This window comes from Rhodanobacter ginsenosidimutans (assembly GCF_042655685.1).
GTDB lineage: Bacteria > Pseudomonadota > Gammaproteobacteria > Xanthomonadales > Rhodanobacteraceae > Rhodanobacter > Rhodanobacter ginsenosidimutans.
The window spans coordinates 57,142-114,812 of sequence record NZ_JBHSMM010000001.1 but is presented as its reverse complement, the minus strand read 5'-3'; the positions used below and the strand labels follow the sequence as shown (position 1 = coordinate 114,812).

Here is a 57,671-nt window from a genome sequence, read left to right as displayed (position 1 = left end):
CCCGGCCTCCACCCGCGCGGCGCCATTGATCTTGTCGATATCGTTGTCGCTGGCCGCGGCCAGCAGCGGCAGAACCAGGAGCAGGGCAAACAGGATGCGACGCATGGGCAGTTCCTCGTGATGGGTGACGGCTTGAGATGCGCTGGCGGCCCCATGGGTTGGCATGACCTGTGGCAGGGCTGCATTTGACGATACCCGATGCTGGGCTGCACCATTCATCGTTTCCCTCCTCTGCACAAACGGCGCCCACCATGCACAAACTCGTACTGATCCGGCACGGCCAATCCCAGTGGAATCTCGACAACCGCTTCAGCGGCTGGGCCGACGTCGATCTCACCGAACAGGGCGTGGCCGAGGCCGCCGAGGCGGGCCGTCTGCTGAAAGAGGCCGGCTACACGTTCGACGTGGCGCACACCTCGGTGCTCAAGCGCGCCGTGCGCACGCTGTGGGGCGTGCAGGATGCGATGGAGCTGATGTGGATCCCGGTGCTGACCGACTGGCGCCTCAACGAGCGCCACTACGGCGCATTGACCGGCCTCAACAAGGCCGAGACAGCCACCAAGTTCGGCGAGGACCAGGTGAAGATCTGGCGCCGCAGCTACGACATCCCGCCGCCGGCGCTGGAGCGCAGCGCCAACGAGTCGGTGAACGACCCGCGCTACGCCACGCTCGACCCCAAGGACATCCCCGACACCGAGTGCCTGAAAGACACCGTGGCCCGCGTGCTGCCGTACTGGCACGAGGTGCTGGCGCCGGCGATCAAGGCCGGCCAGCGTGTGGTGGTGGCCGCGCACGGCAACTCGCTGCGTGCGCTGGTGAAGTACCTGGACGGCATTTCCGACGAAGCCATCGTGGAATTGAACATCCCCAACGGCGTGCCGCTGGTCTATGAATTCGACGACGAGCTGAAACCGCTGCGCCACTACTACCTGGGCGATGCGGATGCGATCGCGGCGAAGATGGCTGCGGTGGCGAATCAGGGGAAGGCGAAGTAAGCCAGTAATAACTTCGTTGCGGCTTTCCCGCGACGTGTCCCCCTCTCCCTACCCTCTCCCCGCAGGGGAGAGGGGATTACGGCATCTTTCGATTTTGAGGCGCGGCGTTGTGTGGGCTTGCCGCCGCGAAACGCGGAAGTCCGAAGCCACCGTGACCTCCTCTCCCCCTTGGGGGAGAGGAAAGAGGAGAGGGGCCGGTGCTTGCGGAGAAGCCGGTGCAACGCGTCGATATCGCCCCCCGTGCACACAAAAACACTGACAACCGTCACTCGTCAGCGCAACGACCGCCGCACTAAGCTGGCGCCATCCCGTCACAGGATCGCGCCATGCCCGCGCACATGCTCAGTTACCTCGTCGCGCTGCCGTTTATCGCCTGGATGATGTGGCGGCGTATCAGCCGGCAGTTCGGCCGCCAGCCGATCCGGCGCAAGCGCATGGTTTTCCGGGTGGCCATTTTCGCGGTGGTCGGCGGCTTGCTGCTGCTCAGCGGCCTGCATCGGCTGGCGCTGGCCGAAGGGGCGTTGGCCGGCATGCTGATCGGCGGCGCCATCGGCCTGCTGGGGCTGAAACTCACCCGCTTCGAAACCGACCCCGTGCGCGGCGACGGCTACGTGCCCAACACTTGGATCGGCGCGCTGCTCACGCTGCTGTTGTTGGGCCGGCTGGCCTGGCGTTTCGCGTTCATCGGCTCGCAGATCCCGCCCGGCGTGGAGGACCCGATGGGTCACGCGATGGCAACCCACAGCGCCAGCCCGCTGACGATGCTGGTGGTCGGCGTGCTGGTCGGTTACTACCTCGTGTACTACAGCGGCCTGCTGATCCACCACCGGCGGTTCCAGCAGGCGCAGCCAGCTTCCACAGCCAGCGACGGCATCTAGCGATACGTTGATCGAATTTCTACCCGTCATTCCAGCGAACGCTGGAATCCAGTGCCTTCACGCAGCTGCCGCGGCGCTGGATCCCGGCGTTCGCCGGGATGACGGGTCATGCACCCCCGCGGCGCCACGCTAGGGAAGGTGCGCGCTGGCCAGGTATTCCTCGCTCTGCATCTCGATCAGCCGCGACTCGGTGCGACCGAATTCCGCGCGCAGGCGTTCGCCGTCGTACAGCTCGGTGATCGGCGCGGCGGCGGAGAGCACCAGCTTTACCCGGCGGTCGTAGAACTCGTCCACCAATTGCACGAAACGGCGTGCCGCATCCTCGCTGTAGACGGTGAATTGCGGCACGTTGGCCACGATCACCGCGGGCCCGGCCTTGGCCAGCTCGATGTAGTCGGCCACCGCGCGCGGGCCTTCGCACAGCGCGGGGAAATCGAACCACAGGATGTTGTCGGCCCGCTTGCACAACGCGATGTCGCGGCCGTTGACGTGGATGCTGCCGCCTTCGCGCACCTCGCCGCTGGCCTGGTTGGCGAAGATGCGCTCCAGCGCCCGGTGCGCCTCGGCGCCGGGCGGGTAGTGGTAGACCGACGCCTGCGCCAGCGCGCGCAGCCGCCAGTCGCGCGAGGAGGCCATTTCCACCACGTGGCAATGCTGCTCGATCAGCGCGATGGCAGGCAGGAAGCGGGCGCGCTGCAGGCCGTCGCGATAAAGGTTGGCCGGCGCGGTGTTGGAGGTGGTGACCAGCGCCACGCCACGCTCGAACAGCGCCTGCAGCAGGTTGGCCAGGATCATCGCATCGCCGATGTCGTTGACCAGGAACTCATCCAGGCACAGCACCCGGCAATGCGCGGCAAGTTCTTCCGCCACTTCGTCCAGCGGACTCTGCCGCTCACCCAGCGCGCGCAGGCTGTCGTGCACCTCCGCCATGAAGCGGTGAAAATGCCGACGCCGCGCCACGCCGTGGGGCAGGCTGGCCACGAACAGGTCCATCAGGAAGGTCTTGCCGCGACCGACCGACCCCCACAGGTACAAGCCCGGCACCGCCGCGGCCGGCTCGCTGGCGAGCAGGGATTTCAGCCGTCCAAACAGGCCGGAGTCGGTTGCAGGTTCGGCGCACAGCGCCGCGTGCATGCGATCGAATTCGGGCAGCAAGGCCAGCTGGGTCGGGTCCGATTCCCAGCGATGCGCGGCGACGCCGTCGAGATAGCGGGCGGAGGGGGTAAGCGTGGTTTCGGGCATGGGCCGATCAAAAAACGGGGTTCGTGTGGCGTCGCGGAAAACCGTGGTGACGGTCAGGCGCCGCTCCGTTTGGCCGGCAACCAGCCACGCACCGCGTGTTTGATGGCGCCGCGCAGGTCCATCAGCCGGCGATGGAAGAAGTGGCTGGTCTCGGGCATCCGCACCAGTTCCGGCTTGCGCTTCAGCGCATCCACCCAGTCGAACACGGCTTGCGGCTCGACCACCTCGTCGGCCTCGCCCTGCACGATCAGCCAGGGGCAGGTGGGCGGCGCGATGGCCTCGAATGCCCAACGGCCGACCGGCGGCGCGATGCTGACCAGCGCGTCGGCGCGCAGGCGCACCGCGTTGCGGATGCTGACGTAGCTGCCGAACGAGAAACCGGCCAGCCACAGCGCATCGTCCGGCCGTGTGCGCCGCACCCAGGTCACCACCGCGGCCAGGTCGTCGCCCTCGCCGTTGCCTTCGTCGTACGTGCCTTCGGACGCACCGGTGCCGCGGAAATTGAAGCGCACCGTGTCCAGTCCCGATTCGCGCAACGCCCGCTCCACCATCGTCACCACCTTGTTGTGCATGGTGCCGCCCTGCAGCGGATGCGGGTGGCAGACCACCGCCACGCCACGACGGGCGCAGCCGGGGTCGGCGATGTCGCTGATGAGTTCGAGCTTGCCCGCGGGTCCGGCCAGCATGAAACTGGCCGCTTCCTCGGGAAAACTGACGGGATCGGCGGGTAGCGCAATGGGAGTCATGCGGACGATCATAACCGCCGGACGGATCGGCTGCCGCAAGGCGCGCCGGTGAACCATCTGGCCCACACCCTGCTCGCCGGCGACGACGAGGCCTTGCAGCTGGGCGGCATGCTGGGCGATTTCGTGCATGGCGCGCCGGACCCGGCACGGTTCGCGCCGCGGGTCATCGACGGCATCCGCCTGCATCGCGCCATCGACGTCTATACCGACGCGCACGCCGAGGTACTGGCGGCCAAGGCGCAGTTGCCGCCGCCGTACCGGCGCTACGCCGGGATCCTGCTGGACATGTGGTTCGACCATTGCCTGGCGCGCGATTTCTCGCACTGGAGCGGGCAGTCGCTGACGCGGCGCTCGGACGCCCTGCGCGCGCTGCTGCGCCGGCGCGATGGGCTGCTGCCGCCCGGGTTGCAGCGCTTTTCCGCCTACATGGAACAACACGACCTGCCCGCTGCCTATGCCGACCGCGCCGTGCTGGGGCAGGCGCTGGCGGGGATCGGGCAACGCCTGAGCCGGGCCAATCCGCTGGATTCGGCAGTGCCGGTATTGGTGGAGCATGAGGCGGTGTTGCAGCGGCACTTCGAGGCGTTCTTTCCGCAGGTGCAGGTGTTTGCACGGGAGTGGATTGCGCGACATGCAGAGTAGCTTCGGCTTCCTCCCCTGCGGCGGCAGGGGAGGGTTGGGCGACCGAAGGGAGTCCTTCAGGTGAGGGGTGCTTCTGACTTTTTCCGCCAGCCGGGGCTCCCCATCCCAACCTGCATTCGGGCCATCGTTGACCCTCACCCTTCGGGCGGCTTCGCCGTGCAAACCGGCAATCCTGCCGATTTGTCCCCCACAAGGGGGAAGAGGCAAACGAAAAAGTGAAGGCGCGCCGTTGTGCTCCCTCCCCTGCGCCAGCAGGGGAGGGCTGGGGCGGGGTCGCTTTTGATTTTCCGCAGCCGGGGCTCCCCATCCCAACCTTCCCCCACAGGGGGAAGGGGCAAACGAAAACGCCGCCCGGAGGGCGGCGTTTTGCGACAGCTTGTTGGATCAGGCGATTACTTCGCCTGATCGACAATCCAATGCACGGCGTTGGTGACCTGCTCGTCGGTCAGCGCCGGGTTGCCGCCCTTGGGCGGCATGAAGTTGCCGTCGGGGCCGTGGTAGCCCTCGATCGCGTGCTTGACCAGGGTGTCGATGCCTTCGGCGATGCGCGGCGCCCACTTGGCCTTGTCGCCCAGCTTCGGCGCGCCGGCGATGCCGCCGGTGTGGCAGCTGGTGCACAGGTGATCGTAGATTTCCTTGCCGTCGGTGGTGCCGCCGTAGGCGACCTGCGAGGCGGCGGCCTTGGTGGCGGCTTCGGCGGCCGCCTGCATCGCGGCACGGCCGGTGTCGCCCGCGTACACGGCGCCGGCAGGAGCGATCCGCTCGGTAACGCGCGCCGGCTGGGTCGGGTCGGTTTCCTTCGGCTCGTTGTTGTAGATGCACAACGCCGTGACGATCAGGATCACCGCCACCACCACGAGGCCGCCGATCATGATGGCGAACTGGCGCATGGTTGTCTGGTCGGATTTGCTCATGGAACCGCTCACGCGTGTACTCCAGTCAGTAGATAATCCCGGCCGGGCCCGGTAGGTTTCGGGCCTGGCCGATAATATGGTCAGCGGCAATGCCGCCAGTGGTAGCGCCATGGCCGCGAGACAACCCGATGCCCCGGCAACCGGTTGGCCCCGTCGAAGGCAGGCGGATGCCAGCGGCGGATTATAAACGAAGCGGGCCACAAGTTTCAGGCGGGGTGCGGCGTTGGCGACAGTGACCGGCAAGGGTGGCGGCATGGCACGGCAACGGCAGCACCGTGTCGTCAGTCATGACACACCCGTGTCAACTGGCATTGTCCCGGTTCGTTGAACTGCCTCTATGCTTTCATCCCGGATCCCCCACGCCTGCCCGACGCGGTCGTGTTCCCGGCAGCCACACTGCTAAACCCAGGAGTTCTACATGTCGCGTTTTTGGAAGATCACGTTGATCGTGATTGCGGTAGTGGTGCTGGCGATCGTGGGCGTGCGCCTGCTGCACAAGCCCGCCGGCAAGGCTGCAGGTGCGCCCGCCGCCGGCGCCAAGGCCGATGGCCCCGAGGCCACGCCGGTGCCGGTGACGGTGGTGCCGGTGGAGCGGCAGAACGTACCCGTGTTCCTCACCGCGCTGGGCACGGTGCAGGCACTGAACACGGTGACCGTGAACCCGCAAGTAGGCGGCCAATTGCTGAGCCTGGATTTCCAGGAAGGCCAGCCGGTGAAGAAGGGGCAGGTGCTGGCGCAGATCGACCCGCGCACCTACCAGGCCGCACTCGACCAGGCGCTGGCCAAGAAGCGGCAGGACGAGGCGCAGCTGGCCACCGCCAAGAGCAACCTGGCGCGCAGCCAGGACCTGGCGGCCAAGGGCTATATCTCGAAGCAGGATCTGGACACCCTGCGCAACACCTCCTCGCAGTACCAGGCCGCGGTGGCGTCCGATGCGGCCAGCATCCGCGATGCCCAGGTGCAGCTGGCGTACACCAAGGTGGTGTCGCCGATCGACGGCCTGGCCGGCATTCGCAACGTGGACCCGGGCAACGTGGTGAGCGCCAGCACGGCGATCGTCACGCTGACCCAGCTGCATCCGATCTACGTGATGTTCACCCTGCCCGAGCAGAACCTCGACCTGGTGCGCGGCGCCGCCAACGGTGACGACCCGCTGGAAGTGACCGCACTGGACCGCGTCGACGCGCACCCCATCGCCACGGGCGGCGTGCTGAAGGTGATCGACAACCAGATCGACACCAGCACCGGCACGTTCCGCCTGAAGTCCGAATTCGCCAACGCCAAGAACGAGCTGTGGCCCGGCCAGTTCGTCAACGTGCGGTTGCAGGTGCGTACCGCCATGGGTGCGCTGGTGATCCCGGCGCAGGCCGTGCAGCGCGGCCCCGATGGCGACTACGTCTACCAGGTGCAGGGCGACAGCACGGTCAAGATGCAGGCGGTGGTGGTGGCCGGCGAAGTGGGCGACAGCCACGTGATGATCGGCAGCGGCCTGAAGGCCGGCGACCGCGTGGTCACCGAGGGCCAGTTCCGGCTGAAGCCCGGCAGCAAGGTCAACGCGCTGAAACCCGGCGAAGTGCCGGCGGTGCCGACCCAGGCCGAGCTGGACAAGGCGAAGCAGGACACCAAGGCGGGCCGTCGCAGGCACTGACGCGTGACACGGGCCACCGCCCACCGGGGCGCGGCCCGCGCGATCCATCTGCCGCTGGCTGGGCATGACCGCGGCTGACGCCGCTCCTACACGTTTCGGATAGCCATGGGATTCTCCACACTCTTCATCCGCCGCCCGATCGCCACCTCGCTGCTGATGGTGGCGATCCTGCTGCTGGGCATCCTGGGCTACCGGCAGTTGCCGGTTTCCGCGCTGCCGGAAATCGAGGCGCCCAGCCTGGTGGTGACCACGCAATACCCGGGCGCCAGCGCCAGCACCATGGCCTCGCTGGTGACCACGCCGCTGGAACGCAATCTGGGCCAGATCTCCGGCCTGGCGATGATGAGCTCGGACTCCTCCGCCGGGCTGTCCACGATCATCCTGCAGTTCAACATGGACCGGGACATCGACATCGCCGCACAGGACGTGCAGGCAGCGATCAACCAGGCCAAGGGCACGCTGCCGGGCAACCTGCCGTACCCGCCGGTGTACAACCGGGTGAACCCGGCCGACGCGCCGATCCTCACCCTGTCGCTGCAATCGGGCAGCCGCCCGCTGCGCGACGTCAACGACCTGGCCGACTCGATCCTGGCGCAGAAGCTGTCGCAGGTGCAGGGCGTGGGCCTGGTGTCGATCGCCGGCAACGTGCGCCCGGCCGTGCGCGTGCAGGTGAACCCGGCGCAGCTGTCCAACCTCGGCCTGACCATGGAGGACGTGCGCAGCGCGCTGACCCAGGCCAACGTCAACGCGCCCAAGGGCACGCTCAACGGCAAGACGCAGAGCTACTCGATCGGCACCAACGACCAGCTCAGCAACGCAGCCGAATACAAGAACACCATCATCAGCTACAAGAACGGCGCGCCGGTGCGGCTGTCGGACGTGGCCAAGGTGGTCGACGGGGTGGAGAACGACCAGCTCGCCGCCTGGGCCAACGGCCAGCCGGCGGTGCTGCTGGATATTCGCCGCCAGCCCGGCGCCAACATCGTGCAGACGGTGAAGCAGATCCGTCAGGTGCTGCCCGAGCTGCGCAACGCGCTGCCGGCCGACGTGCACCTGGACGTGTTCGCCGACCGCACCATCACCATCCAGGCCTCGGTGCACGACGTGCAGTTCACCCTGCTGCTGACCATCTTCCTGGTGGTGGCGGTGATCTTCGTGTTCCTGCGCCGGCTGTGGGCCACGGTGATCCCCTCGGTGGCGGTGCCGTTGTCGCTGATGGGCACGTTCGGCGTGATGTCGTTCACCGGCATGTCGCTGGACAACCTGTCGCTGATGGCGCTGACCGTGGCTACCGGCTTCGTGGTGGACGACGCGATCGTGATGATCGAGAACATCGTTCGCTACATCGAGCAGGGCAAGAGCGGCAAGGAGGCGGCCGAGATCGGCGCGAAGGAGATCGGCTTCACCGTGCTGTCGTTGACGGTGTCGCTGGTGGCGGTGTTCCTGCCGCTGCTGCTGATGCCCGGCGTCACCGGTCGGCTGTTCCACGAGTTCGCCTGGGTGCTGACCATCGCGGTGACCATCTCGATGCTGGTGTCGCTGACGCTGACGCCGATGATGTGCGCCTACCTGCTCAAGCCCGACGAACTGCCGCCCGGCGACGACGCCCACGAGCGCACCGTGGCCGACGGCAAGCGCGACCTGTGGGTGCGCACGGTGGGCGCGTACGAGCGTTCGCTGGACTGGATCCTCGATCACCAGAAGCTGACCATGCTGGTGGCCGGCGCCGCGGTGGTGCTCACCGTGTTCCTGTACATCGTGATCCCCAAGGGCCTGCTGCCCGAGCAGGACACCGGCCTGATCACCGGCGTGGTGCAGGCCGACCAGAACATCGCCTTCCCGCAGATGGAAGACCGCACCAAGGCCGTGGCCGAGGCGTTGCGCAAGGACCCGGGCGTGGCGGGCGTGGCCGCGTTCATCGGTGCCGGCACGATCAACCCCACCATCAACCAGGGCCAGCTCAGCATCGTGCTGAAGGAGCGCGGCGACCGCGACGGGCTGGACAAGCTGCTGCCGCGGCTGCAGCAAACCGTGGCCGATATCCCCGGCGTGGCGCTGTACTTGAAGCCGGTGCAGGACGTGACCCTGGACAGCCGCGTGGCCGCCACCGAATACCAGTACACCTTGTCCGACGTGAATTCGGCCGAGCTGGCCACCTATGCCGGCCGCATGACCGAGGCGCTGCGCCAGCGCCCGGAACTGGCCGACGTGGACAACAACCTGGCCGACAAGGGCAACGCGCTGAAGCTCACCATCGATCGCGAGAAGGCCAGCCGCCTGGGCGTGCCGGTGCAGAGCATCGACGACACGCTGTACGACGCCTTCGGCCAGCGCCAGATCTCCACCATCTTCACCCAGCTCAACCAGTACCGCGTGGTGCTGGAGGTGGCGCCGGAGTTCCGCAATTCGGACGACCTGCTGAACAAGCTCACCGTGCGCGGCAACGGCAACGGCGCGCTGACCGGCAGCAATGCCACCAGCTTCGGCCAGGTGAAATCGAGCAACTCGGCCACGCCGTCGGGTATCGGCAATGCCGGCAACGTGGGCTTCGAGATCGGTGGCGGCGGCACCATCCCGCTGTCCTCGCTGGCCAGTGCCGAGGTCACCAGCGCGCCGCTGGTGATCAGCCACCAGCAGCAGTTGCCGGCGGTGACGGTGGCGTTCAACGTGGCGCCGGGTTACGCGCTGTCCGATGCGATCGACGCCATCCACGCCACCGAGGCGCAGCTGGATTTCCCGCCACAGGTGCGCGGCGAGTTCGTGGGCAAGGCGGCCGAGTTCAGTTCATCGATCGGTGACGAGGTACTGCTGTTGCTGGCCGCCATCGTGGTGATCTACATCGTGCTGGGCGTGCTGTACGAGAGCTACATCCACCCGCTGACGATCATCTCCACCCTGCCGCCGGCCGGCGTGGGCGCGCTGCTGGCGCTGATCATGTGCGGCATGAGCCTGTCGGTGGACGGCATCGTGGGCATCGTGCTGCTGATAGGCATCGTGAAGAAAAACGCGATCATGATGATCGACTTCGCGATCGAGGCCCGCCGCACCGGCATGAACGCGCACGACGCGATCCGCCGCGCCTGCCTGCTGCGCTTCCGCCCGATCATGATGACCACCGCCGCGGCCATGCTCGGCGCGCTGCCGCTGGCGCTGGGCAACGGCATCGGCGCGGAACTGCGCCGGCCGCTGGGCGTATCCATCGTGGGCGGCCTGCTGCTGTCGCAGCTGGTCACGCTGTACACCACGCCGGTGATCTACCTGTACATGGAGCGCTTCTCCGACTGGCTGGCAGCGCGCCGCGAACAGCGCGCCCTGCGCCACGCCCAGGCCAGCAACGCGGCGTGATCCCGCCGATGTCCGCCTTGCTCCCTCCCCTGCAAGCAGGGGAGGGCTGGGGAGAGGTCGCTCTTCGCCCGCCCAAAAGCACCCCCTCCCAGCCTCCCCCTGCGCAGCAGGGGGAGGAGCGGTGTGCGCCAGGCTGTGGAGAACGACGGCGATTCAACCATTTCGCTCCTCGACCGTTGAGAAGTGGAATGCGTCGTTCACACCCGCTCTGGCATACCTCCGCAGGCTCCCCGGTCACGCTTGATCCATGAATATCTCCGGCATCTTCATCCGTCGCCCGATCGGTACCTCGTTGCTGGCGATGGGCCTGTTTGCGGTGGGTGCGATCTGCTATTTCCTACTGGGCGTGGCGGCGCTGCCGGCGATGCAGTTTCCCGCGATTTTCGTGCAGGCCAGCCAGAGCGGGGCCGACGCGAGCACGATGGCGTCGACGGTGGCCGCGCCGCTGGAGCGCCACCTGGGCCAGGTGCCCGGCATCCAGAGCATGCGGTCGGGCAGTTCGGAGGGCCGCACATTTGTCTTCATGATGTTCAATACCGATGTCGACCTGGATGCGGCGGCGCGCGACGTGCAGGCGGCGATCAACGCCGCCGCGCCTGATCTGCCCACCGGCCTCAACGGCCCGCCCAGCTACCAGAAGGCCGACCCCAACGACGACCCGATCATCGCCTTCGCGCTGACCTCGGACACGCAATCGGCCGAGGCGCTGTTCAACGTGGCCGATACCTTGCTGGCGCAGCGGCTGCGGCAGCTGCCGGGGGTGTCGGCGGTGGAGATCGCCGGCGCCGCCACGCCCGCGATCCGGGTCGACGTGAACCTGCGCGCATTGAACGCGATGGGCATTTCGCCGAACCAGTTGCGCAATGCGCTCAGCGCCGCCAACGTCACGTCGCCGGAGGGCTTTTTGTCCAACGGCAAGACCACCATGGCGATCACCGCCACCACCCAGCTGCACAGCGCCGATGACTTCGCGTCGCTGGTGATCGCCAGCCACGACGGCACGCCGGTGCGGCTGCGGGATGTGGCGCACGTGTACGCCGGGGCGCAGGACGCATACCAGGCGGCGTGGTTCGACGGCAAACCCGCCGTGCTGATGTATGTCTACAAGAAGACCGATGCCAACATCATCGCCACGGTGGATCTGGTCAAGGCGCAGGTGCCGCTGCTGCACGCCTACCTGCAACCGAGCACGCGACTGACGCCGTTCTTCGACGGCACGCCGACCATCCGCGCCTCGCTGCATGAGGTGCAGGCCACGCTGCTGATCTCGCTGGCGATGGTGATCCTGACCATGGCGTTGTTCCTGCGTCGGCTGGCGCCCACCCTGATTGCCGCCGTGGCGGTGCCGTTGTCACTGGCTGGCGGCTTCGTGGCGATGTACCTGTTCGGCTACACGCTCAACAACCTCACCCTGCTGGCGCTGGTGATCGCCATCGGTTTCGTGGTGGACGATGCCATCGTGGTGATCGAGAACATCATCCGCCACATCGACGCCGGCATGACGCGCTTGCAGGCCACCCTGGCCGGCGCCCGCGAGATCGGCTTCACCATCGTCTCGATCACCGCCTCGCTGGTGGCCGTATTCATTCCGCTGCTGTTTGCCGGTGGCATGACCGGCATGTTCATGCACGAGTTCGCCGCCACTCTGGTATCGGCCATCGTGGTGTCGGCGGTGGTGTCGCTGACGTTGACGCCGGCGTTGTGCGGCCGTTTCCTCAGCGGTCATCGCGAGCCGGAGAAGCCCTCGCGGCTGGGCTTGGCGCTGGACCGTTTCCACGCGGGCATGCTGCGTGTGTACACCCGCTCGCTGAACTTCGCGCTGCGCCACGCGCTGATGCTGTCACTGACGCCGCTGCTGCTGATCGCGGCCACATTCTTCCTGCTCGGCGTGGTCAAGACCGGTCTGTTCCCGGCGCAGGACACCGGTTTGATCTGGGGCCGCGCCAGCTCCAGCGCCACCGTATCGTTCGATGAAAGCCGCCAACGCCTGGTGCGACTCACCGAGATGCTGCAGGCCGACCCGGATGTGGCGTCGGTCGGCTCACGGTTGGGCAGCAGCCGCCACGGCACCAGCGGCTCGTTCAACATCGACCTGAAAACGCGCGCCGAGGGCCGGGTGGACGACACCTTCGCCGTGCTGGCGCGTCTCAGCGCCAAGGCCGCAAAGTATCCCGACCTCAACCTGCGCCTGCGCCCGGTGCAGGATCTGCCCAGCGGCGGCGGCGGTGGTGGCGACCAAGGCGCGCAATACCAGGTCGGGCTGCAGGGCAACGACCTGGCCCAGTTGCAGGAATGGCTGCCCAAGCTGGTGGCGGAACTGAAGAAAAATCCGAAACTTGCCGACGTGGGCAGCGACGTGGAAGAGGGTGGCCTGCGCCAGAACATCGTGATCGACCGCGACCGCGCCGCGCAGCTGGGCGTGTCGATCGGCGCCATCGACGGCGCGCTGTACGACGCGTTCGGCCAGCGCCAGGTATCCACCATCTATTCGGACATCAATCAGTTCAAGGTGGTGGTCAACGCACTGCCCGAGCAGACCGCCACCCCCGACGCGCTCAACCGCATCTACGTGCGCTCCAGCAGCGGCAAGATGATCCCCATCACCGCCTTCGCCCGGCAGGAGCCAGGCCTGTCGCCCTCATCCATCAGCCACGAAAACCAGTACACCACGATGGATCTGAGCTTCAACCTGGCCCCCGGCGTGAGCATGGGCGAGGCGATGGCGATCGTGCAGGCCACAGTCAGCGGCATGCGCATGCCCGGCGACATCCGGCTCAACGTGGGCGGCGATTTCCGTCGTTTCCAGGAATCGCAAAGCGGCATGCTGTGGCTGGTGCTGGCCGCCGTGCTCACCGTCTACATCGTGTTGGGCATGCTGTACGAAAGCCTGCTGCACCCGGTCACCATCCTCTCGACATTGCCCGCCGCCGGCGTCGGTGCGCTGCTGGCGCTGTGGCTGACCGACACCGAACTGTCGGTGGTGGCGCAGATCGCGCTGGTGCTGTTGATCGGCATCGTGAAAAAGAACGCGATCATGATGATCGACTTCGCCCTGGTGGCCGAACGCGAACACGGCAAGACCCCGCTGGAAGCCGTGCGCGAAGCCTGCATCGTGCGCTTCCGCCCGATCATGATGACCACCATGGTGGCGATCCTGGCCGCGCTGCCCATCGCGATCGGTCTGGGCGAAGGCAGCGAACTGCGCCGCCCGCTGGGCATCGCCCTGATCGGCGGCCTGCTGATCTCGCAAAGCCTGACCCTGCTCAGCACCCCCGCGCTGTACGTGATCTTCTCGTGCCTGGCCGAACGGCGGAAAAGCTGGGCGGCGCGGCGGCGTGCGCGGCGAACGGCGCGGCGGTTGCCGGCAAGCATCTGATCCGGCCGATGGCCACCTGCTGTCCGTCAAGCCGTATGGGCGGCTATTTGCCGATGCAGAACGAGCCGAAGATCGCCCCCAGCAGATCATCACTGCTGTAGCTGCCGGTGATTTCACCCAGGGCCTGCTGGGCGTGGCGCAGTTCTTCGGCGGCGAGTTCGCCGGCGCGGGTGGTGGTCAGCACGGTGGCGGTGCGGGTGAGGTGGTCGCGGACGGTCTCGAGGGCCAGGACGTGGCGGCGACGGGCGCTGAAGCTGCCTTCGCCACCGGCGCCGGCCAGCAGGCGCAGCGCCTTGCGCAGGGCGTCGAGGCCGGCGCCGGTCTTGGCCGAGGCCCATAGCCAGCGGGTGCCGTTGCGCTGGCCGCTGCGGGCGGGGGCCTGGTCCAGATCGATCTTGTTGATCATCACCAGCCGCTCGACGCCTTCGGGTAGGTTGGCGAAGAACCGCTGGTCGGCATCGGCGTGTTCGGCGTCGGTGACCAGCAGGGCCACGTCGGCGCGCTGCAGTTCGCCATGGGCGCGGCGCACGCCTTCGCGCTCGACTTCGTCGTCGGTGTCGCGCAGACCCGCGGTGTCGGCCAGTTCCAGCGCGATGCCGTCGAGGTCGAGGTGCTCGCGCAGCACGTCGCGGGTGGTGCCGGCGACAGCGTTGACGATGGCGCGGTCGCTGCCGGCCAGCGCGTTGAGCAGGCTGGATTTGCCGGCGTTGGGCCGGCCCACGATGGCCACCTTGAGGCCGTCGTTCAAGCGCACGCCGCGTTGCGCTTCGCGCAGCAGCTCGGCCAGCTCGTGGCGCAGCTTGTCGAGTTGTGCGGTGATGGCGGGGTCGGCGAGGAAATCGATCTCTTCCTCGGGAAAGTCGATCGCCGCCTCGATGTGCACGCGCAGGGCGATCAGCGATTGCAGCAACGCGTCGACCTTGCGCGAGAACACGCCCTCCATCGATTGCAGCGCCGCGCGCGCGCCGGCCTGCGAGCGGGCCGCGATCAGGTCGGCCACCGCTTCGGCCTGGGCCAGGTCGAGCTTGCCGTTGAGGAAGGCGCGTTCAGTGAATTCACCGGGGCGCGCCAGCCGCGCGCCCAGTTCGCAGCAGCGGCGCAGCAGCAGGTCGAGCAATACCGCGCTGCCGTGGCCCTGCAGTTCCAGCACGTGTTCGCCGGTGTACGAGGCGGGCGCGGGGAAATGCAGCAGCAGGCCACGATCGATCAACTCGCCGGCGCCGTTGCGGAAGGCGGCGAAGTGGGCGTATCGCGGCGTGGGCGCGCGGCCGAGCAGGGTCGCGGCGATGGCGGGAACGGCCGGCCCGGAAACCCGCACCACGCCCACGCCTGCCATGCCCGGTGCGCTGGCGACGGCGGCGATGGTGGCGGTGGAGGTGTTCATGATGGTTCTCCGGATGGCAGATGATTCTGACGCAGGAATCCGACGCCCGCAGGTTGAGGATGTGGCTTCTTGCGCGGCCGTTCGACTTCGCCGCTGCGCGGCTACGCTCAGGGTGAACAGTGTTGTGGAGGGCTCGTGATTTTCAGCCGAGGGGAAAAACCGCAGCCCCTCAAAAGAAAACAGCTGCGCCGGTTGCCCGGCTGCAGCTGTTCAATCCCAGATGGTGATGCTCAGGCGGGCTTCGCGGTTTCCTCGCGGTCCACGTGATGGGTGACCCACCACTGCTGGCCCAGGCCGACGATGCCGTTCACCGCGTAGTAGAGACACAGGCCGGCGGGGAAGAAGGCGAACATCACCGAGAACAGCAGCGGCATCACCTTCATCATCTTCGCCTGGGTCGGGTCCATGCCCGCGGCGACGGGGTTCAGCCATTGCGTGCCCAGCATCACCAGCGCGTAGATGATCGGCAGGATGTAGAGCGGGTCGGCGGCGCTGAGGTCGGGGATCCACAGGAACGGTGCATGGCGCAGTTCCAGGCTGTACTCGAGCACGTAGAACAGGCCGTAGAACACCGGCATGGTGATCAGCACCGGCAGGCAACCGCCCATCGGGTTGACCTTCTCCTTCTTGTACAGCTCCATGGTGGCCTGCTGCATCTTCAGCTTGTCGTCGCCGTAGCGCTCCTTCAGCTGCGCGATGCGCGGCGCCAGCTTGCGCATGCGCGCGCTGGAGCGGTACTGCACGGCGGTGAGCTTCCAGGTGAGACCCTTGATCAGCAGCACCAGCAGGATGATCGCCACGCCCCAGTTCTTGGAGATCGCGTGGAACTGCGACAGCACCCAGTGCATCGGTACCGCGATGGCCTTGAACATGCCGTAGTCGATGGTCAGGTCCAGGCCCGGCGCGATCGCGTCCAGCGTGCCTTGCACGTTCGGGCCGATGTACAGCCGCGACTCGCTGCTCAGGCTCTGCCCCGGCGCCACGCTGAGGGCGGGGCCGACGGCGCGGATCAGGTGGCGCGGATGGGCGCTGTCGGGGTTGAGGGTGGTGGTGGTGTAGTGATCGGTCTGACCCGCCGGCGGAATCCACGCGGCGAAGAAGTACAGCTTCAGCATGGCGGCCCAACCGCCCTTGTAGGAGGCGTCGAGCGCGTCGTCCTTCTCGGCGAAATTCTTGAACGGCAGCTTTTCGAACTTCTCACCGGTGTACCAGGCGGCGCCCTGGAAGCTGCGCGACTCGGGATCCATGAGGCTCTTCAGCCAGCCGCTCGGCTTGGGCGGCTCCACCCGCAGCAACTGGCGGTAGGCATTGCCTTGCCAGGTCTGGGTGCTGCCGTTGTCGATGCGCTGGGTCAGCCCGATCACGTAGCTGCCGCGCTTGAAGGTGTAGATCTTGGTGACCTTGAGGCCGTCGGCGTTCTGCCAGGTCAGCGGCACCTGCAGCTCGTCCTGGCCGCTGGCCAGTTCGTAGGCCGCCTTGTCGCTGTGGAACAGCGCCAGGTGGTTCGGCTGATCCTGTGCACCGCTGCTGCTGACCAGGCCGTTCTGCGCCACGAAATAGCGCGTGTCGCTGTCGTTCAACAACGCGACCGGCGGCGGCGTGGGTTGCTTGTGGGTGGGCGCGACGGAGGGGTAGGCGAGCAGGTCGGTGTGCACCACGCTGCCACCGCGGGTATCCACCACCAGGCGCAACACGTCGGTGGTGATGGTGATGCGAGACGAGGTGGCAATAGTTGGCGCCGCGCTCTGCCCCGCGGTGACGGCGGCCGGTGGCGCGCCTGCTTCGGGGATCGCGCCGGGCACGCTGGCATCAGCCGGCGCCGCGGTGCTGGACGCGCTGGCCACGGCCGCTTGTGGCGGCTGCGGTGCGTAATCCTTCTCCCAGGCCAGAAACAGCAGATAGGCAACCGCCAGCAGGGCGAACATGAGGAAGGTGCGCGTTTGATTCATCGCGTAGCAAATCCGGTAACGCCACGACTGGGGAAGGCCGCGGAGGCAGAAAGAAAGAGGTCAACGGCCGATTGTGGTGGTGTCGTCGGCCCGCTTCAATGGTTCGGTGGCCGCGGATCGGCCAGCGATCAGCTTTTTCCACAGCACGTCGATCTCCGCCAGCAGCTGCGGCCCGGGCACGTTGGCCGCCTGCTCGCGCGCCATCACCATCAGGTCGACGGAAGGCAGTTGATGGCGTACGCGACGAAAGGATTCACGCAGCAGCCGCTTGATGCGGTTGCGTTCCACCGCGCGTTTGGAAACGCGCTTGGAAATCGCCAGGCCGAGGCGGGCATGGCCCAGCTCGTTGTCGCGGTAGCGCATATGAAAACAGCGGCCGCCTGCGCGTCCGCTGCTTGCTCGCAAGGCGGCGAAGTCACCAGGCCGACGTAGCCGCGCCTCGCGCGGCAGGTCGGCATGAGGCATCACCGGTACGCCGCTTACGGGATCAGGCGCTTGCGGCCCTTGGCGCGACGGGCGTTGATGATCTTGCGGCCGTCGGCGGTGGCCATACGGGCACGGAAACCGTGCGTGCGAGCGCGCTTGAGCTTGCTGGGCTGGAAGGTCCGCTTCATGGCTTACTCCGAAGGGAATGTGGATAAAAAGGTTTGCGAGTATGTGGTCAGATCGCGCTGCTGTCAAATACACGGCCCAATGAGCCTGTGGACACCATGTGGATAAAACGGCCGGGCGGCGGGCCGAACTGGTAGACTTGCCGATCGACATTCCGCGCGCCAGCGCCCCTGCAGTGGACTGAGTAGATCGATGAGTGATTTGTGGCGACGTTGCCTTGAGCGTCTCGAAGGCGAACTGAGCGCCGAGGACCTGCACACCTGGCTGATGCCGTTGCAGGCCCGCGACAGCACCACGGGCCTGCAGTTGTTTGCGCCCAATCCCTATACGCTCGATACCGTGCGCGACCGCTACCTGCCGCGGATCGAGGCGGTGATGCAGCAGCTGACCGGCCACGCGCTGACGGTGCGGCTGGAGGTGGGTTCCAACTCGGCCCGCCCGGCACCGGCCGCCAAACCCGCGCCTGCGCCAGTTCGCGCCACACAGGAACCGGCCGCGGCCAGTTTTCCGCACAACCTGGACCCGCATTACACCTTCGAAACCTTCGTCGAGGGCAAGTCCAACCAGCTGGGCAAGGCCGCCGCGATGCAGGTGGCGATGAATCCCGGCCGCGCCTACAACCCCTTGCTGCTGTATGGCGGCACCGGCCTGGGCAAGACCCACCTGATGCACGCGGCCGGCAACCTGATCCGGCAGCAGAATCCGGAGCGCAAGGTGCTGTACCTGCGCTCGGAGCAATTCGTGGGCTCGATGATCGAGGCGCTGCGCGCCAAGAGCATGGATCAGTTCAAGCAGCGCTTCCGCTCGGTCGACGCGCTGCTGATCGACGACATCCAGTTCTTCGCCGGCAAGGACACCACGCAGGAGGAGTTTTTCCACACCTTCAATGCGTTGTTCGAGTCCAAGCAGCAGATCATCCTCACCTGCGACCGTTACCCGAAAGAGGTAGACAAGCTCGAACCGCGCTTGAAGTCGCGCCTGGGCTGGGGCCTCAGCGTGGCGATCGAGCCGCCGGATTTCGAGACGCGCGCGGCGATCCTGCTGGCCAAGGCGCACGACAAGGGCGTGGCGGTGGACGAGAACGTGGCGATGCTGCTGGCCAAGCGCATCCGCTCCAACGTGCGCGACCTCGAGGGCGCGCTGAACACGCTGGCGGCACGCGCCAATTTCTACGGCAAGCCGATCACCACCGACTTCGCCGAGGAGACCTTGCGCGACCTGCTGGCCACCCACGCCCAGGCGATCACCGTCCCCAACATCCAGAAGATCACCGCCGAGTACTTCAACGTGCGGCTGCAGGATCTGCTGTCCAAGCGACGCGTGCGCTCGCTGGCGCGGCCGCGGCAGTATGCGATGGCGCTGTCGAAGGAATTGACCGAGCACAGCCTGCCGGAGATCGGCGAAGCGTTCGGCGGGCGCGATCACACCACCGTGCTGCACGCCTGCCGCACAATCCGAAAATTCGTCGAAACCGATACGCGCATGCGGCAGGACTGGGAACAACTGATCCGCACGCTGACCGGCTGAGGTGACTCAGTGCGCAAAAGTCATGCATAACTGGTGGGGCTGGCTGTGGATAATAGGTGGATGAAACGCGGTAAAAAGTTACCCACAACTGATCAACAGCCGGCGCCACCGCTCAAGCACAGCCAAGAACACCAGCAAGTATTTGATTGTTATCGCAATATGGCGCTATAAAAGTTATCCACGGTGCCTACAACAACAACTAAACTTCTTTTAAAAAAACAGAACAGAAGCTAGGGGAAGCGAAATCATGCAATTCAGCATCCAGCGAGAAGCCTTGCTCAAACCGCTGCAGCAGGTGATCGGCGTGGTGGAACGCCGCCAGACGCTCCCCGTGCTCGCCAACCTGCTGGTCAAGGTGGGCGACGGCAAGGTGTCGCTGACCGGCACCGATCTCGAAGTGGAAATGGTTGCCGCCACCAGTGCCGAAAAGCTGGCTGATGGCGAGATCACCATCCCGGCCCGCAAACTGTTCGACATCGTGCGCGCACTGCCGGATGGCGCCCAGATCGACCTGAAACTCAACGGCGATCGGGTGGCGCTGAATGCGGGACGCAGCCGCTTCACGCTGACCACGCTGGCGGCCAGCGAATTTCCCACCGTCGACGAGATCGAGCTGGTGGAAACCGTAAGCCTGCCCGAACAGGTGCTGCGCGACTTGATGGAACACACCTCGTTCGCCATGGCCAACCAGGACGTGCGCTATTACCTCAACGGCATGCTGCTGGATCTGCAGGAGCACACGCTGCGCTGCGTGGCTACCGACGGCCACCGCCTGGCGATGAAGGAAACCCAGCTGCAGAGCTCGGTCACCACGCGTCGCCAGATCATCATCCCTCGCAAAGGCGTCAACGAGCTGGTCGGCCTGCTGGAGTCAGGCGACGGCGAGGTGGAGCTGGAATTTGGTCGCAACCACCTGCGCGTGCGCCGCGGCAGCGTGGTGTTCACCTCCAAGCTCATCGACGGGCGTTTCCCCGATTACGAGGCCGTGATCCCGCTGGGTGCCGACAAGACCGCCACGCTGGATCGCGAGGTGTTGCGCGGTGCGTTGCAGCGCGCGGCGATCCTGTCCAACGAGAAGTACCGTGGCGTGAAACTGGAACTGTCGCCGGGCAAGCTGCGCATCGTGGCGCACAACCCCGAGCAGGAAGAGGCCGTGGAAGAGGTCGAGGCCGATACCCACGTTTCCGATCTCGCCGTCGGTTTCAACGTCGGTTATCTGCTGGACGCACTGGCGGCACTGGACGGCGAGAAGGCCCGGCTGAGCCTGCGTGACGCGCAGTCGAGTTGCCTGGTGCAGGAAGAAGCCAGCGAGCAGGCCCGGCACGTGATCATGCCGCTGCGACTCTGACGCTTCATGACGGAGCTTTGCTGGAGCAAACACGCGCCGGGCGTCTCATGACTGCCCGGCGTTTTTTCGTGCGGGGGTTGCCGCATGCGATTTGAACGGTTGCGCATCCAGGGGTTGCGTTGCCTGTCCCGGGTGGATGTGGAACTGGGGCCGGGCATCAACGTGTTCGAGGGCCCGAATGGCGCCGGCAAGACCAGCATGCTGGAAGCTGCGTTCCTGCTGTCGCATGCGCGCTCGTTCCGCAGCGGTGCCAAGGAGGCGCTACTGCAGCGCGGTGCGCCCGAGCTTGCGGTGTTTGCCGAGCTGAAGCATGACGATGGGCGGTCGAGCCGGGTCGGGCTGGGGCGGGCAGGGTCGCCACGATGGGATGCGAAGATCGACGGCGAGAAGGTGGCACTGGGCGCCCTGGTGGGAGAATGCGCCGTAGTGTGCTTCGAACCGGGGTCGCACGCGCTGATAGCGGGTGCGGCGGAAGAACGCCGGCGCTACCTGGATTGGGGTGTGTTCCATGTGGAACATGCTTTCCTGGATAATTGGCGCCGCTACCAGCGCGCATTGAAGCAGCGCAATGCCTTGTTGCGGTCGGCCACAGTGTCCGACGAGCTTTACCAGCCGTGGGAGGCCGAGCTGTCCCACGCCGCCCAGGCCATCGAGGCGCTGCGCCAGGACTACCTGCAGCAGCTGGAACCCTTGTTGTCCGCCAGCACCGCCGGCCTGCTGCCGGAGTTGGGTGACGTGGAGCTGCGCTACAAGCGGGGCTGGCCCGATGGCGTCGATCTCGCCGATGCACTGCGGGAGCAGCGCCCCCGCGATCGGATCAGGGGACACACCACGTTCGGCGTGCACCGGGCGGACTGGTCTATCGCGTTCGCCCATGCGCCGTTGCGCGAGCACTTGTCGCGTGGCCAGGAAAAGCTCACGGCTCTGGCATGCCTCCTGGCGCAGGCGGCGCTCTTCGCGCGCGATCGCGGTGAATGGCCGGTCGTCTGCCTCGATGATCTGGCTTCCGAGCTGGATCAGGCGCATCAGCAGGCCGTGGTCACCGAGCTGGAGGCCGCGGGCGCCCAAGTCCTGCTGACCGGCACCGATTTGCCGACGCCGCTGAAGGCCGTGCCGCACCGGTTGTTCCATGTGGAACAGGGCAATGTGGCGCCCCTGCTATAATCCATAGGTTGCATCTACCCAGATTGCATAACCTTGCATAACCCTTGCCCGGCTTACATGGCGCCGCGTCGGGCGGGTTCTGGCGCCAGGAAACGGGCAACGCATGAACGAATCCCAAGACTCCACCTACGACTCCAGCAACATCAAGGTCCTCAAGGGCCTGGAAGCCGTACGCAAACGGCCAGGCATGTACATCGGTGATACCGATGACGGCACCGGCCTGCACCACATGGTGTTCGAGGTGGTCGACAACGCGATCGACGAAGCGCTGGCCGGCTATTGCGACCGGGTGACGGTGACCATCCACGAGGATGGTTCGGTAAGCATCAGCGACAACGGCCGTGGCATCCCGGTGGACATGCACCCCGAGGAAGGGCGCTCCACCGCGGAAGTGGTGATGACGGTGCTGCACGCCGGCGGCAAGTTCGACGCCAACTCGTACAAGGTCTCCGGCGGCCTGCATGGCGTGGGCGTCTCGGTGGTCAACGCCTTGAGCGAGCACCTGTGGCTGACGATCTACCGCAACGGCCTGGAGCACCTGCAGGAATATTCCCTGGGTGAACCGCTGTACCCGCTGAAGGTGGTCGGTCCCTCCACCAAGCGCGGCACCCTGGTGCGCTTCCTGCCGAGCCCGGCAACCTTCACCAACAACATCGAGTTCCACTACGAAGTGCTGGCCAAACGCCTGCGCGAGCTGTCATTCCTGAATTCCGGCGTCACCATCGTGCTGACCGACGAGCGCGGCGACGGCCGACAGGACACGTTCGCCTACGAAGGCGGCATCCGCTCTTTCGTGCAGCATCTGGCGCAATTGAAGACAGCGCTGCACCCCAACGTGATCAGCCTCACCGCCGAACACGACGGCATCGTGGTGGAAGTGGCCATGCAGTGGACCGATTCCTACCAGGAAACGATGTTCTGCTTCACCAACAACATCCCGCAGCGCGATGGCGGCACCCACCTCACCGGTTTCCGCGCCGCACTGACACGCTCGTTGCAGAACTACATCGAAAAGTCCGGCATTGCCAAGAGCGCCAAGGTCATGCCTTCGGGCGATGACATGCGCGAGGGCATGATCGCGGTGCTGTCGGTGAAGGTGCCCGATCCGAAATTCTCGTCGCAGACCAAGGACAAGCTGGTGTCGTCCGAGGTCAAGACGGTGGTGGAGCAGGTCGTCAACGAAAAGTTGGGCGAATTCCTGCTGGAACACCCCAACGAGGCCAAGGCGATCGCCTCCAAGGTGGTCGATGCCGCCCGTGCCCGTGAAGCTGCACGCAAGGCCCGCGAGATGACCCGCCGCAAGGGCGCGCTGGACATCGCCGGTCTGCCCGGCAAGCTGGCCGACTGTCAGGAGAAGGACCCGGCCTTGTGCGAACTGTTCCTGGTCGAGGGTGATTCCGCCGGCGGCTCGGCCAAGCAGGGCCGCAACCGCAAGACCCAGGCCGTACTGCCGTTGAAGGGCAAGATCCTCAACGTGGAAAAGGCGCGCTTCGATCGCATGCTGTCCTCGGCCGAGGTGGGCACGCTGATCACCGCGCTGGGCACCGGCATCGGCAAGGACGAGTACAACCCGGACAAGTTGCGCTACCACCGCATCATCCTGATGACCGATGCGGACGTCGACGGCTCGCACATCCGCACCCTGCTGCTGACCTTCTTCTACCGGCAGATGCCCGAACTGATCGAGCGCGGCCACATCTACATCGGCCTGCCGCCGCTGTACAAGGTGAAGCAGGGCAAGCAGGAGCTGTACATCAAGGACGACACCGCGCTGAACGACTATCTGATCTCCAGCGCCGTCGACAATGCCTCGTTGACCTACAGCCCGGATGCGCCGCCGATCACCGGCGAAGCATTGGAGAAACTGCTGCGCGGCTACCAGTACGCCCAGGACCAGATCGCCAAGCTGGCCCATCGCTTCGACGCGGCGGTGCTCAACGCGCTGCTGGAACATCCGCCGATCGAACCGGCGCTGTGGGCCGATGCGACCGCCATGCAAGCCTGGCTGGACGGCGCCGCGCAGCGCCTGGCCGCCAGCGGGCTCGGCAAGCCGCACTACCGCCTGTCCCTGCGTCCCGGCCACGATGAGCATCCGCCGGCGATCGAGGTGGTGAAGGAACAGCATGGCCTCAGCCATACCTGGTTCCTGCCGCAGCCGTTCTTCAGCAGCAACGAGTTCCGCCCGTTGCTGGCGATCAGCCAGCAGATTGCGGGCTTGATCCAGCCCGAAGCGGTCGTGCGTCGCGGCAACGCGTCGCGCGGCGTGCTGAATTTCGTCGATGCCCGCAACTGGCTGCTGGACGAGGCTAAAAAAGGCCGCAGCATCCAGCGCTTCAAGGGCCTGGGTGAAATGAACCCGGAGCAGCTGTGGGACACCACGGTCAACCCCGACACCCGCCGCATGCTGCAAGTGGGTATCGAGGACGCCATCGCCGCCGATCAGATCTTCTCCATGCTGATGGGCGAGGCGGTGGAACCGCGCCGCGACTTCATCGAAACCAATGCGTTGAAGGTGGCGAACCTGGACATCTAAGCGCGTCGGGCAATCGCGAATGTGATGCCCGGCTCGGCTTCGTCCGATCAAATATGTCCGGAAAAAGGTGGACAATCCGAAAGGTTCGCGCAAGAAACATCTAAGTAATTGAAATACTTAATGTTTATTTTATAAATCAACGCTTGTCACCGTGCGCCGGGACGCGCTACGCTCAGCGACCCCTCACGCGTCAGCGTGAACCCCCTAACCACGAGGACCGTCATGAAGCCCTTTCATCTGTTTCGGACGCTGGCTGGCGCGACCGTCGCGCTGGCCCTGATCAGCAGCCCGCTGATGGCGCGCCCGCACAAGGCGGACACCGACAAGAAGGAAGCGTTGTATCCCGACGCGACCCGTGAAGCGCCCAAGCTCGACCTGACCAGCAAGAAGGATCAGAAGGCGATCAACGAAGGCCTCGATGCGGTCAGCCTGGGTGACAAGGCAAAAGCCGAACAGGTGCTGGAGCCGATCGTCGAAAGCAGCAAGAGCAAATATGCCCAGGCTCTGGCGCTGCAAGGGCTGGCCAACCTCAAGTACAACGACGGCGACGTCAAGGGCGCCATCGGCACCTTGCAGAAATCGCTGGCCATCGGCGTGATGCCCAACGACACCTACTTCCAGTTGCTCTACGAACTGGCGCAATTCCAGATGGCCGACGAGCAATACCAGGCGACGCTGGACACCATTGCGAAATGGCGCGCCGAGGGCAAGAAGGAAACCGCCGACTCGTACGCACTCGAAGGCAACGCCTACTACCGGCTGGAGAAATACCCCGAGGCGATTGCGGCCGTCCAGAAGGCCAAATCGATGACCGACAAGCCGAAGGAAAGCTGGGACCAGATCCTGATGGCCAGCTATGCGCAAAGCGGCCAGAAAGACCAGGCGATGAAGCTGGCGCAGGAGCAGCTCGCTGCCAACCCGAATGATCCGGAGGCCCGCGCCAATGCCGTATCGGTGCTGGTCAATGCCGAAAAATACCCCGAGGCCATCCAGCTGCTGGAGAAGGCCCGCGCCGCAGGCACGTTGACCGACGAAAAGGACAACATGACCCTGGCCAAGCTCTACCTGCTGCAGGCGCAGAGCAGCAATGACCCGGCACCGAACGCGGCGAAGGCGGCCCAGGTGCTCCAGGACGGCATCGCCAAGCACACGATCACCGGCAACAGCGAGACCTACAAGCTCATGGGTCAGTCGTACGAGATGGCCGGCAATTCGGACAAGGCGATCGCCGCGTACAACCTGGCACTGCCGCAGGCTACCGATGGCGAATCCGCCCTGCGCGCCGCGCATCTGCTGATGGTGGAAAACAAGTTCAGCCAGGCCAAGCCGCTGCTTGAACAGGCGATCCAGAAGGGCGTGAAGCACAAGGGCACGGCCTACATGTTGCTGGCCGAGACCGAACGTGGCCTCAAGAACAAGCCGGCAGCGATCGCCGCCATGAAGCAGGCAGCGCAGCAGCCGGAAACCGCAGAAAAGGCCAAGGCGTGGCTTAAAACCGCTGGTGTGAGCAAGTAAACAGCCCTGCGCACCCGTGAAGCAGATGGACGTCCATTTGCGTTATTCACGGGTGCTATACAAATGCCTCGTGCTGTTGTACCGTTGAAAATTCTTCCCCGCGTATCCCCAGCGGCGAGTGCTGTCCGAGAGGGCAAGGCTCGACCCATGCGCTGCGGCACGTCCACTCCGATTGACTAGCTTCAGAAAGTTGACAGATGGCCTCTAGTAACGAAGAAAACGGGCGTGAACCATTCAGTTGGAAACGCACCTGGGCGTTGGCAGTGGCCGTCGGGCTGCATGCTTTCGCGTTCCTGTTGCTGATCGCGCCGATGGCGCCACATCAGAAAGAACAGAAAGCCAAGGAACACATCGTCCAGGTGAGCTTCATTCCGCCGCCGCCGCCGCCGCCACCGCCGCCGCCGCCGCCGCCGGAACCGCCAAAACAGCCGCCACCGAAAATCATCAAGCAGGTCGTGCCGCCGCCGACACCGCCGCCGCCGGCTCCGCCGCCGGCAGTGGAAGAGGTGTCGCAGATGGCCGTGCAGGCTCCGCCGCCGGCACCACCGGCACCGCCCGCACCGCCGACCGAGATCACGGCCAGCCAGGATCTGAGCTACAACAGCCGTATCCAGCCGCGGTACCCGCCACAGGCGATCCGCATGCGGCACGAGGGTACGGTAGTGTTGATGATCCTGGTGGGCACGGATGGTTCGCCGAAGGACATCAAGGTCGACAAATCCAGCGGTTTCCACGAGCTTGATCGTGCGGCTATGGACGCAGCACGACGCTGGCGCTTCAATCCCACAGTACGAAACGGACAAAAGGTCGAGGGGTACGCTCGCGTTCCCGTCAACTTCAATCTCAACCAGATGTAATCGGGCTCCTCCGGTCACATTCTCAGTTCACGCTTGACTTCCCTAGGGTAGCGTTATGTTCCTACAGACTCCTGCACCGTCCGATGCCACTCCCGTCATGGGTGGCAATACCAACGCCGAAGCCATGAAACAGATGGGCTTCGCCAACCTGGCACAGAACTTCGACTGGCTTGGCTGGGTGGTTTTCATCACGCTGGTCGTGATGTCGTTCCTTTCCTGGTACTTCATCATTGCCAACGGTATCCGCAACGCCCAGGTGCGTTCGCGTGCCGACAAGGTGATCAACGATTTCTGGGGCAACGCCTCCACCCAGGACGCCATCCGTGAGCTGGAAGCCCAGCCCAAGGGCGAACCGTTCTCCAAGATCGCGCTGGATGCCGCTTCCGCGGTTGCCCATCACCAGCAGTCGGTTGCCGGTGCGCCTGGTCGCCTGGCCGAATCGCTGAGCCGTTCGGAATTCATCGACCGCGCCCTGCGCCAGGCCGTGGCCCGCGAGAGCCTCCGTCTGGAAGGCGGTCTCACCCTGCTCGCCACCGTGGGTTCGGCGGCACCGTTCGTCGGTCTGCTCGGTACCGTGTGGGGCATCTACCACGCGCTGATCGGCATTGCTGCTACCGGCAACGCGTCGATGAACGCCGTGGCAGGTCCGGTCGGTGAGGCGCTGATCATGACCGCGTTCGGTCTGTTCGCCGCTATCCCGGCGCTGTTCGCGTTCAACTTCTTCAACCGCTCGAACCGTCTGACCTACGCTCGTTTCGACGAATTCGCGCACGACCTTCATGACTTCTTCGCCACCGGTTCGCGCGTCGAAAGCCAGAAGTGAGGGATTGACCCATGGGCATGAGTACCGGTGGCAATAACGGCGGGCCGATGTCGGAAATCAACGTTACGCCGCTCGTCGACGTGATGTTGGTTCTCCTGATCATCTTCATGATTACCGCGCCGCTGATGTCACACAGCATCACGATTGACCTGCCTACCGCCAATCCGAAGGTGAAGGACGATGAAATGCCGGTGCCGCCGCTGGATCTGGCGATCAAGCAGGATGGCAGCTTGTACTTCAACGATCACCCGGTCACGGATGTGGAGTTGCGGGCACAGTTCGCGGTGAACGCGCAGAAGTCGCCGCAGCCGGAACTGCAGATCCGTGCGGACAAGACAACCGAGTACAAGATTGTGCGCAAGGTTCTTGGCGACGCCAAGGACGCTGGCATGGTCCATGTCGGGTTCATGACGACCGGCAAGGAGTAACGAGATGGCATTCAGTACCAATACCAGTGGACCGATGTCGGAGATCAACGTTACCCCGTTGGTCGACGTGATGCTGGTGCTGTTGATCATCTTCATGATCACGGCGCCGGTACTCGCCCACAAGATCAAGGTCGATCTGCCGCAGCCGAATCCGAACGTGATCAATCCACCGAATCCGCTCGATCCCATTCGACTGAAGATCGATGCCGGTGGTGGGTTCTACTGGAACGACACGCCGGTCGATGAGCTGGGACTCAAGGCGCAGCTGGCGGTCATCGCCCAGCAGACCAATCAGCCGGAGATCCAGATCAACGCAGCCGATACGGTGGCTTACGAGTACGTGGCGCGCGTGCTGGCTGACGCGAAAAGCTACAACCTCGTGAAGATCGGCTTCACCGAAGGCGATTGATTCGGTCAACAACCGGTTGCATGAGATAAACAAAAAACCCCGCTTCGGCGGGGTTTTTTGTGGGTGGAAATCGAACCTGTTGTATCGGAAATCGCCTTCGCCTACGCGCCGGCGGCGCGCCACGACGACTCAGCGCAGGATCTGCAGGTAGTTGCGTACGGTGACGGCGAGGCCCTCGTACAGGGCTTCGCCGATCAGCGCGTGGCCGATGGAGACTTCCGCCAGACCGGGGATGGCTGCCTTGAACGTGCCCAGGTTTTTCTGGCTGAGATCGTGGCCGGCGTTGACCGCCAGGCCAGCCTGCTGCGCGCACCGCGCCGTGGTGACGCAAGCTTCCAGTGCCAGGCCAGGCGCATCCTCGGCGAACGCCTTGGCATAGGGGCCGGTATAGATCTCGATGCGTTGCACGCCGATCGCCGCAGCCTGCTCGAAGGCGCGGGTCGTGTTGTCCGCGTCGACGAACAGGCTGACACGGCACCCCAGTTCGCAGAGTTCGGCGACGAGCGGACGCAGCCGTTCGATGTCGCGCAGGATATCGAAGCCGTGGTCGGAGGTGATCTGCCCGTCGCTGTCCGGTACCAGGGTGACCTGGGTCGGACGCACTTCGCGCGCCAGCGCGATCAAGCCGGGGTAGGCGCCGCGCGGACCGGCAAACGGATTGCCCTCGATGTTGTATTCGACCCGGCCGCGCAGCAGGGTAGCCAGCGCACGCACGTCGTCGGGTCGGACATGACGCAGGTCCGGCCGCGGGTGCACCGTGATACCGCCGCAGCCCGCCTCGATGCAGGTACGTGCCGCCTGGCAGATATCGGGTTCGGTATCGCCGCGCGAATTGCGAAGGACCGCGATCTTGTTGAGATTGACGCTGAGCAAAGTCATGGCGGAGTCGATGCAGGTGGCGGAGGCAACGGCTGATCGGATGCGGAATCGCTGCGTGGCCGAAAACAGTGCACCAATCAAACGGCGCTGGCAAGCGCCCTCAGCCGAATCCGTCGCGCCTCACCACGCCATGCCAGCGCACCGACAAAAGCCTGGCCCAGCGCAAGCGGCTGCAGCTGCCAACCGCCCACATCCTCGCCATCGAACCGACGCAGCTGGATCAGTGCGTCGTCGCCGACGACGCTGAGCCGATCCAGGCCGAACGACAGTCCGTGGCCATGCGCTTTCAGCAGCGCTTCCTTGGCCGTCCATATATCAAGGAAAACCCCGCCGCGACGCTCGGGTGCGGCGCTGGCCAGCACCGCAATTTCGTCGTCGCTGAAAAACCGCTGTGCGATTTCCAGCGCCTTGGGCCGCGGACGCTGGCGCTCGATGTCCACGCCTGGCGTGATGCCGCGGGCGACGGCGATCAGTGCGTGGTCGCCGCTGTGCGACCAGTTGAAATCCAGCGCATCAACGTGAATCGCGGCCAGGGCTGGCCGGCCATGGTCGCCCTCGCGCAACTCCACCGCGGACGGGTCGATCGCGAGGTAGCGGGCCAACAGCCGGATCAGCGGCCGGCGACCCTCGGCGCGTTGATAATCCAGTTTCCACACGTGGATCTCGTCATCGTGCAGGGGCTCTGCTACGTTGCCAAGGCGGGGTGTGTCGGCGATCGTCATTCCACCATGGTGACGTTCACCGTGCCTGGGTACAAGCACGGCGCGGCCTGATCATCGGCTCGACCGGTTGCCGTGCAAGTTGCCACAGCGAGGCGCCGTCGGGGGCTTTCGGTGTCGACGCCGCCCACGCGAAACGTCATCGAGGCCGCGTCGTTCGTTTGCCGGGAGAGGGGCTTGATACAGGGTTGGCTGCTGCTGCTGGTATCGCTCCTGTATGTGGGCGTGCTGTTCGTGGTTGCCTACGCGGGCGATCGCCGGCCGCTCTACCCGCGCCAGCCGAAACTGCGTCCCGTCATCTACAGTTTTGCGCTGGCGGTGTACTGCTCCTCGTGGACGTTCTACGGTGCGGTCGGAACGGCGGCGCGCGACGGCCTGGCCTACCTGCCAATCTACCTGGGGCCGATCCTGCTGTTCGTGTTCGGCTTCGGCTTGACGCAGCGGATCGTGCGGATCGTGGGCCAGCGCAACATCACCTCGATCGCCGACTTCATCGGCGCGCGGTTCGGCAAGTCCCATGGCCTGGCGGCGCTGGTAGCTGTCATTGCGGTGACTGCCGTAGTGCCGTACATCGCATTGCAGTTCAAGGCCGTGGCCATGTCGTATGGCGTGCTCGGCGGGCATGCGTCGGTGCCGCTGCCGGCGGACGGCGTGGACAGCGCGTTGTGGTGCGCGGCGCTGCTGGCCGTGTTCGCGATCCTGTTCGGTACGCGCAGCATCGATGCGACCGAACACCATCACGGCATGATGCTGGCGATCGCGCTGGAGTCGTTGATCAAGCTGGTGGCGTTCGTGGCGTTGGCCGGTTACGCGCTATGGCGTGGGCCGGGTCTGGTAGCCACGGTGCAGCTGCCGATGGACCAGCTCAGCCACGGGCTCTCGTCAGGTTTTCTGGCGCAAACCATGTTGGCGTTCTGCGCCATGTTCTGCCTGCCGCGCCAGTTCCAGATCGGCGTGGTGGAATGCGAGGAAGTCGATGACCTGAAGCGCGCGCGCTGGATGGTGCCGATCTACCTGGCCATCATCAGCATGGCGGTGCTGCCCATCGTGGCAGCGGGCACGCACATGCCCGTCGTGCGTGATGGCGCCGCCGATGCCTGGGTGCTCACGCTGCCGCTGGCGTACGGGGACAGCGGCGTCGCCCTGCTGGCCTTCATCGGTGGATTCTCCGCGGCAACCGGCATGGTGATCGTGGCCTCGGTGGCGCTGTCCACCATGATCAGCAACGACCTGGTGATGCCCGCGTTGTTGCGTATCCGCTGGTTGCGGCTGGAACAGCGCGATGACTTGTCGCAGCTGGTGCTGGCCGTGCGCCGGGTGGCCATCGTGGTGTTGGCGCTGATGGCCTACGTCTACTACCGGCTGGCGGCCAACGCGGAAAACCTGGCGGCTACCGGATTGCTGGCCTTCGCCGCAGTGGCGCAGTTCGCGCCCGCGTTGATTGCCGCCCTGTACTGGCGCGGGGCCAGTCGCCGTGGCGTGGTCACCGGTTTGCTCAGTGGCTTCGCGGTCTGGGGTTACACCTTGCTGCTGCCGGCGTTGAGCCGCTCGGGTGCATGGCTGCAGCATGGCCCGCTCGGCCTGGGCTGGCTGCGACCGCAGGCGCTGTTCCAGCTCAGCGGCTGGGATCCGGTGATGCACGGCACGTTCTGGTCGTTGCTGGTGAACGTGGGCTGCCTGGTGTTCGTGTCGTTGCGCTTTCGGCCCAGCCTGGAGGAGCGCCTGCACGCGGCGGTGTTCATCGATGCCGACCCGGCCGGGCGGGGCGGGCCCGGCGATTGGCGCGGCCGCGTGGTGGTGGGCGACCTGCGCACCATCGCCGAACGCATCGTGGGCGAGCGCAGCGCCCGGCGGGCGTTCGATGAATACGGGACGCGGCGCGAGCGGCCGCTGCTGGCGGGCGAGACGGCGGATCGGGCGCTGATCCAGTACACCGAGCGCCTGCTGGCCTCGGCGGTGGGCGCGGCCAACGCGCGGCGCATCCTGATCGGCGCGCTGTCCGGCAGCGGGCTGGACCTGGCCGAGTCGATGGCGCTGATGGACGAGGCGTCGCAGGAGCTGCGCTTCAACCGCGAGCTGCTTTCCACCACGCTGGAGAACGTGTCGCAGGGAATCAGCGTGGTCGATGCAGACATGCGCCTGGTCGCGTGGAACCGCCGCTACCTGGAACTCTTCGACTACCCCGACGGCATGGTCCACGTGGGCGTGCCGGTGGCCGACCTGATCCGCCGCAACGCGGAGCTCGGCGAATGCGGCCCCGGCGAAGTGGACGGCCATGTGGCCAAACGCATCGACTACATGCGGGCCGGCTCGTCGCACCTGTTCCAGCGCACACGACCCGATGGCACCGTGATCGAGATGCGTGGGCGCGCGCTGCCGGGCGGCGGCTACGTCACCACGTATACCGATGTCACCGCCTACAAGCATGCCGAGCAGGCCCTGATCGAGGCCAACGAAACCCTGGAACTGCGGGTGGAGCAGCGCACTGCGGAGCTGTCCGAATCCCTGGTCGCCACGGCGCATGCCCGCCGGGCGGCGGAAACGGCCAACATCTCCAAGACCCGCTTCCTCGCCGCGGCCAGCCACGATTTGCTGCAACCGCTGAACGCGGCGCGGCTGTTCACCTCGGCCCTGCGCCAGCATCCGGGGCTGGATGCCGAAGCCAGCCAGCTGGCCGAACGCATCGACGCCTCGTTCCGCTCCGCCGAGGACCTGCTCGACGCCTTGCTCGATACGTCGCGCCTGGATACGGGCAGCTACCGGCCCGAAGTGAGCGGCTTCGCGCTGGCGGAGCTGTTCGAATCGCTGCAGGCGCAGTTCGCCGTGGTGGCCGAGCAACGTGGCCTGAAACTGCGGGTGGCGACGACCCGCCTCGCCGTGCGCAGCGATCCGCAGCTGTTGCGACGCGTGCTGCAGAACTTTCTCTCCAATGCCTTGCGCTACACGCGCCAGGGCGGCGTGCTGCTGGGCGCGCGGCGGATGGGCGACGAGGTGCGGATCGAAGTGTGGGACTCGGGCCCCGGCATCGCGGCGGAGCAGCGGGCGCGCATCTTCGACGAGTTCCAGCGGCTGGAGCAGCCGTCACCGTGGGGCGAGAAAGGGCTGGGGCTGGGCCTGTCGATCTGCGATCGGCTGGCCGGCATTCTCGGCCATCGGCTCGACCTGCATTCGCGCCCCGGCCATGGCAGCTGCTTCGCGGTCACCGTGCCGCGCAATGAACCGGTGGCGCCGCGGCGGCACAAGATCCTGCAGCGTGGGCCGGATGCACGACTGCCGCTGACCGTGCTGTGCCTGGACAACGATGAATCCATCCTCGATGGCATGCGTGCACTGCTCGGTCGATGGGGCGTGGATTGCCGCACCGCGGTGGACGTGACGCAGGCGCGCATCGAATTGCAACGCGGGCCGGTCGACCTGATCCTCGCCGACTACCATCTGGCCGACGACACCGATGGCTTGCAGGCATTGGAGCAATTGCGGGCCGACTTCGCGCAGTTGCCGCCGGCGGCCATCATCACCGCCGATGGCAGTGTCGAGCTGAAACAGCGGGCGCGGGCGCTGGGTTATCCACTGCTGCACAAGCCGGTGAAGCCGGCGGCGTTGCGGGCGTTGCTGGCTTCGCCGCTGCGGCCGCAGGGTAGCGGCGACTAACAACGGGGGCGGGAGTTCGGCAGGTAATCACTGCGCTGCGCGCCGGATGGCGCGCAGCGTATCGTCGGTATCAGCTCAACGCGGCAGCGTAGAAACGCCCATCAGGAACTCGTCCACGGCGTGGGCGCACTGGCGCCCCTCGCGGATCGCCCAGACCACCAGCGATTGCCCGCGACGCATGTCGCCGGCGGCGAATACCTTGTCGACGCTGGTGCGGTAGCTGGCGGCGCCGTCGGTGCTGGCCTTGGCATTGCCGCGGGCGTCCTTGTCCACGCCGAACGCATCCAGCACCGCCTGCACGGGCGACACGAAGCCCATCGCCAGCAGCACCAGGTCGGCGGCAATCTCGAATTCGCTGCCGGCGACTTCGCTCATCTTGCCGTCCTTCCACTCCAGCCGCACGCCGGTGAGGCTCTTCACGTTGCCCTTGCCGTCGTCGTTGAAGTGCTTGGTGGCCACGGACCAGTCGCGCTGGCAACCTTCCTCATGCGAGGTCGAGGTACGCAGGCGCAGCGGCCAGTACGGCCACACCAGTGGCTTGTTCTCCTGCGCCGGCGGTTGCGGCAGCAGCTCGAACTGGGTCACCGAAATCGCGCCCTGGCGGTTGGAGGTACCCACGCAGTCGGAGCCGGTATCGCCACCGCCGATCACCACCACCTTCTTGGCGGTGGCCAGCGTCTGGTGCTTCAGCCGATCACCGGCCACCACCTTGTTCTGCTGCGGCAGGAAATCCATCGCGAAATGGACCCCCTTCAGCTCACGCCCGGGCACCGGCAGGTCGCGCGGCGTCTCGGAGCCGCCGGCGATGATCACCGCGTCGAACTCGGCCTGCAACTGCTCGGGCGTGACCGCCTCGACCTTGCCGTAGCGGGCGGCGTCCGCCGCCGCACCCACGAAGACGCTGGTGCGAAACTGCACACCCTCGGCGCGCATCTGCTTCACGCGCCGGTCGATATGGCTTTTTTCCAGCTTGAAATCGGGGATGCCGTAGCGCAGCAGGCCGCCGACGCGGTCATTCTTCTCGAACACGGTCACCGCATGGCCCACCCGCGCCAGCTGCTGCGCGGCGGCCAGGCCGGCCGGGCCGGAACCGACCACGGCGACTTTCCAGCCGGTTTTGACGGCGGCCGGCTGCGGCGTGACCCAGCCTTCCTCCCACGCCTTGTCGATGATCTTGTGCTCGATCGACTTGATGCCGACTGCATCGCTGTTGATATTCAGTGTGCAGGCGGCCTCGCACGGGGCGGGGCAGATGCGGCCGGTGAACTCGGGGAAGTTGTTGGTGGAATGCAGCACCTCGATCGCGTGCTTCCAGTCCTGCCGGTACACCAGGTCGTTGAAGTCCGGAATGATGTTGTTGACCGGGCAGCCGTGGTGACAGAACGGGGTGCCGCAATCCATGCAGCGCGCGCCCTGGATTTTCGCCTGCTCATCGGTCAGCTGCTGGGTAAATTCGCGCCAGTGCTTGACCCGCTGCACGGGTGCCTCGGCGGTTTCCACCTGACGGGGGTATTCGAGAAAGCCAGTGATCTTGCCCATTGTCTATTCCTTCGCGGCTCAGGCCGTGGCCTTCTCGGTGGATGCCAGTACGGCGCGCTGGTGCAGTTCGGAAAGTGCGCGGCGGTATTCGGCCGGCATCACCTTGACGAAACGCGCACGCGCGGTCGGCCAGTCGTGCAGGATCTCCTTGGCGCGGAAGCTGCCGGTGTAGCGGAAATGCGCTTCCACCAGCCGCCGCACGATCGCCTCGTCGGTTTCGCCCGTGGCGCCGCGCGAGGCGGCGTGCCACAACTCGCGCGGGATGCGCAGTTCTTGCTCCACGCCCGACAGCAGCGGCTCGATGCCGACCATCGCCAGGTTGCATTTGTGCTCGAAGACGCCGTCGGGGTCGTAGACGTAGGCCACGCCACCGGACATGCCCGCGGCGAAATTGCGGCCGGTGTCGCCCAGCACCACCACGGTGCCGCCGGTCATGTATTCGCAGCCGTGGTCGCCCACGCCCTCGACCACCGCGGTGCAGCCGGAGTTGCGCACCGCGAAGCGTTCGCCGGCCACGCCGTTGAAATACGCCTCGCCTTCGGTGGCGCCGTACAGCACGGTGTTGCCCACGATGATGTGTTCGGGGCCGAAGCCGTGGAAGTCGTTCGGCGAGCGCACGACGATGCGGCCGCCGGACAGGCCCTTGCCGACGTAGTCGTTGGCTTCGCCGACCAGGTCCAGGGTGATGCCGCGGGCCAGGAACGCGCCGAAGCTCTGCCCGCCGACACCGTCCAGCTGGATGTGGATGGTGTCGTCCGGCAAGCCGACGTGGCCGTAGCGACGCGCCACTTCACCGGACAACATCGTGCCCACGGTGCGATTGACGTTGCGCACGCTGACGATGAAGCTGGTCTTTTCGCCATGCTCCAGCGCCGGCTGTGCCTTGTCGATCAGGGTATGGTCGAGTGCCTTGCCGGTGGCGCGATCCAGGCCGTGATCCTGCTCGGCGACATGGCGCACGGCCACGTCCGCGGGAACCTCCGGGCGATGGAACACGCGGCTGAAGTCCAGCCCGCTGGCTTTCCAGTGCGCGATGCTCTGGCGCGTGTCGAGCAGGTCGGCGCGGCCGACCAGGTCCTCGAAGCGGCGGATGCCCAGCTGCGCCATCAGCGCGCGGGCCTCCTCGGCGACAAAGAAGAAGTAGTTCACCACGTGCTCGGGCTTGCCCGAGAACTTCTTGCGCAGCACCGGGTCCTGCGTGGCCACGCCGACCGGGCAGGTGTTGAGGTGGCATTTGCGCATCATGATGCAGCCTTCCACCACCAGCGGCGCGGTGGCGAAGCCGAACTCGTCGGCGCCCAACAGCGCGCCGATCACCACGTCGCGACCCGTCTTCATCTGGCCATCGGCCTGCACCCGGATGCGCCCGCGCAGGTGGTTCAGCACCAGCGTCTGCTGGGTTTCGGCCAGGCCCAGTTCCCACGGCGTGCCGGCATGCTTGATCGACGACCACGGCGAGGCGCCGGTGCCGCCGTCATGACCGGCGATCACCACATGGTCGGCCTTGCACTTGGCCACGCCCGCGGCCACCGTGCCCACGCCCACTTCCGACACCAGCTTCACCGAGATCGAGGCCTGCGGGTTGCAGTTCTTCAGATCGTGGATGAGCTGGGCCAGATCCTCGATGGAGTAGATGTCGTGATGCGGCGGTGGCGAAATCAGGCCCACACCCGGCACCGAGAAGCGCAGCTGCGCGATGTAGTCGGACACCTTGTGGCCCGGCAGCTGGCCGCCTTCGCCCGGCTTGGCGCCCTGCGAGATCTTGATCTGGATCTGGTCGGCGGACATCAGGTAGGCGGCGGTGACGCCGAAGCGGCCCGAGGCCACCTGCTTGATGCGCGAGCGCAGCGAATCGCCATCCTGCAACACCAGGTCGCGTTCGATGTGCGCCGCGCCGAGCAGGCCGGCAACGGTGTCGCCCTGCTTGATCGCGATGCCGCGCTGCTCGTTCTGGTAGCGCGCCTCGTCCTCACCGCCTTCGCCGGTGTTGGACTTGCCGCCGATGCGGTTCATCGCGATCGCCAGCGTGGTGTGCGCCTCGGTGGAGATCGAGCCCAGCGACATCGCGCCGGTGACGAAGCGCTTGACGATTTCCTTCGCCGGCTCGACCTCGTCCAGCGGGATCGCCGCGGCCGGGTCGATGCGGAACTCGAACAGGCCGCGCAGCGTCATGTGGCGCTTGGACTGGTCGTTGATGAGCTGCGCGTATTCCTTGTAGGTCTGGCCGTTGTTGGAGCGCGTGGCGTGCTGCAGCTTGGCCACCACGTCCGGCGTCCACATGTGCTCGTCGCCGCGCACGCGCCAGGCGTACTCGCCGCCCGGGTCCAGCCGATCGGCCAGCACCGGGTCGTCGCTGTAGGCGGCGGCGTGCGTGCGCAGGGCTTCCTCGGCCACTTCGAACAGGCCGATGCCCTCGATGTTGGAGGTGGTGCCGGTGAAATACTTGTCGATCAGCTCGCGGTTCAGGCCCACGGCCTCGAAGATCTGCGCGCCGGTGTAGGACATGTAGGTGGAAATGCCCATCTTGGACATCACCTTCTGCAAGCCCTTGTTGATCGCCTTGATGTAGTTGGTGATCGCCTTTTCCGGCTTCACCTCGCCACTGGCGCAGACGTGCGCCAGGGTTTCCATCGCCAGGTAGGGATGGATCGCTTCGGCGCCGTAGCCGGCCAGCAGGGCGAAGTGGTGCACCTCACGGGCGGAACCGGTTTCCACCACCAGGCCGGTGCTGGTGCGCAGGCCCATCGTTACCAGATGCTGGTGCACGGCAGAGGTGGCCAACAACGCCGGGATGGCCACGCGCTCGCGGCTGGCGCCGCGGTCGGAGACGATCAGGATGTTGTGGCCGAGGCGGATCGCGTCGGTGGCCTGGGCGCACAGTGAAGCCAGCCGCGCCTCGATGCCGGCCTTGCCCCATGCCGCGGGGTAGCTGATGTCCAGCTCGAAGCTGCGGAACTTGCCCTTGGAGTAGCGCTCGATGTCGCGGATCTTGGCCATCTCGGCGAAGTCCAGCACCGGCTGCGATACCTCGAGCCGCAACGGCGGGTTGATGTTGTTGATGTCCAGCAGGTTCGGCTTCGGGCCGATGAAGGACACCAGCGACATCACCATCTGCTCGCGGATCGGGTCGATCGACGGATTGGTGACCTGCGCGAACAGCTGGCGGAAATACTGGTACAGCGACTTGTTCTTGTCCGACAGCACGGCCAGCGGCGAGTCGTTGCCCATCGCGCCGATCGCTTCCTCGCCCGCCTGCGCCATCGGCAGCAGCTGGAACTTCAGGTCTTCCTGCGAGTAGCCGAACGCCTGCTGGCGATCGAGCAGGGTCTCGGTGGAACGTGGCTCCGTGCGCGCCGCCGGCAGATCGTCCAGCTTGATCCGGATGTGTTCGATCCACTGCTTGTACGGCTTGGCGTTGGCCAGCTGATCCTTCAGCTCCTTGTCGTCGATGATGCGGCCCGCTTCCATGTCGATCAGCAGCATCTTGCCCGGCTGCAACCGCCACTTCTTCACGATGCGCGATTCCGGTACCGGCAGCACGCCGGCCTCGGAGGCCAGGATCACCAGGTCGTCGTCGGTGATCACGTAGCGCGCCGGGCGCAGGCCGTTGCGGTCCAGCGTGGCGCCCACCTGGCGGCCATCGGTGAAGGCGATCGCGGCGGGGCCGTCCCACGGCTCCATCATCGCGGCGTGGTATTCGTAGAACGCGCGACGGTTGTCGTCCATCAGCGTGTGACGTTCCCAAGCCTCGGGAATCATCATCATCATCGCCTGCGACAGCGGGTAACCGCCCATCGTCAGCAATTCGAGGCAGTTGTCGAACGACGCCGTGTCGGACTGGCCGGGGTAGATCAGCGGCCACAGCTTCTGCAGGTCGTCGCCCAGCACGGGCGAGGAGATCGCGCCGGTGCGCGCGTTGATCCAGTTGACGTTGCCCTTGACCGTGTTGATCTCGCCGTTGTGGGCGATCATGCGGTACGGATGGGCCAGCTCCCACGCGGGGAAGGTGTTGGTGGAGAAGCGCTGGTGCACCATCGCCAGTGCCGACACCGTGCGCGGGTCGGCCAGGTCGAGGTAGTACTGGCCCACCTGGCCGGCCAGCAGCAGGCCCTTGTAGACGACCGTGCGGGTCGACATCGAGGGCACGAAGTATTCCTGGCCGTGCTTCAGGTGCAGCGCGCGGATGGCGTGGCTGGAGGTCTTGCGGATCACGTAGAGCTTCCGCTCCAGCGCGTCGGGCACCATGATGTCCGGGCCGCGACCGATGAAGATCTGGCGGATCACCGGCTCGCGCGCCTTCACCGCGGGCGACATCGGCATCGCATCGTCCACGCGCACGTCGCGCCAGCCCAGCACCACTTGCCCCTCGGCGTGCACCGAGCGCTCCAGCTCCTGCTCGCAGGCCAGCCGGGAGGCGTGTTCCTTGGGCAGGAACACCATGCCCACGCCGTATTCGCCCGGGGGTGGCAGCACCACGCCCTGCGCCGCCATCTCCTCGCGGTAGAAGCCGTCGGGGATCTGGATCAGGATGCCGGCGCCATCGCCCATCAACGGGTCGGCGCCGACGGCGCCGCGATGGTCCAGGTTGCGCAGGATCATCAATCCCTGCTGGACGATTTCGTGCGTTTTCCTACCCTTGATATGGGCGACGAAACCCACGCCACAGGCGTCATGTTCATTGCTTGGGTCGTAAAGACCCTGTGCGCGCGGTTGTTCCATGTGTCGATCCCGGAAAAAGGGGAGTATCGACTATAGTGCGCTGCAACAAAAAAGCAAGAAAAATCAAATAGCCGTATATGAGGCCGAACCGGAAGCGCCGATCAGCCCGAAAAACGGGCAAACGACCGTACGAATTTCCGACCTTGCCGGCGTCTGCCCGGCGCTCGCTCAGCCGGCGCCGTCCGGCAGCGGCGGCGGGCTTTGCTGGTCCACCGCCAGATGGCTGGCGACCAATGCCACCTGGGTGCGGTTGCCGACCCCCAGCTTGCGCATGATCGCGGTCATGTGCGCCTTCACGGTGGCTTCGGAGACGCCCAGCTCCCAGGCAATCTGCTTGTTGAGCAGGCCCTCGGCGATCATCGTCATCACCCGGAACTGCTGCGGAGTCAGCGTCGCCACCTGGGCGGCGACGGCGGCTTCGTCCGGTGGCAGTTCGGCCGCGGCGCCCACCAGCGTCGGCGGCAGCCAGACGTCGCCATCGAGCACGGCGCGGATCGCCGCCACGATGTCTTCGCCGGGACTGGACTTGGGGATGTAAGCCGACGCGCCGTGACCCAGCGCGCGGCGCGCCACCTGCGGCTCCTCGTGACCGGAGACCACGATGGTCGGCAGGCCGGGATACTGGCCGCGGATATGCGCCAGCGCGGAGTAGCCGCGGGCACCGGGCATGTGCAGATCCAGCAGCAACAGATCCGCGTCGGGCAGCCGTTCGATCAGCGCCAGCAAGGCATGCACACTGTCGGCCGCATGCACCTGCGCCTGCGGCACCGCCGTCAATACCGCCCGCTGCAACGCATCGCGAAACAGCGGGTGGTCATCGGCGATCAGGATGTCGGGCATGGGGAGAGCCGGGAGTAGGGAATGGGGAATAGGGAATGGATGTACGAGGTTTGCGGGGAAGTGCGCGCTTGCGCACCGATTCCCCATTCTCCATTCCCCATTCCCGGTACTACTTGATCAACCGCTCATCCACCAGGTTCTGCACTACGCCGGGGTCGGCCAGGGTGGTGATGTCGCCCAGTTGGTCGGGTTTGTTCTCGCCGATCTTGCGCAGGATGCGGCGCATGATCTTGCCCGAGCGGGTCTTGGGCAGGCCCGGCGCCCACTGCAGGTAATCGGGCGTGGCGATGGGGCCGATTTCCTTGCGCACCCAGGCGACCAGTTCCTTGCGCAGGTCGTCGCTGCCGGTTTCGCCGACCACCAGGGTGACGTAGGCGTAGATGCCCTGGCCCTTGATGTCGTGCGGGCAGCCGACCACGGCGGCCTCGGCCACCTTCGGGTGGGACACCAGCGCGCTTTCCACCTCGGCGGTGCCCAGGCGATGGCCGCTGACGTTGATCACGTCGTCGACGCGGCCGGTGATCCAGTAGTAGCCGTCTTCGTCGCGGCGCACGCCGTCGCCCGAGAAGTAGTTGCCGGGGTAGGCGCTGAAATAGGTGTCGATGAAGCGCTGGTGGTCGCCGTAGATGGTGCGCACCTGGCCCGGCCACGAGGTGGTGATCAGCAGGTTGCCCTCGGCCTCGCCTTCCAGCACCTTGCCGTCTGCATCGACGATGGCGGGGGTGACGCCGAAGAACGGTCGCGTGGCGGAGCCGGGCTTGGTGGCGATGGCGCCGGGCAGCGGCGAGATCATGATGCCGCCGGTTTCGGTCTGCCACCAGGTGTCCACGATGGGGCAGCGGTTTTCGCCGACCACGCGGTTGTACCACTCCCAGGCCTCGGGGTTGATCGGCTCGCCGACCGAGCCCAGCAGGCGCAGCGACTTGCGCGAGGTCTTCTTCACCGGCTCCTCGCCCTCGCGCATCAGCGCGCGGATCGCGGTGGGCGCGGTGTAGAACAGGCTGACCTTGTGCTTGTCGATCACCTGCCAGAAGCGGCTGTGGTCGGGGTAGTTCGGCACGCCCTCGAACATCACCGTGGTGGCGCCGTTGCAGAGCGGGCCGTACACCACGTAGCTGTGGCCGGTGACCCAGCCCACGTCGGCGGTGCACCAGTAGACATCGTCCTCGCGCAGGTCGAACACCAGTTCGTGGGTGTAGCTGATGTAGACCAGATAGCCGCCGGTGGTGTGCAGCACGCCCTTGGGCTTGCCGGTGGAGCCGGAGGTGTACAGCACGAACAGCGGGTGCTCGGCCTCGACCGGGGTGGGTGCGCAATCGGTGGACTGGCCCTCCATCAGCGTGTGGTACCAGCGGTCGCGCGGCGACTGCATGTTGATCGGGCCGCCGGTGTGGCGCACCACGATCACGGTTTCCACGCTGCTGGTTCCGGGGCGTTCCAGCGCGGCGTCCACGTTGACCTTCAGCGGGATGTGCTTGCTGGCGCGCAGGCCTTCGTCGGCGGTGATCACCACCTTGGCTTTTGAATCGACGATGCGGCCGGCCAGCGAATCGGGCGAGAAGCCGCCGAACACCACCGAGTGGATCGCGCCGATGCGGGCGCAGGCCAGCATCGCCACCGCCGCCTCCGGAATCATCGGCAGGTAGATCGCGATGCGGTCGCCCTTGACCACGCCGAGGTTCTTCAGCGTGTTGGCGAACTTGCACACTTCGGCATGCAGCTCGCGGTAGGTGATGCGGCGCGAGTCCTTCGGGTCATCGCCCTCGAAGATGATCGCCACCTTGTCGCCGCGCTTTTCCAGCTGGCGGTCGAGGCAGTTGGCGCTGACATTGAGCTGGCCGTCCTCGTACCAGCGGATGTGCAGGTCGGACGGGTCGAACGAGACATCCTTGATCCTGGTCGGCGGCTTGATCCAGTCGACGCGCTGGCCGATGCGCTTCCAGAACCCTTCCGGGTCCTTGATCGATTCGTCGTAAAGACGCGCGTAATCGTCCGCGCTGACGCGCGCCGCCGCGGCGAATTCGGGGTTGACCGGATAAAGCTTGGACATGGCTGGCCTCCTGCTGGCCGCCGCATGGGCGGCATCGATGAATGGATGGCTTGGCGGCGTCGACGCCACCTGACGATCGAGTGTAGCCCCATCGTCAGCGGGCGGCAGGCGGCCGCGCGCATCGACTTTGGTCGAATTGCGACCAAAGGCGAATAGCGGCGCGCGCCGCAGCATGGCCATGCTCAACTCGACAACCACCGGGGAGAGCCGCATGACCACGCGATACCCAAACCGCTACAAGGCGCTGGCGCTTGGCGTGGCCTGCGCTCTCAGCCTGCCGCTGGCGGCGCATGCGCAAAGCGATACACGCGAACAACAGCTCGAGCAGCGCGTGGCGCAGCTGGAGCAGCAGTTGAACGAGCTGAAGAGTTTGGTGCAGGCGCAGGCCGCGCAGGCGCAAGCTCCGGCCGCGGCCCCGGCGAAGACTGTCGCCGCCACACCCGCCGCGCACGAAGTGGTGTTGACCACGCCCGGCAACGCGTATGCCAACACCAAGGTGAAGATCGGCGGCTTCATCAAGACCGATTTCATGTCCACCCATACGGACGGCTATCTGGGCGACCAGAACGCGGCGCGCGACTTGTACCTGCCCGGCGCCACGCCGATCGGCGGCAAGTCGGCCAGCTACAGCGACATGCACGCCAAGTTCTCGCGCATCGGCGTGGGCGTGGACAGCCTCACCGACGGCGGCGACAAGGTCGGCGCCTTCCTGGAGTGGGATTTCTTCGGCAACTCGCTGGGCAACGAGAACGCCAGCAACGGCTACGGACTCACCCTGCGCCACGCCTACCTGTACTGGAACAACTGGCTGGCCGGCCAGACCTGGACCAACTTCATGGACCCGAACGCGCTGCCGGAGGCGGTCGACTTCATCGGCGTCACCGACGGCACCGTGTTCGTGCGCCAGGCGCAGTTGCGCTACACCAGCGGCGGTTTCGCGGTGGCGCTGGAAAACCCGCACACCACGGTCACGCCGTACCAAGGCGGCAGCGCGCAGCTTTCGCCCGACCACAACGTGATGCCCGACCTCACCGCGCGCTACACCTGGAAGGGCGACTGGGGCTTCTTCGGCGTGGCCGGCCTGCTGCGCCAGCTGCGCACCGATGGCCGCAACGACGCGCTGCCCAGCGACACCAGCACCGCCACCGCCGGTGGCGTCAGCGTGATGGGCAAGGCCGTGCTCGGCAGCAACGATGATTTGCGTTACAGCGCCACCGTGGGCAAGGGCATCGGCCGCTACGTGGGCCTGGCGAACTTCGCCGCCGACGGCATGTTGAACGCCGCCAGCGACATCGAGACCCGCCGGGTCTGGGCCGCGTATCTGGCCTGGCACCACGCGTTCGACGACCGCCTGCGGATGAACCTGATGGTGGCGCGCAACGGCATCGACAACGATGTGGCGCTCACTGGCCCGGCGGCTAACCGGCACACCGAAAGCGCGCACGTGAACCTGCTCTATTCGCCCCTGCCCAAGGTGGATCTCGGCGCGGAATACGCCTGGGGTCGCCGCGTGTTGGAGAACAACGACTCGGGCAAACTGCAGCGGCTGCAGTTCACCGCCAAATACTCGTTCTGACCGGCGCCGGTTTGCCGGCGCGCCACTGGCTTTGAACCGATGGCCGTCCACCCGCAAGGGAGGGCGGCGATCCATTACCAAGGGGAGTACAGCATGGCAACCACTGCGATTGACGGGCGTCCCGCGCTCGACGTCAGCCACAAGCGGGTGATCCTGGCATCCAGCCTGGGTACCGTGTTCGAGTGGTACGACTTCTATCTATACGGGTCGTTGGCCGTGATCATCGGCCACCAGTTCTTCTCCGGCCTCAACGAGGCCAGCCAGCTGGTGTTCGCCCTGCTGGCCTTCGCCGCCGGCTTCGCGGTGCGCCCGTTCGGCGCGCTGGTGTTCGGCCGCGTCGGCGACCTGGTCGGGCGCAAATACACCTTCCTGATCACCATCGTGATCATGGGCCTGTCCACCTTCTTCGTGGGCCTGTTGCCCAGTTACGGCTCGATCGGCGTGGCCGCACCGGTGATCCTGATCCTGCTGCGCATGCTGCAGGGCCTGGCGCTGGGCGGTGAATACGGCGGCGCCGCCACCTACGTGGCCGAGCATGCGCCGCCGGGGAAACGTGGCCTGTACACCAGTTTCATCCAGATCACCGCCACCTTCGGCCTGTTCCTGTCGCTGCTGGTGATCCTGGGCTGCAAGTGGCTGCTGGGTGACAAGTTCGACGACTGGGGCTGGCGCGTTCCGTTCCTGATCTCGTCGCTGCTGCTGATCGTGTCGGTCTACATCCGCCTGCAACTGGCCGAGTCGCCGGTGTTCCAGCAAATGAAGAACGAAGGCAAGACGTCGAAGGCGCCGCTGACCGAATCGTTCGCCCGCTGGGGCAACCTGAAACTGGTGCTGCTGGCCCTGTTCGGCGCCACCGCCGGCCAGGCCGTGGTGTGGTACTGCGGCCAGTTCTACGCGATGTACTTCCTGGGCAGCACGCTGAAGATCGACGCCACCACCACGCAATTGCTGATTGCCGCGGCGCTGTTGATCGGCACCCCGTTTTTCGTGGTGTTCGGCTGGCTGTCCGACAAGATCGGGCGCAAGCCGGTGGTGCTGGCCGGCTGCCTGCTGGCGGCGCTGACGTACTTCCCGATCTTCAAGGGGCTCACCCACTACGGCAACCCGGGTGTCGAGGCGGCACGCGCCAGTGCGCCGGTGACGGTGGTGGCCGATCCCGCCACCTGCCACCTGCAGATCAACCTCACCGGCACTTCCACCTTCACCAGTTCGTGCGACGTCGCCAAGAGCACGCTGGCCAAGCGCGGCGTGCCCTACGACAACGAGGCGGCGCCGGCCGGTTCGCTGGCCAAGGTGACCGTGGGCAGCGCCAGCGTCGATGCGTTCGAAGGCAGCGGCCTGAGCAAGGCGGATTTCGCGGCACAGAACAAGGCGTTCGGCGCCACCCTCGGCAGCGTGCTGGACGAGGCCGGCTACCCGGCCAAGGCGGACCCGGCGCGCAGCAACTATCCGATGCTGGTGGTCCTGCTGTTCCTGCTGGTGCTGTACGTGACCATGGTCTACGGCCCGATCGCGGCGTGGCTGGTGGAGATGTTCCCCACCCGGATCCGCTACACCTCGATGAGCCTGCCGTACCACATCGGCAACGGCTGGTTCGGTGGCTTCCTGCCGTCGGTCTCGTTCGGCATCGTGGCGCTCACCGGCAACATCTACTCGGGCCTGTGGTATCCGGTGGTGATCGCGTTGATGACCTTCGTGATCGGCATGCTGTTCGTGCGCGAAACCAAGGACGTCGACATCACCGCCTGAGCGGTCTGTCGCGGCCACAAAAAAACGCAGCGGCGCGAGCCGCTGCGTTTTCTTTTGCGCCCACCGGTCAGGCGCGCTTGATCAATCCGATGATCACCAGCAACACGATCGCACCGATCATCGCGTACACGATGCTGGTGACGATCGGGCTGCCCAGGCTGAAACCCACGCCCAGCGCCGGCAGCAGCCAGCCGGCCAGGAACGCACCGATGATGCCGACCACGATATTGCCCAGCAGGCCAAAGCCGAAACCGCGCACGATCAGCCCGGCCAGCCAGCCGGCAACCGCGCCAATGACGAGAAAAATGATCAATCCAGTGGCAGTCATCACGAACTCCTTGATCAGACGGGGGCGTTGTCGAGTAGCGCGATGCCCCGGAACCGCGCCGGGCAAGAGTCGAGGTTCAGACGTATAGCCACTGTGATCGGCGGTGGCGCCGTCATCGAGACGATGGCTTGAGCCATCACTTGCATCGGTGACAGCCGGTCAACCGGGCTTTGCGGGTGGCTTCCCTCAGAAACTGAAATCCACGCCCGCATGAATCGATCGTCCCGTGCCGGGATAGAAAATCTCCGATTGGGCTGTCGCCAGGCCGGCCACATCGACGGCTGAAACGTAGCGCTTGCCGGTCAGGTTGCGTCCTTCGAGATAGGAGGACCAGCCTGTCCCTGTCTTGTCGATGCCCAGCCTGAAGTTCAGCAGGGCGTAACGGCCGACCTTGGTGGTATTGGCGTTGTCAGCGAAGTAGGACAGCGGCATCCATTCGACGTTGGGGCCGGCGTAAAAGCCGCCGGGATGCCGGTACAGCAACTCTGCGCGTACTAGTTGGGTCGGTACGCCGGCGAGACGGTTGTTGCCGTAGACCGGGTCGTTGTCAAAGTGGAAGTCGTTGTAGACGTAGGACGCGTTGAGCAACAGGCCGTCGCCCCCGGCGAAGACGGATTTGAGGAACGCGATGCCGGCACCCGCCTCGATGCCCTGATGCACGGTATGCGCTGCGTTGATCGCCGTGCACGAGCCGGGGTAGGTGGAAATGCATTGAAGTTCATCGTGGATCCGGGCGCGGTAAAGCGAAACATCCCAGTGGACATCCTGCAGATGACCGCGGGTGCCCACTTCATACGTTGTTGCCGTCTGCACTTTCAGTGGTGCGTTGACGGTCACCACCGCGTTTACATCGTAGGTGGGGGCTTCCGCACTGCGGGAGATATTGGTGAATAGCTGGGATGAAGGGGTGAGGTCCCACAGCAGGCCGATTTTCGGCGTCGCGTTGTTGAAGGTGAGCTTCCCCGACTGTGCCGGATTCAGGCGGTTGTCGCGCGGGCGTTCGGCATGCTGAAACCCCACGCCAAGATTGAGGGTCAGATCAGGCCGCACAAAGAGCGAATCGTCCACATAGATGGATGCATTACGCGGCCGGTCCACCGTGGATGACGCCAGCGCCGCCTTGACCGCGCCGGGGCTTGCGCCGGCAATGGCATCGACCGGATACGAGCCATAAGGGTAGGTATTGGCGTACCAGTACGACTTGCTGGTGATGGTGCCGTCCTGAACGTTGATCCCGGCGGCCAACGTGTTGCGCAGGCCGGAAATCTCGCGGTCATCCGTCACCCGCGCAAACCCGCCGTTGTCGCTGGCCGAGTAATCCAGATACGACCAGTTCGGATGATCAACGTGGCGGTGGACGTGATACAGCCCGAACTCGAGTCGGGTATCACCCCAGCGCACGGTGGTCTTGTTGGCGATGCGATAGGAGTCGATGTTTCGTTGCTGGTCTTTCCACACAAAATCGCCATTGGCGGTGTGCGGCGACGACAGCGCCGTGGCCTCGTCCAGTTCGCCGGCCATGTGGTCGCGGATGCGGTTGGCGTTGACGTAGAGCCGCGTTTCCGCATCCGGCGAAAACCGGTAACCCAGGTTGCCGCTGATCCGCTCCTGATGGCCATCGATATGATCGCGCTCGCCGTCTTCGCGTTGCACCGAACCGGTCATGAAGCCATCCATATTGCCGTTGATGGTGCTGCCGCTGGCCTGGATCCGCCCGCGACCAAAACTGCCGGCGTCCAGCCGAGCCTGGAAGCGCGGCGCGTCGTATCCGGTCGGGGTCACGAAGTTCACCGCACCGCCCAGCGAGTTGGCGCCGTAACGCATGCCATTGGCGCCCTTGAATACCTCCGCATAGCGGTAGGCCGAGGGATCGATCTCGAACAGGTCGACCAATCCGTCGGAGGTGTTGATGGGGATACCGTCCATGTACATGTTGATGCCGCGGTTGCCGTAAGGGCGCGACAACCCGGAACCGCGAATCGACACGCGCACGTCATCGCCGTAACGGGCTTCGGAGGTAAACACGCCCGGCACCCATGCCAGAACATCTTTCAAGGTCGCCGCTGGGCCGTTCTTGAACGTGGTATCAGGCACCACCTCAACCCCACCGGCGATGCGATTGATCATGGCGGTTGCGTGCGCGGTATTCGGCACCAACGGTGTTTCGGTACGGGCGGACACCACCACCGCAGGGAAGCTGGTCTGCGCGTGCAGCGAGCCACTTCCCACGAAGACAGAGATGCCGACAGCCAATGCGCAAGGCGCATGAAAAACGCGAATCATGGAAATTCTCCAAAAAAAGACAAGTTGCGATGGGGAGCGGGTGCGGGTCGGCGGTGTCGCCGGAAAGTTCGCTTCGCCATCCACGTAACCGCGTGCCCACAGCGCCAAAAGCGACCACGACGTCACCCTCGGCGATGCCGAAAACGCGGCAGAAAATTCGACGTATTAGCGGGCTTTCCCGCCGACCGAGATCAGGCGAAAGCCGTCCGAAGTGTTCCAGGCGACATACGGCTGGCTTCCTCGCATCACCCATTGCGGTGATCCCGCCGCACCGGTGGCGGTGGCGAGCTGGCGCGCCTCGTCGAAATGAAGGCCGCCATCGATGGAGTGCCTGGCCATCAGCGAAAAGCCTTGCGCGTCGATCTGGTTCCAGGTGATCCATACCGCTTTGCCGGCTACGGTCACGTCGGCGTGACTGGCGCCGAGCGTCGCCACCACGCGCGCATGCCTTGGCGGATGGCCGGGATCGAGTTGCCCGTACCAGATGGTGGGTCGATCCTTGGACTCGTACCACACCGCGTGGCGTGTGCCATCCGCACCGATCATTAGCCCGGGACCCTGCTCGGGGCAGCCGGCGATGTGCCACTGATTGAAGGTGGCGCGCTCGACATGGACTTTCCGCCCATCCGCCGGGAGTACGCCGTAAGCATGGTCGCGGATGTTGTCGCCAGAGATGCTGCGAAAGAACGCCGCCACCTCGCCGTTGGGCGCGCGCGCCAGAACGATGCGGCAACATTCGCAACTGTGATCGATCAGTTTGCGCTCCGTGACGAAGCTGGCGCCTTTGTCGTTCGACCAGCTGTAGTAGATCCCCGAGCCGGCATAAGGCTTGCCCTCGGCAAGGGCGGCAATCCGGGCGCGCTTGTCGATCCACGCCACCATCACCCGACCCTGGCCATCCACCGCCAACGCATCGAAACCGTGGGTGGTCTCCGCCCGGTCATGGTGCACGTTGATGGGCGTGGAAAAGTGCTTCCCGCCATCCAGTGAACGCGAAAAGCGCACGAAACCGGTGAACTTCTTGGCGAGCATTTCCGACCAGCTCACATAGAGTTCGTCATGCGCTCCGATGGCGATCTTGGGGCGGTTATCGGCTGTCGCATATATCGCTTCGGCTTGTGCATTCACGTTGACAGGCGCGGAGAGCGTCTTGCCAAGATCGTCCGAATACCGCAGTCGGACGTGCCCACCCATCGCATCCACGAGCCACAGTCGACCGCTCGTATCGAACGCCGCCGTTGCGCCTAGGGTCGGATGTTGCGACATGGCCGTGGGCGCCATCGCCGCCATGTGGTCCTGGGCAATGGCCGTCAGTGGCAACAGGCAGACAAGCAGCAGCATCCAGGCGCGCATGAGCGGCCTCGTCGAAAGAAAGCGTGCGCGCCTTCTATCGCCACTCTGCACGGGCACGGAAGTGTCGTGTGGTATGGGAATCCTGACGTTCTGCATCGGCGCGATGCGGATACAAGCCCGCCATGTGGTCCGCTGAATGAGATGGGTGTGCATGAGTAAATCCTTGCCAGAACGAATCGAAATCCGGTGGCACGCGCGCGGCACACAACAGCCCGTTGCGCGCTGATAGTCCAGCGCGATCGATGCGGGGTCGTGTTTTGCGGGCGCTCGCGATGCTGGGCCGAGCAATGCCGGGGTTCGCCGAGTGAAAAGCGGCGGGCCGGGTTGGAATCAGGCGAGAGCGGGATCAGCCGGTGGACCGCGAGGTCGGAAAGCCAGTAGGGCGGGTTGGTCACCCAGTTTCACCTGCGCGGTCGGAAACAGCGGTACGGGCAGGGCGGGCAGTGTCGCCACGGTCGCCGCGAATGTCACCACATAGGGCAGCTGGGCAAACAGCGAGCAGTACGCGCAGGCGTCGGTAGGGAGTTTGCCGTCCGGATGCTGCGCCGTGCCTTGGGTGTCCACGGCGGCGGCGTTGCGGGTTGCCGTCGGCTCGCCTGGGGTGGTCATGACCTGGGCGTTCATGGCCATGTTGCCGGGCATCAGCAAACGGGATGCGACAGGTGCGCACACGGCCAACAACAGCGCCAGGTGCGCTGCCACAGCGATCAGCCGGCGGTAGCCCCGGAGTTTCATGCGGCCCGTGCGGGAAACGTGGAGAGCGTGAGCCTGCGGCACAACCGCCGCCGCCGCAAGCCATGTCCGGTGCGTCGAAACGACGCGTGCGCCGCGTTCAGCCACGCGTTGACGGCCCGATGGCACCCAGCGGGTACGGCCATGCCGGCCAAACAGCGCCGCGATGAAGCCGAAGCTCACCACAGTTCGTCCTGCCGCTCGTGCGCCGGCGCGTCGCCGTGCCCGCGCGGGGTGCTCATCAGCGCGGCGGCGGTCAGCATCAGCAGAATGATCGGCCCGAGCCAGAGCAGCAGGGTGCCGCGTCGGAACGGCGGGTCGTACAGCACGAAATCGGAATAGCGCTGGACCAGATACTGCTTGATCTGGACATCACTCTTGCCCGTGTTCATCAGGTCGAAGACTTCGTGGCGCAGGTCGCGTGCCAGCTCCGCATTGGAATCGGCCAGGCTTTCGTTCTGGCACACCAGGCAGCGCAGCTGGCTGGTCAAATGCTGGAAACGGACTTCTTCGACGTGGCTTTTGAACGGCAGCGGGTCGATCGCCTGCGCGCGGGCGACACCACTGACGACAGCCAGCGCCAGCAATACGCACCACAGCCAGCGCGTCATGGCGTTTCCTTGCGCAATGCGGCTATCGCCGGCGCGAGTTCGGTGGCGATCACCTCGGCGGTAAACGGGCCGATGTGCTTGTAGCGGATCACACCCCTGGCATCGACAAGGAAACTCTCCGGCGCGCCATAGACGCCGAAGTCGATCGCGGTATGGCCGCTGCGATCGGTGATGACCTGGTCGTACGGATTGCCGTGCTGTGCCAGCCACGCCTTGGCGTCAGTCGGGTCATCCTTGTAGTTGTAGCCGATCAGCGTAATGCCCAGCCCACGGCCCTCGGCCATCAATACCGGGTGCTCCTCGCCGCAGGCCACGCACCAACTGGCAAATACGTTGACGAGGTAAGGTTGGCCCAGCATCGCGGCCTTGCTGGTGCGGTGGCTGGGGTCATCCAGTTGCGGCAGCACGAACGCGGGGGCCGGCTTGTTGATCAGCGGCGAGGGCACCTCGCGTGGATCGTGGTGGCTGTTCCACCAGATGCCAAAGCCGAACAAGGCCGTGAGCAGGATGAAGCCCAGCAGCGGCATCGTGCGCATCATGCCCGCGATTCCACGGTGGCCGGTAACGCCAACGGCCTGCTGGCGACGCGGGGATGGCGAAGCCGCCGGTCGGTCGCGGCAACAAAGCCGCCCAGCATCATGAACAAGCCGCCGAACCAGATCCAGCGAATAAACGGCTTCTGGTACAGCCGCAACGTCCACGCGCCGGGGACATCGGTGACCGGCATGGGTTCGCCCAGCGCCACGTAAAGATCACCTTGCCAGCCGGCGTTGATCGCCGATTCGGTTTGCACCTGGCCGCGCGAGTAGATCCGCTTTTGCGGGTACATCACGCTCACGACAGCGTCGCCCTTGAGGATGGTGACGGCGCCTTGCGCGGCGACCCAGTTCGGGCCGGTAACACCGCGCACGCCATCAAACCGGAACGTGTAGCTGCCGATCGACTGCGTATCGCCCGGCGCCATGCGTACGTCGCGGGTGATGCTCAGCGGCTCGGACAACAGCACGCCGATCAGAAACACGCCGACGCCCAGATGCGCCAGGAGCATGCCGATCATTTCGGCCGGATAGCGGCTGCCACGCGGTGCAGCGCGCCAGCGCTTGATGGCGAACAGCACGGTGCCGGTACCGATCCACACGGCGGCGGCCACACCGGCCACCGCCTTGAGCTGCCCGTCGACCAGCAGCAACATGATCAAGGCGCAGCTGAGCGCACCGACCGCGGCGCGGCCGCCGACGCGTGCCAAGACACCTTTCTCGCCACGCCCACCCCATTGCAGGTGCGGCCCGAATGGCAACAGCAACACCACCGGCAACATCAGCAGCGGAAACAGGAAGCCGAAATACGGCGCGCCCACCGATACCTTGCCCAGCTGCAGCGCATCGCTGAGCAACGGGAACAGCGTGCCCAGCAACACCATCCCCGCCGCACTGGCAAACATCAGGTTGGCGACCAGGATGGCGGTCTCGCGCGACACCACCGCAAAGGGTTTCCCCTGGCCGATCATTTTCGGTGAACGCACCGCGTAGAGCAGCAATGAGCCGCCCACCACGATGCCCAGGAAGATCAGGATGAACACGCCGCGGCGCGGATCGGAGGCGAACGCATGCACCGAGGTCAGCACGCCCGAACGCACCAGGAAGGTGCCCAGCAGGCTCAGCGAGAACGCGAAGATCGACAGCAGAATCGTCCAGGCGCGAAACGAACCGCGTTTCTCGGTGATCGCCTGGGCGTGGATCAGTGCCACGCCGATCAACCATGGCATGAAGCTCGCGTTTTCCACCGGGTCCCAGAACCACCAGCCACCCCAGCCGAGTTCCGCATACGCCCACCAGCTGCCGGCCACGATGCCGCCGGTGAGAAAGCCCCATGCCGCATTGGTCCACGGCCGCGCCCAGCGTACCCATGCCTGTTCCAACTCACCGCCGAGCAGGGCGGCGACCGAGAATGCGAAGGCCACCGAAAAACCGACGTAACCCATGTACAGCACCGGCGGATGCAAGGTCATGCCGGGGTCCTGCAGGACCGGGTTCAGATCCGCGCCATTGCCCGGCATCGGCAGCAACCGCGCGAACGGGTTGGAGGTGAACACGATGAAGGCAAGGAAACCGACCGCCACCAGGCCGAGCACACCCAGCACGCGCGCGGCGAACGCCGGCGGCAGTTGCCGACTGAAGATGGCCAGCGCCACCGTCCACAGATTGAGGATCAGGATCCACAGCAGCAACGATCCCTCGTGCGCGCCCCACACGGCGGCAACGCGGTAGTACCACGGCAGGGCGAGGTTGGAGTTGTCGGCTACGTAGGCGATCGAGAAATCGAAGGTGACGAAGCCATAGGTGAGGATGAGGAACGCCGCCGCCACGAAAACCGCCTGGGCTACGGCGGCGGGGCGCGCCACCCCCATCAACGACGGATTGCCGCGCCAGGCGCCGACGATCGGTACGACGCCCTGCACGGCGGCAAGCAGCAAGGCAAGAATCAGACTGAATTGGCCCAGTTCGGGAATCATCGGGAGGTATCCGGTTCGGCGGCGTTGCGGGGTGGAGTCCGGGGGTGCGCCTTGGCCATGGCGTCCTTCAGCTCCTTCGGCATGTAGGTCTCGTCGTGTTTGGCCAGCACTTCGGTGGCGATGAAGCGGTCACCGTCCATGTAGCCGGTGGCGATCACCGACTGGTTCTCGCGAAACAGGTCCGGCAGGATGCCGGTGTATTCCACCGCCACCGCGCCATCGGCATCGATCACGGTGAAGCCCACCGTCAGCGACGGCGGCGCGCGATGGATCGATCCGGCCGCCACCATGCCGCCGAGGCGGAACGTTCGATATCCGGCCGCCTTCCGTTGCTGCACCTGGCTGGGGGTGAACAGGTAATTGACGTTCTGCTGCAGGGCGAACACCACCAGCCCGATCGCGACGGCGGCCGCCGCCAGTACCAGCAACACGATGACCAGGCGACGTTGGCGGGTCGGGTTCATGCGTGCCCTTCGTGCCGGCTTTGTCGGCGGATCAAGCGCGCACGCAACTCGCGCAATTGACGACGACGACGCACGATGGGCGCGAGAAAATCGGCGGCGAGCAGCACGATAAAAACGGCATACGCCGGCCACACAGCGGCGGCATAGCCACCCATCGCGAGAAAGCCGCTCATCGGCCGCCCTCGGCGATCCGATGTACCCAGTCCTTGCCGCTCTCCAGCGCCAGCAGGTCGGTGCGCACGCGACCACACAGGCTGGCCAGGTAGTAGAACTTGGTCGCTACCAGCATGGTCAGCAACGGCCACAACATCGAGGCGTCGATCCGCGATGGCCCCAGGATGTTGACGGTGGAACCCTGGTGCAAGGTGTTCCACCAGTTCACCGAGAAATGCACGATGGGAACGTTGATGACGCCGATGATCGCCAGGAACGCGGCGGCGCGCGCGCCCTGCCGTCGATCCTCGAACGCGTGATATAGCCCGATCACGCCCAGGTACAGAAACAGCAGCACCAGCTCGGACGTCAGCCGCGCGTCCCAGGTCCACCAGGTGCCCCACATCGGCCGGCCCCACAGCGAGCCGGTGATCAGCGTGATGAGGGTAAACGTGGCACCGATCGGCGCCGATTCCATCGCCACCACCTCGGCGACCTTGATCCGCCACACCAGCGCGGTGAAGGCGGAAATAGCCATCACCGCGTAGGCAAACAAGCTCATCCACGCGCTGGGCACGTGGATGAAAAGGATGCGATAGGCATCGCCTTGCTGGTAATCCACCGGTGCGAGGCGCAACGCGCCATACAGGCCGGGCAGCGCCACCACGATCGCCAGCGCAAGCAGCCACGGGCGACAGGCGCCACACCAGCGGTAGGCGGTCGGTGGCGAGGCGGCCAGGTGAAGCCAGTGGGGAATGATGTTCATGGGTGAATTCATCGCCGGGCCGAGCCGCAGCTGGAAACAGAAAGGAAGCGCGCAAAGCCGTCGCGTGGAGCAGCACTGCCGCGCCGTCGTCAGCGCGCGCCGCCGAAGAGTTGTGGAGGCCGGCGAACCGGCCTCCACGGTGGAGCATCGCCTCAGCGCACGATGATGTTGTCGCCGCGACCCATCGCCGGATCGGCATCCTTGGTGAACTGCAGCACGGCAATGGCGCCGGTCAGCGCCTGGCGCAGCGAGTGGGAGACAATCGCGTTGGCGCCTTCCTTCGGTGAACGGATATCGAAGGTTGCCGCATCGCCAGGTCCGACCACGTACGACTGCATGCCGTGCAGCACGTTCTTCGGGTTGCCGCTGGGATAGACCGATTCCCAGATGCCGGCGATCGGGTGGAACGAGGAGAACTCGTTCGGCCCCGCGTTGACGAAGTAGATGCGCACCAACTCGCCCGGCTTGGCCTGCAGCATCTTGCTGGCGGCCTCGTCGTGCACCGGGTCGTAGCGGAACGGGATGCCGTTGAACACGACATGGCTCCACTTGTTGGCCATCATCTCCGGCACGTTCTCCGGGTTCGGGTATTGCTCGGACTGGATCAGCACGTATTCGCGATCGGCCTTCGGCATCGACTTGTTGTCTTTCGGCTCGACCAGGATGGCGCCGTACATGCCGCGCGCCACATGCTGGATCATCGGGTCGGCACCGCAGTGATAGAAGAACACGCCAGGGTGCGTCGCCACGAAGGTGTATTTGCCGACCGAGCCGGGGCTGACGGGCTCGAAGTCGGTCAGCACGTCTTCCTGCGATGCGTGCATGTCGATCGAGTGCGAGTTGTGATTGGCCTTGTCGTTGATCAACGTGACGTTGACCGTATCGCCTTCGGTGACACGCACCAGCGGCCCGGGAATTTGCCCGTCGAAGGTCCACGATGTGGCCATCGTGCCTTTGTTGTCGACGGCCAGGCTCACCTCTTTGGCGGTCAGGGTGATGTCCACCGTCTTGGCCTGCAGGCTGCCGGCGGCAACCAGGGCAAGAGCGAGGGCGTAGCTGAGATGCTTCAGTTTCATGGGGTAGCCTTTTGCTGCATTACTGGATGAGTTCACTTGCTGCCACTCTTGCTGACGACGCGCAGGTAGCTGACCAAGCCGTCGATTTCCGCATCGCTGAGCACGCCGTCCCAGCGCGGCATCAGCACGGATTTGTTGACCGCGCCGCCGCCGCTCTTGATGGCTTTGTGCAGCTCTTCATCGGGCGTGTCGCCCATGCCCTTGGTGTCGGTGTGGTCGCGTGGCTTGACCGCCATGGCGGTGCTGTTGATGCCGTTGCCGTCGCGATTGGTGCCGTGGCATTGCACGCAATACGTGTCGTAGACCTTGGCGCTGTTGGCGGTGGCGTCGGCGGCGAATACCGGGAGCGCGGCCAGGCTGGCCAGCGACAGGGTGCCGGCAAGGAATAAGGTACGAATGTTCATTTCGCCTCCGCGGTCTTCAGCGTGATCAGGTATCCGGTCAGCTTCTGCACGTCGGCGTCGGTCAGGCCGAGGGTCGGCATCCAGATGTGTGGATCAAACTTCTGCGGGTTGTTGATATAGGCCACCATGAAATCCGGCTGCAGGCGGCTGCCGGCATCAGCAAGCTCCGGTCCGGACTGGCCGCCGCTACCTTCCTTCGCCGAGTGGCAGGACGAGCAGCCACGCAGCTTGGAAAACAGCATCTTGGCCATCGGGCCGGGCGCGCCGTTCTTGAACGCGCCCTTCTGCACCAGGTCCAGATCGGTGCCCAGCTTCATCAACGCGTCGGCCGCCGCGCCCGCATCGGCCTTGTTGAGCTTGATGTGCGCAGTGAGCTTGCTGGCGTCGATGGTGTCGGCGGTCTTGTCCGCCGAGGCCTTGACCACCTTGGCGTACATCACGCCACCCGGACGGATGGTGGTCGGGTTCTGCAGCCATGCTTCAAGCCACTCGCGGTTGAACTTCACACCGGCGTAGTAAAGGTCGGGCCCCTTGCGTTCCCACAACCGGTCGAGGCTGGCGTCCGCCGGTTTGGTCAGCGCGTGACACGATGAACATTGCTGCTGGAGAACGTCCGCCCCGCCGGCGGCCATGGCGGTATCCACCATGCCGATGCCAGCCAGCAGTGCAAACAAAACAACTGATAGTGATCGCATTTGATTCAGCCTCCCTGGTTACTCGATGACCTTGCCCTGGAATACGTCGGCGTTGTAGAAGCCGGGACCTTTCTTCAGCGAATCCTCGTAATAGAAGTTCGGCACGAATTTGTGGCTGCCGAGCTCGTACCACGGGTCATTCGGAATACCTGCGTATTCGATAACCGTCATGATGCCGCCCATCGGCTGCTTGCCATTGACCGTGTGGCTTTCGATGTGGTCATGGACCATCCAGCG

Annotated in this window: 47 protein-coding genes (2 of these 47 only partly in view); 19 read left to right on the top strand and 28 right to left on the bottom strand. The window is 65.5% G+C overall.

What is annotated here, in order from left to right; all coding sequences use genetic code 11:
* Positions 1-105 carry the beginning of a DUF4097 family beta strand repeat-containing protein gene (locus tag ACFPK0_RS00475; protein ID WP_056607576.1) on the bottom strand. 540 nt of this gene lie to the left of the window's left edge, so the window shows 105 of its 645 coding nt (coding positions 1-105); its start codon is at positions 103-105; the stop codon falls past the left edge of the window.
* A gap of 146 nt (positions 106-251) precedes the next feature.
* Here ACFPK0_RS00475 and gpmA point away from each other — a divergent pair, with 146 nt between their 5' ends.
* Positions 252-995: a 2,3-diphosphoglycerate-dependent phosphoglycerate mutase gene (gene gpmA, locus ACFPK0_RS00470; RefSeq protein ID WP_377337586.1), complete on the top strand. Its 744-nt coding sequence runs from the start codon at positions 252-254 to the stop codon at positions 993-995.
* 326 nt (positions 996-1,321) lie between these two features.
* On the top strand, positions 1,322-1,873 hold the full coding sequence (locus tag ACFPK0_RS00465) for a CcdC protein domain-containing protein (RefSeq protein WP_377337584.1): 552 nt from the start codon (positions 1,322-1,324) through the stop codon (positions 1,871-1,873).
* 129 nt (positions 1,874-2,002) lie between these two features.
* Here ACFPK0_RS00465 and zapE read toward each other — a convergent pair whose 3' ends face one another.
* Positions 2,003-3,115 carry a cell division protein ZapE gene (gene zapE, locus ACFPK0_RS00460; RefSeq protein WP_377337582.1) on the bottom strand — a complete coding sequence of 371 codons (1,113 nt, stop codon included), beginning with the start codon at positions 3,113-3,115 and terminating at the stop codon, positions 2,003-2,005.
* Positions 3,116-3,168: 53 nt separating this feature from the next.
* The gene (locus ACFPK0_RS00455; RefSeq protein WP_377337580.1) at positions 3,169-3,861 is read right to left on the bottom strand and encodes an alpha/beta hydrolase; all 693 of its coding nucleotides are present in this window, start codon (positions 3,859-3,861) and stop codon (positions 3,169-3,171) included.
* A gap of 48 nt (positions 3,862-3,909) precedes the next feature.
* Here ACFPK0_RS00455 and ACFPK0_RS00450 point away from each other — a divergent pair, with 48 nt between their 5' ends.
* Positions 3,910-4,503 carry an acyl carrier protein phosphodiesterase gene (locus ACFPK0_RS00450; protein WP_377337578.1) on the top strand — a complete coding sequence of 198 codons (594 nt, stop codon included), beginning with the start codon at positions 3,910-3,912 and terminating at the stop codon, positions 4,501-4,503.
* Positions 4,504-4,895: 392 nt separating this feature from the next.
* On the opposite strand, the gene ACFPK0_RS00445 is transcribed toward ACFPK0_RS00450, so the two are convergent.
* Positions 4,896-5,417: a c-type cytochrome gene (locus ACFPK0_RS00445; RefSeq protein WP_377337576.1), complete on the bottom strand. Its 522-nt coding sequence runs from the start codon at positions 5,415-5,417 to the stop codon at positions 4,896-4,898.
* A 418-nt stretch (positions 5,418-5,835) separates the two neighbouring features.
* On the opposite strand from ACFPK0_RS00445, the gene ACFPK0_RS00440 reads away from it, so the two are divergent.
* The 3 genes from ACFPK0_RS00440 (at position 5,836) to ACFPK0_RS00430 (ending at position 13,786) form a co-directional block, all read left to right on the top strand.
* Positions 5,836-7,065, top strand: a complete 1,230-nt coding sequence (locus tag ACFPK0_RS00440; RefSeq protein WP_377337574.1) for an efflux RND transporter periplasmic adaptor subunit — start codon at positions 5,836-5,838, stop codon at positions 7,063-7,065.
* A 105-nt stretch (positions 7,066-7,170) separates the two neighbouring features.
* Positions 7,171-10,410 (top strand): efflux RND transporter permease subunit, encoded by a 3,240-nt coding sequence (locus ACFPK0_RS00435; protein ID WP_377337572.1) that lies wholly within the window; start codon positions 7,171-7,173, stop codon positions 10,408-10,410.
* A gap of 247 nt (positions 10,411-10,657) precedes the next feature.
* Positions 10,658-13,786, top strand: coding sequence for an efflux RND transporter permease subunit (locus tag ACFPK0_RS00430; RefSeq protein ID WP_377337569.1), 3,129 nt, complete (start codon positions 10,658-10,660; stop codon positions 13,784-13,786).
* 43 nt (positions 13,787-13,829) lie between these two features.
* Here the strand turns inward: ACFPK0_RS00430 and mnmE are convergent, their stop codons facing one another.
* The 4 genes from mnmE to rpmH form a co-directional block, all read right to left on the bottom strand.
* A complete protein-coding gene (gene mnmE, locus ACFPK0_RS00425) occupies positions 13,830-15,170 on the bottom strand; it encodes a tRNA uridine-5-carboxymethylaminomethyl(34) synthesis GTPase MnmE (RefSeq protein ID WP_377337567.1) in 1,341 nt (446 codons plus the stop codon).
* Between the two features lie 230 nt (positions 15,171-15,400).
* A complete protein-coding gene (yidC, locus tag ACFPK0_RS00420; RefSeq protein WP_377337565.1) occupies positions 15,401-17,119 on the bottom strand; it encodes a membrane protein insertase YidC in 1,719 nt (572 codons plus the stop codon).
* Between the two features lie 60 nt (positions 17,120-17,179).
* Complete coding sequence (gene rnpA / locus ACFPK0_RS00415) at positions 17,180-17,584, bottom strand: ribonuclease P protein component (RefSeq protein ID WP_082546050.1); 405 nt, start codon at positions 17,582-17,584, stop codon at positions 17,180-17,182.
* A 14-nt stretch (positions 17,585-17,598) separates the two neighbouring features.
* Positions 17,599-17,733 (bottom strand): 50S ribosomal protein L34, encoded by a 135-nt coding sequence (gene rpmH / locus ACFPK0_RS00410; RefSeq protein ID WP_007082494.1) that lies wholly within the window; start codon positions 17,731-17,733, stop codon positions 17,599-17,601.
* 190 nt (positions 17,734-17,923) lie between these two features.
* On the opposite strand from rpmH, the gene dnaA reads away from it, so the two are divergent.
* The 9 genes from dnaA to ACFPK0_RS00365 all read left to right on the top strand — a co-directional run bounded on the left by dnaA (position 17,924) and on the right by ACFPK0_RS00365 (position 28,335).
* On the top strand, positions 17,924-19,258 hold the full coding sequence (gene dnaA, locus ACFPK0_RS00405; protein ID WP_056607052.1) for a chromosomal replication initiator protein DnaA: 1,335 nt from the start codon (positions 17,924-17,926) through the stop codon (positions 19,256-19,258).
* Between the two features lie 247 nt (positions 19,259-19,505).
* The gene (dnaN, locus tag ACFPK0_RS00400) at positions 19,506-20,606 is read left to right on the top strand and encodes a DNA polymerase III subunit beta (RefSeq protein WP_056607054.1); all 1,101 of its coding nucleotides are present in this window, start codon (positions 19,506-19,508) and stop codon (positions 20,604-20,606) included.
* Between the two features lie 84 nt (positions 20,607-20,690).
* The gene (gene recF / locus ACFPK0_RS00395; protein WP_377337562.1) at positions 20,691-21,770 is read left to right on the top strand and encodes a DNA replication/repair protein RecF; all 1,080 of its coding nucleotides are present in this window, start codon (positions 20,691-20,693) and stop codon (positions 21,768-21,770) included.
* Positions 21,771-21,873: 103 nt separating this feature from the next.
* A complete protein-coding gene (gene gyrB / locus ACFPK0_RS00390) occupies positions 21,874-24,303 on the top strand; it encodes a DNA topoisomerase (ATP-hydrolyzing) subunit B (RefSeq protein WP_056607059.1) in 2,430 nt (809 codons plus the stop codon).
* Between the two features lie 222 nt (positions 24,304-24,525).
* Positions 24,526-25,818 carry a tetratricopeptide repeat protein gene (locus tag ACFPK0_RS00385; RefSeq protein WP_377337561.1) on the top strand — a complete coding sequence of 431 codons (1,293 nt, stop codon included), beginning with the start codon at positions 24,526-24,528 and terminating at the stop codon, positions 25,816-25,818.
* 197 nt (positions 25,819-26,015) lie between these two features.
* A complete protein-coding gene (locus ACFPK0_RS00380) occupies positions 26,016-26,675 on the top strand; it encodes an energy transducer TonB (RefSeq protein ID WP_040671100.1) in 660 nt (219 codons plus the stop codon).
* A 97-nt stretch (positions 26,676-26,772) separates the two neighbouring features.
* Positions 26,773-27,498: a MotA/TolQ/ExbB proton channel family protein gene (locus tag ACFPK0_RS00375; protein ID WP_056083465.1), complete on the top strand. Its 726-nt coding sequence runs from the start codon at positions 26,773-26,775 to the stop codon at positions 27,496-27,498.
* A gap of 11 nt (positions 27,499-27,509) precedes the next feature.
* Positions 27,510-27,926 carry an ExbD/TolR family protein gene (locus tag ACFPK0_RS00370; protein ID WP_007082486.1) on the top strand — a complete coding sequence of 139 codons (417 nt, stop codon included), beginning with the start codon at positions 27,510-27,512 and terminating at the stop codon, positions 27,924-27,926.
* A gap of 4 nt (positions 27,927-27,930) precedes the next feature.
* Entirely contained in the window at positions 27,931-28,335 is a 405-nt protein-coding gene (locus ACFPK0_RS00365; protein ID WP_056083467.1) for an ExbD/TolR family protein, read from the top strand.
* 129 nt (positions 28,336-28,464) lie between these two features.
* On the opposite strand, the gene ACFPK0_RS00360 is transcribed toward ACFPK0_RS00365, so the two are convergent.
* Positions 28,465-29,214 (bottom strand): pyridoxine 5'-phosphate synthase, encoded by a 750-nt coding sequence (locus tag ACFPK0_RS00360; RefSeq protein ID WP_056084271.1) that lies wholly within the window; start codon positions 29,212-29,214, stop codon positions 28,465-28,467.
* 77 nt (positions 29,215-29,291) lie between these two features.
* Complete coding sequence (locus ACFPK0_RS00355; protein ID WP_377337556.1) at positions 29,292-29,870, bottom strand: 4'-phosphopantetheinyl transferase family protein; 579 nt, start codon at positions 29,868-29,870, stop codon at positions 29,292-29,294.
* Between the two features lie 240 nt (positions 29,871-30,110).
* On the opposite strand from ACFPK0_RS00355, the gene ACFPK0_RS00350 reads away from it, so the two are divergent.
* Positions 30,111-33,584 carry a hybrid sensor histidine kinase/response regulator gene (locus ACFPK0_RS00350; RefSeq protein WP_377337553.1) on the top strand — a complete coding sequence of 1,158 codons (3,474 nt, stop codon included), beginning with the start codon at positions 30,111-30,113 and terminating at the stop codon, positions 33,582-33,584.
* A 75-nt stretch (positions 33,585-33,659) separates the two neighbouring features.
* Here the strand turns inward: ACFPK0_RS00350 and ACFPK0_RS00345 are convergent, their stop codons facing one another.
* The 4 genes from ACFPK0_RS00345 to acs form a co-directional block, all read right to left on the bottom strand.
* Complete coding sequence (locus ACFPK0_RS00345; RefSeq protein WP_377337551.1) at positions 33,660-35,123, bottom strand: glutamate synthase subunit beta; 1,464 nt, start codon at positions 35,121-35,123, stop codon at positions 33,660-33,662.
* Between the two features lie 18 nt (positions 35,124-35,141).
* Positions 35,142-39,842, bottom strand: coding sequence for a glutamate synthase-related protein (locus ACFPK0_RS00340; protein WP_377337549.1), 4,701 nt, complete (start codon positions 39,840-39,842; stop codon positions 35,142-35,144).
* Positions 39,843-40,010: 168 nt separating this feature from the next.
* Positions 40,011-40,682 carry a response regulator transcription factor gene (locus ACFPK0_RS00335; protein ID WP_056083485.1) on the bottom strand — a complete coding sequence of 224 codons (672 nt, stop codon included), beginning with the start codon at positions 40,680-40,682 and terminating at the stop codon, positions 40,011-40,013.
* 109 nt (positions 40,683-40,791) lie between these two features.
* On the bottom strand, positions 40,792-42,732 hold the full coding sequence (gene acs / locus ACFPK0_RS00330) for an acetate--CoA ligase (protein WP_056084277.1): 1,941 nt from the start codon (positions 42,730-42,732) through the stop codon (positions 40,792-40,794).
* 211 nt (positions 42,733-42,943) lie between these two features.
* On the opposite strand from acs, the gene ACFPK0_RS00325 reads away from it, so the two are divergent.
* Complete coding sequence (locus tag ACFPK0_RS00325) at positions 42,944-44,308, top strand: DcaP family trimeric outer membrane transporter (RefSeq protein ID WP_377337546.1); 1,365 nt, start codon at positions 42,944-42,946, stop codon at positions 44,306-44,308.
* A 93-nt stretch (positions 44,309-44,401) separates the two neighbouring features.
* Positions 44,402-46,057 (top strand): MFS transporter, encoded by a 1,656-nt coding sequence (locus ACFPK0_RS00320; RefSeq protein ID WP_377337544.1) that lies wholly within the window; start codon positions 44,402-44,404, stop codon positions 46,055-46,057.
* Between the two features lie 67 nt (positions 46,058-46,124).
* Here the strand turns inward: ACFPK0_RS00320 and ACFPK0_RS00315 are convergent, their stop codons facing one another.
* From ACFPK0_RS00315 to ACFPK0_RS00270, 10 genes are all read right to left on the bottom strand, one after another.
* A complete protein-coding gene (locus ACFPK0_RS00315) occupies positions 46,125-46,385 on the bottom strand; it encodes a GlsB/YeaQ/YmgE family stress response membrane protein (protein WP_056083492.1) in 261 nt (86 codons plus the stop codon).
* Between the two features lie 186 nt (positions 46,386-46,571).
* Positions 46,572-48,668: a TonB-dependent receptor family protein gene (locus ACFPK0_RS00310; RefSeq protein WP_377337542.1), complete on the bottom strand. Its 2,097-nt coding sequence runs from the start codon at positions 48,666-48,668 to the stop codon at positions 46,572-46,574.
* 165 nt (positions 48,669-48,833) lie between these two features.
* Positions 48,834-50,174 carry a sialidase family protein gene (locus ACFPK0_RS00305; protein WP_377337540.1) on the bottom strand — a complete coding sequence of 447 codons (1,341 nt, stop codon included), beginning with the start codon at positions 50,172-50,174 and terminating at the stop codon, positions 48,834-48,836.
* A 177-nt stretch (positions 50,175-50,351) separates the two neighbouring features.
* Positions 50,352-50,936, bottom strand: a complete 585-nt coding sequence (locus ACFPK0_RS00300) for a DUF2946 family protein (RefSeq protein ID WP_377337538.1) — start codon at positions 50,934-50,936, stop codon at positions 50,352-50,354.
* Complete coding sequence (locus ACFPK0_RS00295) at positions 50,933-51,364, bottom strand: cytochrome c-type biogenesis protein (RefSeq protein ID WP_377337536.1); 432 nt, start codon at positions 51,362-51,364, stop codon at positions 50,933-50,935. Before ACFPK0_RS00295 ends, ACFPK0_RS00300 begins: the two co-directional genes overlap by 4 nt.
* Positions 51,361-51,903, bottom strand: coding sequence for a DsbE family thiol:disulfide interchange protein (locus tag ACFPK0_RS00290; RefSeq protein ID WP_377337534.1), 543 nt, complete (start codon positions 51,901-51,903; stop codon positions 51,361-51,363). The genes ACFPK0_RS00295 and ACFPK0_RS00290 overlap by 4 nt, the downstream gene beginning before the upstream one ends.
* Positions 51,900-53,876, bottom strand: a complete 1,977-nt coding sequence (locus ACFPK0_RS00285) for a heme lyase CcmF/NrfE family subunit (protein ID WP_377337532.1) — start codon at positions 53,874-53,876, stop codon at positions 51,900-51,902. The genes ACFPK0_RS00290 and ACFPK0_RS00285 overlap by 4 nt, the downstream gene beginning before the upstream one ends.
* On the bottom strand, positions 53,873-54,340 hold the full coding sequence (gene ccmE / locus ACFPK0_RS00280; RefSeq protein ID WP_377337530.1) for a cytochrome c maturation protein CcmE: 468 nt from the start codon (positions 54,338-54,340) through the stop codon (positions 53,873-53,875). Before ccmE ends, ACFPK0_RS00285 begins: the two co-directional genes overlap by 4 nt.
* The gene (ccmD, locus tag ACFPK0_RS00275) at positions 54,337-54,513 is read right to left on the bottom strand and encodes a heme exporter protein CcmD (RefSeq protein ID WP_377337528.1); all 177 of its coding nucleotides are present in this window, start codon (positions 54,511-54,513) and stop codon (positions 54,337-54,339) included. The genes ccmE and ccmD overlap by 4 nt, the downstream gene beginning before the upstream one ends.
* A complete protein-coding gene (locus ACFPK0_RS00270) occupies positions 54,510-55,259 on the bottom strand; it encodes a heme ABC transporter permease (RefSeq protein ID WP_377337526.1) in 750 nt (249 codons plus the stop codon). Before ACFPK0_RS00270 ends, ccmD begins: the two co-directional genes overlap by 4 nt.
* Between ACFPK0_RS00270 and ACFPK0_RS00265 the strand changes: the two genes are divergently transcribed.
* On the top strand, positions 55,258-55,425 hold the full coding sequence (locus ACFPK0_RS00265; RefSeq protein WP_377337523.1) for a hypothetical protein: 168 nt from the start codon (positions 55,258-55,260) through the stop codon (positions 55,423-55,425). The genes ACFPK0_RS00270 and ACFPK0_RS00265 overlap by 2 nt on opposite strands.
* On the opposite strand, the gene ACFPK0_RS00260 is transcribed toward ACFPK0_RS00265, so the two are convergent.
* The 4 genes in view from ACFPK0_RS00260 to ACFPK0_RS00245 are tightly spaced (at most 32 nt apart) and all read right to left on the bottom strand, a layout consistent with a single transcriptional unit that may run on beyond the window.
* Positions 55,412-56,335 (bottom strand): multicopper oxidase domain-containing protein, encoded by a 924-nt coding sequence (locus ACFPK0_RS00260; RefSeq protein WP_377337520.1) that lies wholly within the window; start codon positions 56,333-56,335, stop codon positions 55,412-55,414. The genes ACFPK0_RS00265 and ACFPK0_RS00260 overlap by 14 nt on opposite strands.
* A gap of 32 nt (positions 56,336-56,367) precedes the next feature.
* A complete protein-coding gene (locus ACFPK0_RS00255; protein WP_377337518.1) occupies positions 56,368-56,739 on the bottom strand; it encodes a c-type cytochrome in 372 nt (123 codons plus the stop codon).
* Positions 56,736-57,434, bottom strand: a complete 699-nt coding sequence (locus tag ACFPK0_RS00250) for a c-type cytochrome (RefSeq protein ID WP_377337516.1) — start codon at positions 57,432-57,434, stop codon at positions 56,736-56,738. Before ACFPK0_RS00250 ends, ACFPK0_RS00255 begins: the two co-directional genes overlap by 4 nt.
* Before the next feature lie 18 nt (positions 57,435-57,452).
* Positions 57,453-57,671, bottom strand: the 3' portion of a protein-coding gene (locus tag ACFPK0_RS00245) for a multicopper oxidase domain-containing protein (RefSeq protein WP_377337514.1). Its footprint extends 801 nt past the window's final position; the window shows 219 of its 1,020 coding nt (coding positions 802-1,020); its start codon lies off the right edge, out of view; its stop codon occupies positions 57,453-57,455.

What these genes read in the sequence shown, in the direction of transcription:
- gpmA (WP_377337586.1), top strand. Translation starts at nt 252, where the DNA reads ATGCACAAACTCGTACTGATCCGGCACGGCCAATCCCAGTGGAATCTC.
- ACFPK0_RS00465 (WP_377337584.1), top strand. Translation starts at nt 1,322, where the DNA reads ATGCCCGCGCACATGCTCAGTTACCTCGTCGCGCTGCCGTTTATCGCC.
- zapE (WP_377337582.1), bottom strand. Translation starts at nt 3,115, where the DNA reads ATGCCCGAAACCACGCTTACCCCCTCCGCCCGCTATCTCGACGGCGTC.
- ACFPK0_RS00455 (WP_377337580.1), bottom strand. Translation starts at nt 3,861, where the DNA reads ATGACTCCCATTGCGCTACCCGCCGATCCCGTCAGTTTTCCCGAGGAA.
- ACFPK0_RS00445 (WP_377337576.1), bottom strand. Translation starts at nt 5,417, where the DNA reads ATGAGCAAATCCGACCAGACAACCATGCGCCAGTTCGCCATCATGATC.
- ACFPK0_RS00440 (WP_377337574.1), top strand. Translation starts at nt 5,836, where the DNA reads ATGTCGCGTTTTTGGAAGATCACGTTGATCGTGATTGCGGTAGTGGTG.
- ACFPK0_RS00435 (WP_377337572.1), top strand. Translation starts at nt 7,171, where the DNA reads ATGGGATTCTCCACACTCTTCATCCGCCGCCCGATCGCCACCTCGCTG.
- ACFPK0_RS00430 (WP_377337569.1), top strand. Translation starts at nt 10,658, where the DNA reads ATGAATATCTCCGGCATCTTCATCCGTCGCCCGATCGGTACCTCGTTG.
- mnmE (WP_377337567.1), bottom strand. Translation starts at nt 15,170, where the DNA reads ATGAACACCTCCACCGCCACCATCGCCGCCGTCGCCAGCGCACCGGGC.
- yidC (WP_377337565.1), bottom strand. Translation starts at nt 17,119, where the DNA reads ATGAATCAAACGCGCACCTTCCTCATGTTCGCCCTGCTGGCGGTTGCC.
- rnpA (WP_082546050.1), bottom strand. Translation starts at nt 17,584, where the DNA reads ATGCCTCATGCCGACCTGCCGCGCGAGGCGCGGCTACGTCGGCCTGGT.
- rpmH (WP_007082494.1), bottom strand. Translation starts at nt 17,733, where the DNA reads ATGAAGCGGACCTTCCAGCCCAGCAAGCTCAAGCGCGCTCGCACGCAC.
- dnaA (WP_056607052.1), top strand. Translation starts at nt 17,924, where the DNA reads ATGAGTGATTTGTGGCGACGTTGCCTTGAGCGTCTCGAAGGCGAACTG.
- dnaN (WP_056607054.1), top strand. Translation starts at nt 19,506, where the DNA reads ATGCAATTCAGCATCCAGCGAGAAGCCTTGCTCAAACCGCTGCAGCAG.
- recF (WP_377337562.1), top strand. Translation starts at nt 20,691, where the DNA reads ATGCGATTTGAACGGTTGCGCATCCAGGGGTTGCGTTGCCTGTCCCGG.
- gyrB (WP_056607059.1), top strand. Translation starts at nt 21,874, where the DNA reads ATGAACGAATCCCAAGACTCCACCTACGACTCCAGCAACATCAAGGTC.
- ACFPK0_RS00385 (WP_377337561.1), top strand. Translation starts at nt 24,526, where the DNA reads ATGAAGCCCTTTCATCTGTTTCGGACGCTGGCTGGCGCGACCGTCGCG.
- ACFPK0_RS00380 (WP_040671100.1), top strand. Translation starts at nt 26,016, where the DNA reads ATGGCCTCTAGTAACGAAGAAAACGGGCGTGAACCATTCAGTTGGAAA.
- ACFPK0_RS00375 (WP_056083465.1), top strand. Translation starts at nt 26,773, where the DNA reads ATGGGTGGCAATACCAACGCCGAAGCCATGAAACAGATGGGCTTCGCC.
- ACFPK0_RS00370 (WP_007082486.1), top strand. Translation starts at nt 27,510, where the DNA reads ATGGGCATGAGTACCGGTGGCAATAACGGCGGGCCGATGTCGGAAATC.
- ACFPK0_RS00365 (WP_056083467.1), top strand. Translation starts at nt 27,931, where the DNA reads ATGGCATTCAGTACCAATACCAGTGGACCGATGTCGGAGATCAACGTT.
- ACFPK0_RS00360 (WP_056084271.1), bottom strand. Translation starts at nt 29,214, where the DNA reads ATGACTTTGCTCAGCGTCAATCTCAACAAGATCGCGGTCCTTCGCAAT.
- ACFPK0_RS00345 (WP_377337551.1), bottom strand. Translation starts at nt 35,123, where the DNA reads ATGGGCAAGATCACTGGCTTTCTCGAATACCCCCGTCAGGTGGAAACC.
- ACFPK0_RS00340 (WP_377337549.1), bottom strand. Translation starts at nt 39,842, where the DNA reads ATGGAACAACCGCGCGCACAGGGTCTTTACGACCCAAGCAATGAACAT.
- ACFPK0_RS00335 (WP_056083485.1), bottom strand. Translation starts at nt 40,682, where the DNA reads ATGCCCGACATCCTGATCGCCGATGACCACCCGCTGTTTCGCGATGCG.
- acs (WP_056084277.1), bottom strand. Translation starts at nt 42,732, where the DNA reads ATGTCCAAGCTTTATCCGGTCAACCCCGAATTCGCCGCGGCGGCGCGC.
- ACFPK0_RS00325 (WP_377337546.1), top strand. Translation starts at nt 42,944, where the DNA reads ATGACCACGCGATACCCAAACCGCTACAAGGCGCTGGCGCTTGGCGTG.
- ACFPK0_RS00320 (WP_377337544.1), top strand. Translation starts at nt 44,402, where the DNA reads ATGGCAACCACTGCGATTGACGGGCGTCCCGCGCTCGACGTCAGCCAC.
- ACFPK0_RS00315 (WP_056083492.1), bottom strand. Translation starts at nt 46,385, where the DNA reads ATGACTGCCACTGGATTGATCATTTTTCTCGTCATTGGCGCGGTTGCC.
- ACFPK0_RS00310 (WP_377337542.1), bottom strand. Translation starts at nt 48,668, where the DNA reads ATGATTCGCGTTTTTCATGCGCCTTGCGCATTGGCTGTCGGCATCTCT.
- ACFPK0_RS00305 (WP_377337540.1), bottom strand. Translation starts at nt 50,174, where the DNA reads ATGCACACCCATCTCATTCAGCGGACCACATGGCGGGCTTGTATCCGC.
- ACFPK0_RS00295 (WP_377337536.1), bottom strand. Translation starts at nt 51,364, where the DNA reads ATGACGCGCTGGCTGTGGTGCGTATTGCTGGCGCTGGCTGTCGTCAGT.
- ACFPK0_RS00290 (WP_377337534.1), bottom strand. Translation starts at nt 51,903, where the DNA reads ATGATGCGCACGATGCCGCTGCTGGGCTTCATCCTGCTCACGGCCTTG.
- ACFPK0_RS00285 (WP_377337532.1), bottom strand. Translation starts at nt 53,876, where the DNA reads ATGATTCCCGAACTGGGCCAATTCAGTCTGATTCTTGCCTTGCTGCTT.
- ccmE (WP_377337530.1), bottom strand. Translation starts at nt 54,340, where the DNA reads ATGAACCCGACCCGCCAACGTCGCCTGGTCATCGTGTTGCTGGTACTG.
- ccmD (WP_377337528.1), bottom strand. Translation starts at nt 54,513, where the DNA reads ATGAGCGGCTTTCTCGCGATGGGTGGCTATGCCGCCGCTGTGTGGCCG.
- ACFPK0_RS00265 (WP_377337523.1), top strand. Translation starts at nt 55,258, where the DNA reads ATGGGTGAATTCATCGCCGGGCCGAGCCGCAGCTGGAAACAGAAAGGA.
- ACFPK0_RS00270 (WP_377337526.1), bottom strand. Translation starts at nt 55,259, where the DNA reads ATGAACATCATTCCCCACTGGCTTCACCTGGCCGCCTCGCCACCGACC.
- ACFPK0_RS00260 (WP_377337520.1), bottom strand. Translation starts at nt 56,335, where the DNA reads ATGAAACTGAAGCATCTCAGCTACGCCCTCGCTCTTGCCCTGGTTGCC.
- ACFPK0_RS00255 (WP_377337518.1), bottom strand. Translation starts at nt 56,739, where the DNA reads ATGAACATTCGTACCTTATTCCTTGCCGGCACCCTGTCGCTGGCCAGC.
- ACFPK0_RS00250 (WP_377337516.1), bottom strand. Translation starts at nt 57,434, where the DNA reads ATGCGATCACTATCAGTTGTTTTGTTTGCACTGCTGGCTGGCATCGGC.